Consider the following 56,543-nt stretch of genomic DNA (forward strand, 5'->3'; position numbering starts at 1 on the left):
CTGGTTCGACGCCGTGCTGGTCCGCCAGGCGGTCCGGACCTGCGGCATCAATGGCCTGGCGCTGACCAAGCTCGACATCCTCGACGGCTTCGATTCGATCGAGGTCTGCACCGGCTACAAGCTCGACGGCAAGGAGATCGACCATTTCCCGGCCGGCGAGGGCGCGCAAAGCCGGGTCGAGCCGATCTACGAGACCATCGAGGGCTGGAAGGAGCCGACCGCCAATGCGCGGTCCTGGGCCGACCTGCCGGCGCAGGCCATCAAATATGTCCGGCGGATCGAGGAATTGGTGGGATGTCCGGTCGCGCTGCTTTCCACCAGCCCGGAACGCGAAGATACTATCCTGGTGCAAAATCCGTTTGAGGCTTAACGATATCTTACCGGGACGCGCGTATAGTTGAGTAGAAATGGCTGATTACTATCCGCTGATCGCCCGCGCTATTGCCGCCCTGGACCCCAACGCTCCCGGCGAAAGCCGTCGCGCGCTCTATGAGCGGGCGCGCACGGCCCTGATCGCGCAACTGCGCAGTGTGCAGCCGCCGCTCTCCGAATCCGAGATCACCCGGGAACGGCTGTCGCTCGAGGAGGCGGTCCGCAAGGTCGAATCGGAGGCCGCCCAGCGAGCCCGCGAGGCCTCGCGTCCCGGTGGCGGCGCCCGCTCCGGCTCGAGCGGCGATGCCTTCCGCCGCGCCAGCACCCGTGCCACCGAGGGTAACCCGGCAGCAGTGCCGCCGCGCACGCGTCCGGCCCCGACTCCGCCGCGCGCCGACCGCCCGTCCTTCAATGTCGATGACCAGGGCGAGGCCCCGCGGCCGCCACGCGCACCCCGTTTCGACGCCCCGCGCCCACCTAGCCCCTCCGCCCCGCCGCCGCCGGAGCCGCCGGCCGGCCGCGATCGCCAGGGTGGGCGGCGTCCGCCCGAGGTCGGCCCCCCGCCGCCGCTGCCGTCCTCACCCGGCGTGCGCGGCTTCCGCGACATCACGGCCGACGCCAACGATCTCGGCGGTGCCGCCGCGCAGGCCAGCCGCGCCGCGCGCCGCACCTACGCCAACGTGCCCTCGCCCTCGCCGGAATTCGACCGGCTGGAGCCGAGCCTGGAAAACCGCGCCGGTGAGACCGAAGCGCCCTATTCCTATGACGAGTCGATCGAGGAGGCCGAGCGCTACACGCCGCAGCCGCCGTCGCCGCGTCCGCGCATCGCCCCCGATCGCGACGTCAAGAAGCGCGCCCGCACCGGCTCCGCCTTTCCGTTCAAGAGCGCGATTGCCGTCGGCATCGTGCTCATCCTGGTTGGTGCCGGCATCCTCTGGGGCAAGCAGCTGGTCCAGATCGTCAACGGCTTTCTCAAGCCGTCCGCGACGCAAGTTGCGGATACGCCGACGACCCCGGCGCAGCCGCAGAGCAAGCCCAAGATTCCCGATCGCGTCGGTCAGCCCTCGGCGGACCAGCCGGTCGCGCCGGTGGCGCAGAAGGTCGTGCTCTACGACGAGGATCCGTCCGATCCGAAGGGCAAGCAATATGTCGGCTCGGTGGTGTGGCGGCTCGAGCCGATCAAGGCCTCGGGCAACCAGAAGGCCGACGTCGCCGTGCGCGCCGACATCGAGATTCCCGACCGCAAGTTCAAGATGACGATGTCGTTCCGCCGCAACACCGATTCCTCGTTGCCGGCGAGCCACACGGCGGAACTGACCTTCATCCTGCCGCAGGATTTCCCCGGCGGCAGCGTCTCCAACGTGCCGGGCATCTTGATGAAGTCGAACGAGCAGGCCCGCGGCACGCCGCTCGCCGGCCTCGCGGTCAAGGTCACCGACGGGTTCTTCCTGGTCGGCCTCTCCAATGTCGACGCCGACCGCGCCCGCAACGTCCAGCTCCTGAAGGAGCGCTCCTGGTTCGACGTGCCGCTGGTCTACGCCAACCAGCGCCGCGCCATCATCGCCATCGAGAAGGGCGCCCCCGGCGAGCGCGCCTTCAACGACGCCTTCGCGCAGTGGGGCGACTGAGGTTCTTCTGTCATTCCGGGGCGCGGGTAGCGCGAACCCGGAATCCATTTCACCGCGTCACATGCCGCGCGATCGATTCCGGGCTCGTGCTTCGCACCCCCGGAATGACGTCCGAGAGGACTACTGCGCCGCGGCTTCCCGCTTGCGCGATGCCGCGGCGGCGGCGTGCTGGCGGTCCATCACGGCGCGGCAGCCGGGGCTGACCTGCGCCTTGTTCCGCACCATGCAGGCGGTGATCCGCGGGATGTCGGGAATCTCGCTGGAGCACAGCCGCATGGCGTCACCCGAGCACATCTGCTGTGCTTCTTGCGTGAAGGCGAGACTGGGCGAGGTCTGGAGAGCGAAGGTGGTGGCGACTGCGAAGAGCGAAGCGATGGTCTGAAGGCGTGTCATGTGGAATGGATCCCCGAGTTCCCTTAAGGCTTGAGCCGCTTGGTTTTGGGGCGCCGCACGCGGCTTGATCTGCCGCATGTCGCAGCCTTCACGTCGGGAGCTTCGATCCCGCGTGTGGTCGCTCGACTTCTTGATGCTCGAATCGAAAGTGCTGCGCCGCCCGAGCGAAGTATGCGCCATTGTCACGCGCCCGCAATGGCCGGCACAAAGGAATTCGCAATTGTTGCACGCCAGTCACGTCGCGCGATCAGATCAGCCGATCGGAGACGCTTGTTCCGCGTCGCTCGCGCCGAGAGCGGCGGCGTGCTCCTCGACAGCGGTCACGCCCTTGGGCGTCAGCTCGAACAGATCGCCGTCCTTCATCACGTAGCCGTCGGCGATCAATTGCCCCATCTTGCCCTGCCGGTCGTCGGCAAAGGCAACGGACTGGCTGATGTCCCGCAGGATCGAGAGTTCTTCGTCGTGCAACATGGCGTCACTCTCCGTTCGCGGGGTATGGGTTCGTCCTCACATGCCGTGGCTCTGAAACACCTTGCTGCAGGACTTCGACAGCTTGCCCCGGTTGGCTTGCAAGCAGCTCTGCACTGCCCCGTCATTGCCGAGGTCCTTGCGGCAGAAGCGCTGCGCATCGCGCGTGCAAGCCTGCCGCTCCTGTGGCGTGCCCATATGACCTTGGGCCAGCGCGGGTGCCGTCGGCAGGCTGCTCAGGGCCGCCAGCGCGATCGTCGCCAGAAAGAATTTGCGGGCCATCGGCGGCTCCAGTCTGCCAGGGGTTGAACTGCCAGGGTTGAATTCAGTCCAGCATGAACTCATCGCCTTGCCACTTGTTCCCCTTGAGGAGCCCGGCGCCCGCTGTTCAAGGTTCCCGCTGCGCTGCTATAACGCCTGCAGAGTGTGAGGTGCTTGATGAAACGCTATCTGGTATTTGCGCTGGTCGTCCCATTCATCGGCGGGTTCCTGCTGCTGCTGACGACGACCTACCAGTCCGGCTATTGGGCCCAGACCAACCTCGGCGAGGTCGGCAAGCTGTTCGCGGTGTTCTTCAAGACGCTCCAATACAGCTACCTGTTCGGGTTCTTGCCTGCGCTGATGATCGGCGCAGTCGATGACATCCTGATCCACATCCGCCGGATCGGGCCGGTCTTGCGGATGCTCCTGGTCGGCCTGTTCGCCTTCGCTCTGGCCTCGCTCACTCACAGCTCGCGCGGGCCGGATTCGGGCGCGGTGCAGATCATCCTGTACGGGCTCGTCGGTTTCGTGCCGGCGGTGATTTCATCCTGGCTGGTGCATCGCTACGTCGAGGAGCCGCAAGCCGTGCCGGTGCCGACCTGACGCGCGGCGTTCGGGCGCGGCCGCAACCTCCGCCGCGCTGGCGCGTTCACTGAAGGCCATGGCCATGCAAGACGACGACATCCTCGCTCCGCGCAAATCCCGTTCCGGGAGCGGCTCGCATGCGCGCTTCTCGCGCGACGAGGGGCGCGGCCCGATCATCGACCAGGACGGCCACGAGATCAGGCCGGAAAGCCTGGAGCACGGATTTCGCGAGTTTCGTTTCGAGTTCGGTCAAGGCAGCCCGTTCGGCAATCTGACGCGCGAGCAGCGGATCGCGCGGCTCGAGGCGATCGCCAAGCTGCTCGACGTCGCCTTCATCCTGCCCGGCACCAACATCCGCTACGGCATCGACGGGCTGATCGGATTGATTCCCGTCGTCGGCGACATCATCACCACCGCGATCTCGCTGTGGCTGGTGCGCGAAGCCCGCGCGCTGGGCGCGCCCTGGCACATCACGGCGCGCATGCTCGGCAATGTCGCGGTCGACGGCGTGGTTGGCCTGGTCCCGTTCGCGGGCGACGCCTTCGACGTCATGTTCCGCGCCAACACGCGCAACGTCCGCCTGCTCCAGCGCTGGCTGGAAAAGCAGCCGCGGATGTAGCCTGGCTGAGAGCGCTCGCCGCGAGTCCGACTGGTCGACAATGCGCTCCATCTCCCAGAGTCGTCATTGCGAGCGCAGCGAAGCAATCCAGAATCTTGCCGCGGAGGGACGCTGGATTGCTTCGCTGCGCTCGCAATGACGGATGAGAGATAGCGGGTGAGAAAGCCCCCAAAACACAAAAGGCGCGACGACCTTTCGGCCATCGCGCCTTCTGCGCACATCGAACTTGTTGCGAAAGCTTACGCCGCGTCGGCGTCGGTCTCCGCGGCCGGGGCCGGCTTGGGCCGGCGGGGCAGCGGGAAGGCATCGCTCTCGTACAGCGAGCGGATGCCGTTCTGGTCGAAGCGCGCTTCCTCGACCTGGAGATAGGCGCCGTTCAGCGAGTCCGTCGGCAACTGCTCCATCGCGAACTGCACGGCCTCGGCCGCAGTGCCGAACCGCCGATAGGTGAAGCCCGCGCGCTTCTTCTTGCGGATGGCGGCGGGGAAGAGCTCGGCGGAGGTGTTGAAGTTGAACGGACGCAGTGGACGCATGGTCAAAGACCTCGTGATCTTCTCTGGGGCTTTAAGCGCGTGGGGTTGGGGAGGGCAGGGGCCGCAATCGAGCGGGCCCGCCGCATGTCATTGTCGCTCTCTAATATAGGCCGATTTGACAAAAATGCGACCCCCGCGATGCGAGATGATGAATCAGCGCATGGCAGCCCCGCGGAGACGAAACTTATCGATATTTCAAAGGCTTATATGACTTAAACTTTGTCGAGAAGCAGCAGCACGACCAGGATCACCAGCACGACCCCGCCGATCCCGATACCGGAATGGCCAAGGCCATAGCCGTAGCCGCCGAACCGGCCGGACAGGCCGCCGACGAGATAGATGATCACCAGGATGATCAGGATGGTCCCAAGCGCCATGGCATCCTCCCTGGCGGCCACCGAAATGCGATGATCGGCGCACCGCCAGAGCAGAAAAGCACATCACGCCGCCGGGTTCCACGGGGGAACCCGGCGGCGGGCTTGGGTTATTTGGGCTCGAGCTTCAGGGCCGCGGAATTGATGCAGTAGCGCAGGCCGGTCGGCCCGGGGCCGTCGGGGAAGACGTGGCCGAGATGGCCGCTGCATTTGGAGCAGAGCACCTCGGTGCGGATCATGCCGTGGCTGGTGTCCCGCTCCTCGTCGATGTGGCTCTCGACTGCGGGTTGGGTGAAGCTCGGCCAGCCGCAGCCGGAATCGAACTTGGCATCCGACTCGAACAGCACATTGCCGCAGCCGGCGCAGACGTAGGTGCCGGCACGGTGGTCGTGCTCATATTCGCCCGAGAAGGGACGCTCGGTCGCCTTCTCGCGCAGCACGGCGTATTGCATTGGCGTCAGCTCGCGCCGCCACTGCTCTTCACTCTTGATGACCTTGTCGTCGGTCGTTTTCGTCTTGGTGTCGGGCATGGGTCTCCCGTTGCTTTGGTGATCTCGCGATCAGTTGGTCGCCTTGCCGGCATTAACCAGCGTCGGCTTCTCGATGTAATTATCCGCGAACAGCTTTTTCAGGTTCTCGACCTTCGGAATGTCGTTGAAGGCGATGTAGGGCTGGTTCGGGTGCAACGTCATATAGTCCTGGTGATAGGCCTCCGCCGGATAGAACGCCTCCAGCGCGCCGATCTTGGTCACGATCGGCTTGTTGAACACCTTGGCGCCGTTGAGCTGGGCGATATAGGCCTCCGCGACCTTCTTCTGCTCATCCGACGTGGTGAAGATGGCCGAGCGATATTGCGGGCCGACGTCGGGACCCTGGCGGTTGAGCTGGGTCGGGTCGTGCACCACCGAGAAGTAGATCTGGAGGATCTTGCCGTAGGAGATCTTCTTCGGGTCGTACTTGATCTCGACCACCTCGGCATGGCCGGAGCGGCCGCTCGACACGGTCTTGTAGTCGGCGGTCGCCTTGGTGCCGCCGGCATAGCCGGAGACCGCGTTGACCACGCCTGCGGTGTGCTGGAAGACGCCTTGCACGCCCCAGAAGCAGCCGCCGGCGAGCACGGCGGTCTGGACGCCGCTCGCGGGTGCCGCGTCCAATGTAGGGGCTGGGATCACGACCGCCTCCTCCGCGGCCCGCGACGGCATCACGAAAGCCAGCGTCAGGGCGGTGGTTGCGGCGAGCAGGGTGGCGAGGGCGGTTCGGCGCATGGCATCCTCTTTCGGAAGGGCTGACAGTCTAGGGCGTTCGGGACCGGGCGAACAGCCTGCCCGGCCGCGTTTTCGCATCATCCGAGATACGGGCCGTACCGCAGATTGTTACGCCGGGGCGGACACGAGACCGTGAGGACGCGGTCGGCGCGGCGACCGGCCGGCTTGGCGGGATGCGGAGACGCTGTCCATGGCCATCGACCTCGATCCCGGCAACGTCGTCGCGCTCAACCTGCGCGGCCTCGCCTATGAGCGGAGCGGGCAGGAGGATCTCGCGATGGCCGACTACAACCTCGCGCTCCGGAAACGCCCGGCCTATGGCGTTCCCTACAACAACCGCGGCGTCATCCACGCGCGCCGCGGCGCGCTGCAGAGCGCGATCGACGATTTCAGCCTGTCGATCAAGTACACGCCGAAATTCCTGCTCGCCTGGACCAATCGCGCCCGCGCGCGCACGCTGATGAAGGATTTCGACGGCGCCATCGCCGATTTCGCCGAGGCCGAGAAGATTGATGCGGCTGCGCCGCAGATCGCCGGCAACCGCTGCATCACCTACGGCATGACGGGCAAGTTCGACCGCGCCCTGGCCGATTGCAATGGCCTGATCGAGAAGCAGCCCAGGAACGCGCGTTCGTGATCAACAACCGCGCCGACGTCAACATGATGAAGGGCGATCTCGACGCGGCGCTGAAGGATTACAACACGGTCATCCAGATCAACCCGAACAATGTCCGCGCCCATTCCGGCCGCGGCCAGATCTACGAGCGCAGGAAGGATCTCGCGCAGGCCCGCGCCGATTATCGCGCCGCCGCCTATTCGCTGACGAGGTTCGACGAGACCGAGGTTGCGCGCGCCCGCGCCATCGCGCAGGAGCGGCTCGCCGCCCTGACGCCGAAGGAGGCGGCGAGCGCGACGACCGACCGTCGCGTCGCGCTGGTGGTCGGCAACGGGGCCTACAAGAACGTCCATGCGTTGCCCAATCCGCCGCGCGACTCGAAGCTGATCGCGGGCGTGCTGCGCGACCTCGGCTTCCAGACCGTGATGGACACCAGGGACCTCACCCGCGATGCGTTCTTCCAGACGCTGAAGGCCTTCGCCGAGGAAGCGGAAAAGGCCGATTGGGCCATGGTCTATTATGCCGGCCATGGTTTCGAGATCGGCGGGGTGAACTATCTCGTTCCGGTCGACGCCAAGCTCACCGCCGACAAGGACGCCGAGACCGAGGCCGTCGCGCTCGAGCAGGTGATCGCCGCGGTCGGGGCGGCGCGAAAAGTGCGTCTCGTCGTCCTCGATGCCTGCCGCGACAATCCGTTCGCGCCGGCCATGCAGCGCACGCTGTCGCTGAAGCTGGTCGAGAAGGGCTTTTCCAACATCGAGCCCGGTGCCGGCTTCATGGTCGTCTACGCCGCCAAGCACGGCCAGACCGCGATGGATGGCGATGGTAGCCCCAACAGCCCGTTCGCCACCGCGCTCGCGCGCGAGATCAAGCAGCCGCGCGTCGAGATCCGAAAATTGTTCGACATCGTCCGCGACGACGTCTGGGCCGCGACCCAGCACGCGCAGCAGCCGTTCACCTACGGCTCGCCGCCGGGGCGGGAAGATTTTTACTTCGTTGCGGGGAGGTGAGGAGGCTCGGGTTGTAGGGTGGGTTAGCCGAGTGATTGCGCGAAGCGCAATCACTCGGCGTAACCCACCACTTCTGTCGCCGCCGAAACTAAGGAGGTGGGTTACGCCTTCGGCTAACCCACCCTACGGCAGCGGCGCTCTAGACGACGATACTCAGCCGTTTAGCCGCCCGCGTGATGCCGGTATAGAGCCACCGTGCTCGCGAATCCTGAAACGCAAAACTCTCGTCGAACAGCACGACGTCGTCCCATTGCGAGCCCTGCGATTTGTGCACGGTCAGGACGTAGCCGTAGTCGAATTCGTCATAGGGCTTGCGCTGCTCCCAGGCGATCTGCTCGACCCCGCCCTCGAAGCAGTCCGCACGCACCGAGACCTTGGTCACCTTGTGGCCGAAATCCTCGTCCGGCGATAGCCGCATCGAGAGGATGCGCGATTTCGAGCGCGAGGTGTTGCGCGACTTGACGCGCCACAGGCCGCCATTGAACAGGCCCTTCTTGCGGTTGTTGCGCAGGCACACCAGCTTGTCGCCGGCGACCGGGAACTGGTCCTCGATATTCTGGCGCTGGCGTACCCGCATGTTGTAGGCGCGGCGGGTGTTGTTGCGGCCGACCAGGATCTGGTCGGCGCCCATGACGCGATCGGGATCGAGCTCCTTGCGCGAGACGACCTCGCTCTCGCCATAGCGACCGATGTCGAGCTCGCGGCCCTCGCGCACGTCCATCGACATCCGCACGATCGGATCGTCCTGGGCTTGGCGATGCACCTCGGTCAGCATCGCATCCGGCTCGGAATTGGTGAAGAAGCCGCCGCCCTGGATCGGGGGCAACTGCGCGGGATCGCCGAGCACCAGCAGCGGGCAGTCGAACGACATCAGGTCGCGCCCCAATTCGGCATCGACCATCGAGCATTCGTCGATCACGATCAGCTTCGCCTTCGAGGCCGGCGCATCGTCCCACAATTCGAAGCTCGGCTGCTCCTCGCCGGATTCGCGGGCGCGGTAGATCAGCGAATGGATGGTGGAGGCGCCGTCGCAGCCCTTGTTGCGCATGACGAGGGCCGCCTTGCCGGTGAAGGCGGCGAACTTCACCTCGCCGTCGACGCCCTCGGCGATGTGCCGCGCCAACGTGGTCTTGCCGGTGCCGGCAAAGCCGAACAGGCGGAACACCGGCGGCGTGCCGCCCCGTCCCGGCTTGGCCTTGAGCCAGTCGCCGACGGCCTTGAGCGCAGCATCCTGATGCGGGGTGAAAGTGGCCATGTCTGTCTTGAGGGAGCGGCGAATGAGGCGATTCGCCTTCCCTCAAACTAACCATTCGCCCCAACGGTTCAAGCGCAGGGCGATCGCATTTCAAGGCCGTTCTCGCGGCCATCCTTCGAGACGCCCGCCTTGGCGGGCCCTCAGGATGAGGACAGAGTGCGCGGCGGCAGTTTCGGCGGGCGCGATGCCGCTCAGCCTCATCCTGAGGAGGCTGCGAAGCAGCCGTCTCGAAGGACGAGGCGTTCACTCAGGCGTCGCCAAACCCTACTGCCAGCCGGGAACGCCGCGCATGTCGGGCAGCTGGTGAGCGATGCCCTTGTGGCAGTCGATGCAGGTCTTTTCCTTGGTGAAGAGGAAGCGCTGGTGCGCCACCGAGGCCCGCGGCGACTGCTTGGTGATGTCCATGGAATCGGCGCTATGGCAGTTGCGGCATTCCAGGGAATCATTGGCCTTGAAGCGCGCCCATTCGTGCGCGGCGAGCTCGAGCCGGTGGTCCTGGAATTTCTCGCGAGTGTCGATCGTGCCGAAGATCTTGCCCCAGACCTCCTTGGAGGCCTGCATCTTGCGCGCGATCTTGTCGGTCCAGTTGTGCGGCACGTGGCAGTCCGGGCAGGTCGCGCGCACGCCGGAGCGGTTGGTGAAGTGGACGGTCGACTTCAGCTCGGCGTAGACATTGTCCTTCATCTCGTGACAGCCGATGCAGAACTTCTCGGTGTTGGTGATTTCCAGCGCGGTGTTGAAGCCGCCCCAGAAGATCACGCCGGCAACGAAGCCGGCCAGCACCAGGGTGCCGAGCGCGAACACCGAGCTCGGGCGGGTCAGCACCTGCCAGAGCTCGAGCAGAAACGCCCAGCTGCGCGCGATGAATCCGCGCTTGGCGTTCAGCTCCGCGTTGGGATCGTCGGCAGTCGTCATCATCTGCGGCCACCCGGGCTTGCGCGCGACAGCAGCGTGTCGATGTCGGTGAAATCGTTGCTGACCGGCGGATTGGCGGTGTTCTGCGGCACGTGGCATTCGGTGCAGAAGAAGCGGCGCGGCGAGACCGAGGCCAGGAACTGGCCGTCGCGATCCATGAAATGCGTGATCGAGACCATCGGCGCCTGCGACTCGGCGGTGCGCGCCCGCGCATGGCAGGACAGGCACTTGTTGCCGTTGAGGTCGACCTGGTAGCCGTCGATATTGTGCGGGATGACGGGCGGCTGCTCCGGATAGTTGCGCACCTCCTTCTCGGAGGTGTTGCGGTTCGGCAGCATCGGCGGCGCCGGGCCCTCGTCGTTGAGCGGGGTCGGGCCGCGCAGGCCGGAGCTCACGGTCTGCGCCGTCAGCGAGCTCGTGCCCGCTGCGATCGCGAAGGCAAGCAGGATGATTGCGGATCGTTTCATCATGACATGTTCACCCGCTCGATGCGCACGGCGCATTTCTTGAAGTCGGTCTGCAGCGAGATCGGATCGGTGGCGTCGAGCGTCACCTTGTTGATCAGCTTCGATTCGTCGAACCACGGCACGAAGACGAGGCCGCGCGGCGGCCGGTCGCGGCCGCGCGTCTCGACGCGGGCGCGGATGAAGCCGCGGCGAGAGACCACCTTCACCTCGTCGCCGCGCCGGAGCTTCGCCTCCTGCGCATCGTCCGGATGCATGAAGCAGACCGCTTCGGGAAAGGCCTTGAACAGCTCGGGGACGCGGCGCGTCATGGTGCCGGAATGCCAGTGCTCCAGCACGCGGCCGGTCGAGAGCCAGTAGGGATATTCGTTGTCGGGTGATTCCGCCGGCGGCTCGTAGGGCAGCGCGAAGATGCGGGCCTTGCCGTCGGCATGGCCGTAGAACTGCACGTTGGTGCCCTGCTTGACGTAGGGATCGCTGCCTTCGCGGAAGCGCCACTTGGTCTCCTGGCCGTTGACGACGGGCCAGCGCAGGCCGCGCTCCCGGTGATAGGTGTCGAACGGCGCGAGGTCGTGGCCATGGCCGCGGCCGAATTGGGCGTACTCCTCGAACAGGCCCTTGTGGACGTAGAAGCCGAACGCCTTGGATTCGTCGTTGGCATAGCCCGGCTCGATATCGGTGACCGGGAATTTGTCGACCTGGCCATTCTTGTAGAGCACGTCGAACAGGGTCTTGCCGCGATATTCCGGCTTCTTGGCGATCAGCTCGGCGGGCCAGACCTCCTCGATTCTAAAGCGTTTGGAGAACTCCATGAGTTGCCAGAGATCCGACTTCGACTCGCCCGGCGCGGAGACGAGCTGGTGCCAGAACTGGGTGCGCCGCTCGGCATTGCCGTAGGCGCCTTCCTTCTCCACCCACATCGCAGTGGGCAGGATCAGATCGGCGGCGAGCGCCGTCACGGTTGGATACGCATCCGAGACCACGATGAAATTGTCGGGATTGCGGAAGCCTGGATAGATCTCCTCGTTGACATTGGGACCGGCCTGGAGATTGTTGTTGACCTGCACCCAATAGGCGTTGATCAGGCCGTCCTTCAGCATCCGGCTTTGCAGCACGGCGTGCGCGCCGGGCTTGTCGGGAATGGTGCCCTCGGGCAGCTGCCAGATCTGCTCGGTGTGGTCGCGATGCTTCTTGTTGGTCACCACCATGTCGGCGGGCAGGCGGTGCGAGAAGGTGCCGACCTCGCGCGCGGTGCCGCAGGCCGAAGGCTGGCCGGTCAGCGAGAACGGGCTGTTGCCGGGCGCGGAGATCTTCCCGGTCAAAAGGTGGATGTTGTAGACGAGGTTGTTGCACCAGACGCCGCGGGTGTGCTGGTTGAAGCCCATGGTCCAGAACGAGACCACCTTCGTGTTCGGGTCGGCGTAGAGTTCGGCGAGCGCCTCGAGACGGTTGAGCGGCACGCCCGACATTTGGGCGGCTTTCTCCAGCGTGTACTCCGACACGAACTTGGCGAATTCGTCATAGCTCATGTCGGTGGCGTCGTTGGGTTTCGCCGCGCCCGTCGCCTTCTTCTGCAGCGGATGCTCGGGCCGCAGGCCGTAGCCGATGTCGGTCTGGCCGCGCTTGAACACGGTATGCGCGGCAACGAAGTCCTTGTTGACGCGACCGGTCTTGATGATGTGGTTGGCGATGGCGTTGAGGATGTACAGGTCGGTGTGCGGCTTGAACACCATGCCGATATCGGCGAGGTCGAACGAGCGGTGCTCGAAGGTGGAGAGCACGGCGACGCGGACATGCGGTGCGGACAGCCGGCGGTCGGCGATGCGCGTCCACAGGATCGGATGCATCTCCGCCATGTTGGAGCCCCACAGCACGAAGGCATCGGTGGCCTCGATGTCGTCATAGCAGCCGGCCGGCTCGTCGATGCCGAAGGTGCGCATCATGCCGGCGACAGCCGAGGCCATGCAGTGCCGCGCATTGGGGTCGATGTTGTTGGTGCGGAAGCCGGCCTTGAACAGTTTTGAGGCCGCATAGCCTTCCCAGATCGTCCACTGGCCGGAGCCGAACATGGCGACGCCGTTGGGCCCGCGCTTTTTGATCGCCTCCTTCCACTTCAGCTCCATGATGTCGAAGGCTTCGGTCCAGGTGACGGGCGTGAACTCGCCGTTCTTGTCGTACTTGCCGCCCGTCTTGCGCAGCATCGGCTGCGTCAGGCGGTCGTGGCCGTACATGATCTTGGAGAGGAAGTAGCCCTTGACGCAGTTGAGGCCGCGATTGACCTCCGCCTTGATGTCGCCGTGGGTGGCGACGACGCGGTTGTCCTTGGTCGCGACCATCACCGAGCAGCCGGTGCCGCAGAAGCGGCAGGCGGCCTTGTCCCATTTCAATTCGCTCTCCTTCCGCTCGGCGGCGAGGTTCGCGGCGAGCGCTGGTGCCGGCAGGCCCGCGGCGGCCGCGGCGATCGCGGCAGCCTCGAGCTTGAGCATCTGGCGGCGGTCGAGCTTCGGCGATGTCATGATGGCTCTTCCTGACTCAGGCGGTTTCAATGGCGTGGAAGACGAGCGCTGCGGAATAGACGTTCGGCAGCGACTGGATGGTGTTGAGCATGGTGCCAAGGCTGCCGGCATCCGCCGCTTCAGCCACGACGACGAGCTTTCCGCGCGCGTCGCGGGCATGAATCTCGCAGCCGGGAAGCGCTGCGATCTCCGCTTCCAGTTCGGCAAGGCGCTCGGGCCGCGCCTGCACGATGATGCTGGCGATCTCGGCGCCCGGCGGCGCGATGACGCGGTCGGCGCTGAGCACCCGGCCGGTGATCAAGGCGCGGCGGTTGAGTGTGGCGTGAGCCATGATGCCTGTCTTTCGCTGGTTGCTGATCAATGCGGGGAGCGCGGCGGGCCGGGAGGGCCGGCGAACATCTGGTAGATCCAGACGCCGAGGCCGTAACTGCCGACGGTCCCGACCGCGAGCACGGGCATCACGATCGCGGTCAGGAACAGGAAGGCGAAGATCTCCATGCGCTTACGGCGCACGCGCGACGTCGTGTCGTCAGGGGCCGACATATTCGGTCTCTTGAATGCTGTGGGGAATCGTGACGGCATCCGGGCCGTCGCCTTGCTGCACTTTAGATACGTTCCACCCGACAACGCGTTGATTTGGATCAATGTCGGTTGGCTGCTTCTCGCTGCGCCGGAGGATGGATCGTCTCCCACGTGGCGGAATTGCGCATCCGTAGACAGCGTCGCCTCGCGCACTAAGATGCCGTTAACAACAATAAGCGGGAGAGCGACGCCTATGAAGTTCGGCATCTTCTACGAGCTACAGCTGCCGCGGCCCTGGGCGGCCGGTGACGAGCTCGCCCTCTATCAGAATGCGCTCTCGCAGATGGAGCTCGCCGACAAGCTCGGCTACGACCATGCCTGGGTGGTCGAGCATCACTTCCTCGAGGAATATTCGCACTCGCCCTCGCCGGAATCGTTCCTGGCTGCCGCAAGCCAGCGCACGAAGAACATCCGGCTCGGCCACGGCATCCTCCAGCTCACCACCAACCATCCGGCGCGCGTCGCCGAGCGTGTCGCGGTGCTGGATCTGCTCTCACCGAGCTCGAGCCGTTCGGCCGCGACATGGAGACCAAGAAGGAGGTGTTCGAGGAGGCGGTCGCGGCGATCTTCCCGATGTTTCGGGACGCCGGCTCAGAGCATCACGGCAAGTATTTCGACATCCCCTTGCGCAATGTCGTGCCGAAGCCGGTGCAGAAGCCGCACCCGCCGTTGTGGATGGCCTGCTCGCAGCTGCCGACCATCGAGCGCGCCGGCCGCCATGGCTTCGGCGCGCTCGGCTTCCAGTTCGTCAGCGCCGACGCCGCGCACGCCTGGGTGCACGCCTATTACAACGCCATCACCAAGCGCCTGCACAAGCTCGCCGACTACGAGATCAATCCGAACATGGCGCTGGTCTCGTTCTTCATGTGCGCCAAGACGGACGAGGAGGCGCGTGCCCGCGCCGACGGCGCCACCTTCTTCCAGTTCGCGCTGCGCTTCTACGGCGCTTCGCAGAGCCGCCAGCGCCCCGCGCCCTACACCGTCAACATGTGGGACGAGTACAACAAGTGGAAGCGCGACAATCCGCAAGCCCAGGAGGCGGCGCTGCGTGGCGGCCTGATCGGCTCACCCGAGACGATCCGCAAGAAGCTGAAGCGCTTCCAGTCCTCGCACATCGACCAGGTCATCCTGCTAAACCAGGCCGGCAAGAACAGCCACGAGCATATCTGCGAGTCGCTGGAGCTGTTCGGTCGCGAGGTGATGCCGGAGTTCCAGAACGATCCGGCGCAGGCGGCCTGGAAGCAGGGCGTGATGAGCGGCGAGATCGAGCTGGAAGAGATCGATACCGAGGCCTTCACCGATCGCTACGGCAAGCTGGCGATCAACGTGGCCCCCGCGAAGGCGGCGGCGGGGTAGCGTGTAAGCAACGACAGGTCCTGCTTCCTGGCGCTGAAGCCGGTGCGGTGAGCCGCGCAGGAGTGCGGCGTTTTGACCCGGAGCAGACCTTTCGAACCCTCTGCATCCAGCAATGGCTGGGCGCTCGACGTCGCTCTCCCTTGCGCTGCTTCACGCATATCGTCGTCCCAGCAAGCGCCCAAGCGGCGCGAGGAACGATTCAACACAGCGTGAGTTCGACCTCAAATCCAAGAAACAAAGCAAGAGGGTAACGCGATGACACGATCCGTGGAGGAGTTGAGACGGGAGTCCGAGCGTAGCCGCGCCGAGCTGGCGGCGACGGTCGGACGGTTGAAGGAGCAGATATCGGACACCGCCGAGGACATTCGCCACAAAGTCTCGCCGCAGCACATCAAATCCGAAGTCACCGAATACGTCAGCCATAAGACCCAGAGCTGGGTCGAAGGGCTCAAGCAACAGATCATGGACAACCCGATGCGCGCAGTCGCAGCGGGCGCCGCAGTGGGCGTTCCGTTGCTTCGGTTGGTGCGAGGTACGCCGTTGCCACTTCTCATGATCGGCGCAGGACTCGCCCTGACCTCGAAGACGGTGCGCGATCGTGCTGCAGACGTCACCGGCCCGGTCTTGGACAAAGCCGGGCACATGCTTGAGGGGGTGGCCGAGGGCGCACGGGCGATGCAGGGTGATGCCAAGGAGACGCTGTCCTCCGCGCAAAGCCGAACCGCTGGCATGGCTGATGACGCGCAGGAGAAGGCCGCCGGCATTGCCGCTGATCTGCGGGAGAGCGCGGCGCGTGCTGCCAGTTTTGCGAGTGAAAAGCTCAAGAGTGGCATGAATGCAACCAGGGATGCCGCCGCGAGCGCGCCTGACCAGGCCCGGCAGACCATTGGTGACAATGCTGCGCTCATCGGCGGCCTGGGCCTCGCGATCGGCGCCATCATTGCGGCTGCTCTTCCCGAGACCAAGGTCGAAGCTAAGGTTATGGGCCGGACGAGCGACGGGGTGAAGCAGGCTGCTGCCGCCGCGGCGCAATCCGGGTTCGAGGCCGCGAGAGACGCCACCACGTCGGCGGCCGATGCTGCGGCGCAAAGGGTCGCCGATGCTGATCTCGGCACCCATGCCAGCCGCATGACGCAGAACATGGCGGACACTCTGAAGGAGGCTGCGGACGACTTGGTCAAAGCTGCCTTTAGCCCCTCTCCATCCAACACCTGAAGGAAACCATCATGAGCGATTTGGACCCGCGCAACGTGACGCAGTTCGCAAAGAACCAGGACAAGGGCACCGCGAAGGACATGAAAGAGCAGATCGGCGATGCCGGAGCGGAGATGAAGCAGCGCGCCGGCGATGCGTTCCGGGCATCGGCCGACGTCGCGCGAGACAAGTTCGGCGAGGCCGCGGATGCAGCAAAGGGCGTTGCGGACGGAACCATGGACCAGATCCAGAGCCAGGCGCGCGAACAGCAGCGATCGGGCGCCGATTTCGTCGAGCGCCTCGCGGGCAACATCCGCGAGGCCGGCCGGGCTTTCGAGAGCGACGTACCGTTCGCCGCACGCGGCATCGGTTCGGCGGCGGACTATGTCGAGGATGCCGCCCGGAAGATCCGGGACGGAAGTTTCCGAGATCTTGTCGCAGGCGCGACCGATTTCGCCAAACGTCAGCCGGCCGCCTTTCTTGGCATATCGGTGCTGGCTGGCTTCGCGGCCGTTCGCTTCCTGAAGGCATCGGGCGGACAATCGTCATCCCAAGGGCAGCGCAACACCCCCGGCAGCACGTCGGGGAGCGGGCAAATGTCGGGTGGGAGCTCTTTTTCGGCGGGAGAGCAAAACTGGAATCGGGAGTCCGGGACCCGTAACCCCCATACGCAACAATCCTCATCCTTCCAGGGCAGCACGTTACCATGAGCATCGAGCGCGATATCAAAACCAGCAAAAGCGAGTTCAGGGAAATCTCGACGCTGCTCGGCGATGCCATGTCGCAGTTCGCCAAGCTGTTCCAGAACGAGATCGACCTGGCAAAGGCAGAACTTGGCGAGAAGCTCCAGAAGATCGGCGGCGCCGTCGGCTTGATCGTAGCCGGCGCCGTTCTGGTGATCCCGGCCATCGTCATGGCCTTATTCGCTCTATCCGCCGCATTGATCTCCGCAGGATGGTCGCAACCGCTGTCATATCTGACATCGGCGGTCATCGCTGCGGCCGTCGCCGCCGCGCTGGTCGCCATGGGCATGAACCGGCTTGATATGCGTCAGCTGGCTCCCCGCGAAACGATCGGCCAGCTGGAAAAAGACAAGGACACCGTGAAGGGAATGGTGCGATGAGCAGCACAAAGATCAGCTTTATCGACAATCTAGTAACGGCTGCCAGGGACAACCCGCTCGCCGCGGCGCTCATCGGAGGCGGCGCGCTTTGGCTGTTGGCCGGAGACCAGAGGCTGAAGACTGTGGCGCGTTCCGCCGCCGAGGCCGTCGAACCTGTTGCCGATATCGGGACGAGTGGTTTCAGGTCGGCAGCATCCGCGATCAAGCAGACCGTGGCGCCGCCGACCGCCCCCGAAATGGACAACGACGGCTCGCAACGGTTCGGGGAGACCCTGCGTGGCGCGACCGCCGCCGCTTCCGATACTGTGTCGCAGGCCGCCGAGGGCGTCCGGGATCGTTTCGACGAGGGCGTCGCCTTCGCGCAGGAGCAATTCAGCAAGCTGGGCAATGCGCTTCCGAACAAGGACACCATGACGAGTGCGAAGTCGTCACTGGCGGACATGCTGGAGCGGCAACCCCTCGTGCTGGGGGTCGTGGGCATCGCAATTGGTGCGGCCGTGGCGGGCGCGTTCCGCGCCTCCGAGATCGAGAACCAGTATATCGGAGACGTCAGCGACGACGTGAAGGCTGACCTGAACCGGCGCGCCGGTGCGGTCTCGCAGGCCCTGCGTGAAGCCTCGGACACGGTTGTCTCGGAAATCAGCGATACCGGCGCCGAAATTGTGGACCGAGTCAAGCAGGCCGGGATGGACGCCGCGGCAGCTGCCCGGGCCGAGGTGAAGGCTCCGTAATGAGGCGAGGGAGAGCGGGGTGCGTTGGCCACACCCCGCTCTGGTTGGGTGATCAGGCAGGTGGGTTGTCCTGAAGGCGAACCTAATCCCAGTATGGAATGGCCGGACGGGCGATCATCAGCCAGAAGATCATCAGCACGGCCGCGAAAGCCGGAAAGCCGAAGGCGAACCACCACCAGAAGAGACGGTGATAGCGGGCGGGCAGCTTGCCGTTGGTCGCGACCGCCGCGACGGCGAGATCGCGCATCTGCATCTGCATCCACACCACCGGCAGCCAGAAGGCGCCGATCACGAGATACAATGCAATCGACGCCGCCACCCAGCCGTCGCCGAGGGAATACCCGCTCGACCAGGTGAGCCATGTCCCGGTGATCGGCTGCAGGATCACGGCACTCGCCGTGAACAGGAAGTCGGCCAGCACCACCGTCCGCGCGACGCCCGCGATTTCGCGCGGGTCGCCGCGCAGATGCGCCACCAGCATGAAGAAGGCGATGCCGGCCCCGGTGCCGAGCAGCACGGCAGCACCGATGATGTGCGCCATCTTCACGAGGAAGTAGAGCATCAGCGATCCTCCCGGATCGCCATGGCGACCAGATTGAGCATGATCACCGGCCAGATCTTCAGCATCGGTCCCAGCGGATCGGCCCACAGCCGCGGCACCAGGACGGTGCCGATCACGGCATAGGTGAGCGAGATGATCAGTGCGGCCCAGAGTCCGTAGCGGCTCAGGGGTCGCCAGAGAATGGCGATGCCGATGACGATGTCGGCGAGCGCGCCCGCGGTGACGACGAGCGCCGCGACGTTCCCTTGCAGCCCGCCTTCAAGCAGCAACGACATGCCGATGTTCCAGCCCGCGCTCAGCGAGATGATGCCGGTGGCGATCCAGAACGCGCCGAAGACGCCAAAGATCAGCGGCTTGAGCGCATACAGCTGAGCAAACCAGCGTTCCTGCACCGACGCAGGCTCGCGTGCGAGCGCGACTTCGAGATGGCGCGATGGAGTGCCGGTCAATCGACGCCAGGGCTCGGGATCGCCGGTCGCACCGCGGCGCATTTCCGCCTGTGCCGTCGTGTTGATGGGCGTTGGCCATCCCAGCATCTGCGCAACGTCGCCCGCACGATAGGCAATTGAAGCCGCCCAGCGCGGCAGCTGCAGGCGATAGGCCGGGCGCCAGCGCAGCCAGGCGCGAAACAGCGCGACCGCATCGCTGAAGGCGATCCGCCGCGGGCCGGCCAGATCGACCGCGACCCGTGAAGGCGCGCCGGGCTGCAGGAAGAACAGCACGGTCTCAACGACGTCGTCGAGATGCACCGGTTGAATCGCCGCCGTGTCCGGCATGACCGGTAGAACCGGCAGCGCCGCCAGCCCGCGCAGCAGCGCGCTGCCGCCGTAGGCGGGCCGGCCGATTACGACGGAGGGTCGCAGGATGACCCAATCGAGGTCGCGTGCCATCAAGGCGGCTTCGCCCTCGCGCTTGGTGCGGGAAAAATCGCTGAGCGCATCATTGCTGCCGATTGCCGAGAACAGGATGACCCTGCGGACCCCGGCGGTCTCGCAGGCCGCATAGAGCGCCGCGCTGCCGGCGACATGAACGCCTTGCATGTCCTGTCCCTGCAGCGCACCCGCTGCATTGATCACGGCATCGACGCCGGCGAGAAGGCCCTTCCATTTCGACGCATCGGTGGTTCGGGCGACATCGAGCGTGATGTGGCGAGGATCGTGCGTCGCCGCGGGATGGCGCGACACCAAGATGCAGTCATGTCCTTCGGCGGACAGCCTGGCGTGGATCGCCGATCCGATAAGTCCTGTAGCCCCGACGAGAAGGATGCGCATCGACTGATCCTTCGATGGGCGGCCTGGGCAACGCCTTGATCAAGCCTTGAAGATACGGACCAATAAAGCGGGGCTGCAATCGTTCCTCGCGGGGGAACTGATGGGTTTGGCTGCAGGCAGAGAATCGGACACCTCGCCCCGCGCAGCTCCCTTGAAACTACTGGCGGATGATCGAAAGGGTACGGAGCGACGCAGCGGCGTGATCCGCGAATGCCCTCACAGCCGGTGTGGTGCGCCGGGAACCGGGAATGACGACTTGAACCGGTACGGCCGGCGGCTCATAGGCCGGAAGAAGACGCACGAGCTTGCCCGACGAAATCTCGGCTTCGACCTGATAGGATAAAAGTCGAGCGATGCCTTGGCCCGATGTCACGGCGGCAATGACCGTGTCGAGATCTGTCGTCATGAGGCGCGGCATCATGCGAACCGTGTGCAAGCGACCTCGATTCTGAAAACGCAGTTCGGTCGGCCCCGCAAATCCGGAAAAGAACACGACATCGTGCTTCGGTATGTCTCGCGGATGTCGAAGCTCAGGTTGCTTGCGCAAGTAGGAAGGGCTGGCCACCAGGACGCGACGGACCGACCCCACTGATCTGACGACGAGGCGCGAGTCGCGCGGCTGACCTATCCTGACCGCAACATCGATGCCTTCACTGATCAGGTCGAGCGATCTTTCACCCATGACGAGCTCGATACGGATCGCCGGATGAGCGTCAAGGAAGCTCGATACGATCGGAGCGACATGACGGCGTCCGAAGATGGTGGGAGCGGCTATTCGCAGGATACCGTGCAGCGGAGCCCCCTCCGTCTCGACAAGCCTGCTCATGACGGTCGAGTAGCCGTTGACCAGCTCGCGGGCGCGCTCAGCAAAGTGGCGTCCGGCATCCGTCGGTGCAAGACGGCGGGTTGTTCGCTCCACCAATCGTCTTCCGACCCTTTCCTCGAGGGCCGCAAGCGCGCGAGTGACCGCGGGAGGCGAACGCTTCAATCGCTTTGCTGCGCCTACCAGACTTCCAACTTCAACTATCGCGACGAATGTCGCAAGTTCATCGAGCCTGTCCATCGGATCATTCCCCGAAATGGAATTGTGACTTTCAGCATTAATTCTAGTGCAATTCAGGAGGTCGTAATAGGCTTCGAATGCGGTCGGCCGCGGAGGCGATCATGATCGCGGCAGCGCGAGAGGCCATAAAGGCTGATAACGCAGACGCGGCGCTCGCGTTCTTCAACGAGCATTAGTGCCCCGCCTTTGTTTCGCAACACGTTTCGAAAGGTGCCCTCATGCCCGCAGCATTGGAATTTCTGTTGTGGTGTGTCGCGCTCGCAACGTGGCTGATGCTTCTTTGCGCGGTGGTCAGTGAGCGCTTGAAGCGGCTCTCAAAGCTTTTCAGTCGTCTGCGCGAGATTGCTTTCAGGCACAGGGTGAAGTGACTCGGTGGGGCCATCGGATCAGCCTCATCTGAGAAAATCGCGACGATGCCGTCTCGAAGGGCGAGGCGCAGCGTGAGACCCGCCAATGGCGTCTGCAACAGCCGAGCGGCCCTGGGCGGCGGTGCTCGTGAGCGCTTCCGGTAAGATTCCGTTGCTGCTATCCTCTCGCAAAAGAACGTCTTGCGGAGGAATACGGTGCGCCCCAACGGGATAACCCTTGATCCGTCGGCCGGCGATATCACGCCCGCGGTGCTCGCCATCGGCCGCTCCGATTTTCCCGATGTGCTCATCGACACGCTGCGCCGGCAGGCCGATGTCGGCCATTGCATGGTGTTCGCGCTGAGCCGGGCCGGCGCGGCAAGCTGCCTGCTCGATGCCGGCAACATCCCGATCGGCGCCGATCTCGGCGCCGCCTATGCCGGCCAGTTTCACGAAACGGATCCCAACCGCGATGCGCTGTTCGAAGGCGAGGGCGGCGCGCCGATCATGCTGTCTCACTTCGCGCCGCGCATGTACGGCGCGCGCTACCGCAAGATCTTCTTCCAGGATTCCGGCATCGTCGACAAATGTGCGACCGCGATCTGGACCGGTGACACCTGCTTCTACGTCAACTTCTATCGGATCGCCGCGCAGGGCCGCTTCAGCGCCGCCCAGCGCGAGCGGCTCGGGGCGATCGCACCGGCGATCGCAGCCAGCGTCGCGCGCCATTTCCAGGAGAAGCCGACGTCCGATCTTGCGACCCTGTTCGCGACGCGCAAGCCGCTCTCCGCGCTCACCCCGCGCGAGCAGGAGGTCTGTCGCCGCATCCTCGCAGGCTTCAGCTCCGAGGCGATCTCGCAAGGACTCGGCATCAGCCTGCATTCGACCCTGACCTACCGCAAGCGCGCCTATGAGCGGCTGGGCATCTCCTCGCAGAGCGAGCTGTTTGCGATCGTGCTGCGCCTGCTGACGCGCCAGCTGAACTAAGGCGTCGGCACCCCTGCAGCGCTCGACGAGCGGCTTGCTATGCGGAAAGTCGGGAACGATAGGGCGCGGTGAGCAGCAGCATGAACAGCGCTCTCTCGGCCTGGTACTTTGCTGCGGGTCGACTGGCTTCCCGGCCCTGCATCACCACCGCGCCTTGAATGGTGCAGACGCTCCAGCTCCATCTCCTGCGCCTGCGCTGCGCCAGGGTCACTTCGAAAATCGGAAATTCCGGTCCCGCCATTGCCGCCGCTTCTCGCCAGACATCCAATTTGGGCGGAGTTGAACCCGGCGGGCCGGCCTGTGTCTTCACCCATTTGGGTGAAGCGAAGTTTGCCCCTGCCGGGGCAGGCCACCGCACAAGTCCGGCGTCAATCTCTCAGCGGCAATTTGGGGATCGCACCGAAGAGGGCAGCTGCGCTCTTCTGGTTCCGCGTTCCCGTCTTGGCGAGGACGGCCTTGACCTGCGTGCGGATGGTTTCGCGGCTGAGCCCGTGATGCGCGGCGATATCGCCGATCGTCTGTCCTTGCGCAATTCCGCGCGCAACGCGCGCCTCGCTCGGGGTGAGATCGAATAGGCCACGAATGAGGGCAAGGCTCGGTGCCTGCGAGGCGGCGACCGGCGTTGCGATGAGGAGGCCAACCGCCCCATCGAAGAGATCGCGGGCTTCGCCCGGCATCGACACGAGATGAAGCACTACCCGATCGAGATCGCTGCTGCGACGCGCCGCAAAGGAGCACACGGCCTTGTCCGGCGCATCGAGTTGAGCGAGGCCAGCGCGCAGCAGGGTGTCGGCCGCGCGGTCCTTGATGGCGATCCGGTCCTTCGGCAGCCATTGCAGAACGTCGGTCATGCCTTCGATCAAGGCGTTGGCGGCCAGAACCCGCCCGGAGCGCGTGATCGCAAGGGCCGGCAAGCCGACCAGAGACAACGCCTCGGTTGCCGCCCGCATCCGGGTGAGGCGCCAGCGCGTCGACAGCAAAGCTGCCCGCGCGAGATGGGGGCGAAAGCGGTCGAGAAATTCGAGGTCCTGCCGCGAAAAGGCGGGGCGGCCGGCCAATCTTTCCATATGGAAGACGATGATCTCGCCGGACGGGCTGCGGACCGCCGTCGCGCAGGCATGCTCGAAGCCCCATTTCTTGTTCCATTCCACCCGATATGGATCGCGCTCCCATTCCTCCGGCGAAAACGCCTCGTGCTCGCCGACGAAGCCGGGATGATCAAGCGCAAGGAGTCGCGGGGTCGTCTCCGTCCGGCTGGAGAGGTCGCCACTCAGGAACGCCGAGAAGGCCTCGCGAATCGACGGCGACGCCACGGCGCCGTTCCAGACACCGGACCATTGATCGGAGTCCGAGGTGATCATGACCATGCCATGCGCGCCCGCGGCATGAGCGATTTGCTCCAGGACATCAGGCCAGAGCTCTGGAACGGTCGCTGCCTCGTGGATGCGGTCCACGATCTGCTCGAAATCGATGCCCGTCATTGCTGCGCTGGACCCATCAGATTCGACCGATCTTTCAGACGCGCGGCGTGCACTTCGGCAGCAGCCTTCGTGCTTCGCCCGCCCAAGGCCCTTGATACCAATCCGCTTCGGCGGAACCAATTGCTACTTTTTCCCAAGCTGGCCCGGATGGACGGCTAGCAGAAATCATGTCCATATATCAACTATTTGACAGGTCAGAGGTTGTCCCGGCGGCTTTCAAGGTCGGTCTGATTCCGTAAGCCGGGGGCAGCGCTGAATGGACCACGGTTCTCGGCGCATCAACCTATCGGCGTTCGCGGGTAGAGGAGGTGAGCATGATCCTCATATGGCTTGGAGTGCTCCTTGTTTTCGGCGGCCTATTCCAAATGGCGTTTCAGCCCATTTGGCGAGGTCGATTCAGTGGTGGGAAGTGGCTTCGCTCCGGACGTGACACGCTGGAGCCCGAAAGGCCCGGTAGCGGCTTCGGCGTCAAATCGAACTGGCCTGGACTTGTGATGGTCGCGCTTGGCGGCGCTTTCTTGCTGGCCGGAGCTGCCATCTGAGTTGAAAGCAGACAAAGGCCTGAGAAGATACAGGATGGCCGAACCCGTCGAGCTGCGCCAGTTCAGAAGGCAGGCCCTGGATATCGTGCTGAGCTGGAATTTTCTTCCAGAGGTGAATGATGCGCAACCCCGTCGCACCTTTGCCGAGTTGACCTCGCAGCAGTTCGACGCTGGCATGGTTGACGCGAGCGGCAGCTTGTGGCCCGCCTGTCCCAATCCATGGGGACAGACGGCGGCAACTGAAAGGCGCTAGCCTCGGCATCGAGGAGACCACAAGGGAGCGAAGCTTGAGCACCGCGCCGCGCATCGAGATCGACCCGGCTGCCTTCTGGGCCGACCCCTATCCGATGCTCGCCAAGATGCGGAAGGAGGCGCCGATCGCCTTCGTGCCGCAGCTCGGCTCGACGCTGCTGACGAGCCGCGACGACATCTCGATCTCCGAGAAGCAGATCGACGTGTTCTCGTCGCACCAGCCCGCCGGCCTGATGAACCGGCTGATGGGCCACAACATGATGCGCAAGGATGGCGAAGCGCATCTCGTCGAGCGCCGCGCCATGTTTCCGACGGTCTCGCCGAAGACGGTGAAGGGCTACTGGACCGCCCAGTTCCAGGCCCATGCGGATCGCATCATCGCTTCGCTCGAACCGGGCCGGATCGATCTCATGCGCGACTTCGCGCTGCCGTTCTCCGGCGAATGCCTGAAGTCGATCACCGGCCTTACCAATATCGGCTTTCAGGACATGGATTCGTGGTCGCAGGGCATGATCGAAGGCATCGCCAATTATGCCGGCGACCCTGAGGTCGAGGCGCGCTGTCATGCGGCAACCGCGGGCATCGACGCCGCGATCGACGACATCCTGCCGGTGATGCGCAAGCATCCCGACCAGAGCATTTTGGGCGTGCTGCTCGCCTCGGACATGCCGATGGAGAGCGTGCGCGCCAACGTCAAGCTCGCCATCTCCGGCGGCCAGAACGAGCCGCGCAAGGCGATTGCCGGCACGGTCTGGGCGCTGCTGACCCATCCCGACCAGCTCGATCTGGTCCTGCGCGGCGAGGTGTCGTGGCTGCAAGCCTTCGAGGAATATGCCCGCTGGATCTCGCCGATCGGCATGTCGCCGCGCCGCATCGCAAAACCCTGGACCATTCGCGATGTAGCGTTCGAGCTCGACGAGCGCGTGTTCCTGATGTTCGGCTCCGCCAACCGCGACGAGAAGCATTTCGAGCGCGCCGATCAGTTCGACGTGCGGCGCGACACCTCCAAGAGCGTCGCCTTCGGCGCCGGCCCGCATTTCTGCGCCGGCGCCTTCGCCTCGCGCGCCATGATCGCCGACGTCGCACTGCCGACATTGTTCGCGCGCGCCTCGCGCATCGAGCTTGCCGAGGACGAAGAGGTGCGGATCGGCGGCTGGGCCTTCCGCGGGCTGCAGAATCTACCGGTGAGGTGGGAGCAATAGGCCGGTAGGTGCTCGTGGCACGTCGCCCGTCACACGTTCGGTGTCATCGCCCGGCCTGACCGGGCGATCCAGTACTCCGAGACAGTTGTGGTTGAATCGCCGGGCCGCGGCGTACTGGATTCCCCGCCTTCGCGGGGAATGACGGCGAGAGGGTGGAGGGAGCTCCGCGCCTCAGCACCCACTACGAAATCATGCCATTCTGCCGCTGTTTTGCCCGACGAGTCAAACGCACTTCGGATAATACGTAAGTCGTTGTTCTCGCACGCCCGGCTACTGTGCATGGGGTTGTTTTGCGACTTTTTATGTTCCGCCGGTCCGGGCCCGACCCAATCCGTGCATCTCTCACATTCGCGTGCAGAAAAATTCCATCCTCATTCGCTTCGCCGCTTGAAAGATTAATCACGCGCGCGGCATGCAGCGCAGTGCTCGCATCGCTATTTTCCCGGACGTCTCGACACTTCCGATGACGCGCACCATCATTCGGCAAACGTGAATGATGACGGCCGCACGCGGCCCGGAGTGTGGAATGCAGCGTCGAGACTTTCTGAAACTTTCGGTTGGAACTGCGGCCGCCGCTGCGTTCGCATCGCCTGCGATCGCGCAAGGCGCGGTGAAGGAAATTCGCATCGGCTATCAGAAGACCGGCGTGCTGGTCATCACGCGCCAGCAGGCTGCCCTGGAAAGACATTTCGCAGCCTCAGGCATCGAGGTGAAGTGGATCGAGTTCTCCTCGGGCCCGCCGATGATGGAGGCGATGAACGTCGGCAGCGTCGATTTCGGCGCGGTCGGAGATTCCCCGCCGGTGTTTGCCCAGGCCGCGGGCGCGGCGATCGTCTACGCCGCCGGTCAGCCCATCACCAACGGCCAGGGCATCCTGGTGCCGAAGGATTCGCCGATCCGCGACATCGCCGATCTCAAGGGCAAGCGCATCGGCTTCACCAAGGGCTCCAGCGCCCACAACGTCGTAGTGCAGACGCTGGAGAAGGCCGGCCTCACCTATGCCGACATCACACCGGTCTACCTGACGCCGCCGGATGCCGGCCCCGCCTTCGCCAATGGCAGCATCGAGGCCTGGGCGATCTGGGATCCCTATTTTGCGATCGGCGAGACCAAGCAGAACGGCCGCATCCTGATCAATGCGCGCGAGGTCACCAAGACCAATTCCTTCTACATCGCCAACCGCGAGTTCGCGAAGAACCATGGGGCGATCCTGCAGCAGATCGTCGACGTGACGACCGCGGCAGGCCAATGGGCCGAGCAGCACCGCGACGAGGTCGCCAGATCGCTCGCCGCGATCACCGGCGTTCCCTTGGATATCCAGACCGTCGCCGCCAACCGCGCGAACTTCGTGATCGGTCCCGTCACCGATGACATCGTCGCGACCCAGCAGGGCGTCGCCGACCGCTTCTACAAGCTCGGCCTGATCCCGAAGCCGATTCAGATCCGCGACATCGTCTGGCGCAACCCGGCAGCCTGACCGTGCCGACAACTCTTCCCGTTCAAAAAGGTCTGAACATGAAGCGCATCGTTCAACGCGTGATCGCAGCCATCGTGCTGTCGATCGGCATCGTCGCGGCCGCCGTCGGCACGACTTACGGCTAGGGGCAATTCATGAGCCAATCCAACGCCAACATTCTCTGGTTCCTGCCGACCCACGGCGACGGCCGCTATCTCGGCACCGGCATCGGCGGCCGCGAGGTCAACTTCAACTATCTGCGCCAGATCGCGCAGGCCGCCGATCAACTCGGCTATTTCGGCGTGCTGTTGCCGACCGGGCGGTCCTGCGAGGATTCCTGGATCGTTGCGTCCTCGGTCGCGCCGTTCACCGAGCGGTTGCGCTATCTCGTCGCCGTTCGTCCCGGCCTGCAATCGCCGAGCGTAGCCGCGCGCATGACCGCGACGCTTGATCGCGTCTCGAACGGCCGGCTCCTCGTCAACGTCGTCACCGGCGGCGATCCCGTCGAGAACAAGGGCGACGGCATCTTCCTCGGCCATGACGAGCGCTACGAGGTCACCCGCGAGTTCCTCAACGTCTACAGCGACCTGCTCGCCGGCAAGACGGTGAACGTCGAGGGCAAGCACATCCGCATCGAGGGCGGCAAGCTGCTGTTTCCCCCCGTGCAGTCGCCGCGGCCGCCGCTCTATTTCGGCGGCTCGTCCGATGCCGGCATCGACGTCGCGGCGGACACCGTCGACAAATATCTCACCTGGGGCGAGCCGCCGGCGCTGGTCGCCGAGAAGATCGCGAAGGTGAGGGAGGTTGCCGCCGCTCGTGGCCGCAAACTCTCCTTCGGCATCCGTCTACACGTCATTGTCCGCGAGTCCAACGAAGAAGCCTGGGACGCCGCGAACGAGCTGATCAGGCATGTCAGCGACGACACCATCGCGCTGGCGCAGAAGAACTTTGCCCGCATGGATTCCGTCGGCCAGCACCGCATGGCGCAGCTCCACGGCGGCAATCGCGACAAGCTCGAGATCGCGCCGAACCTGTGGGCCGGTGTCGGCCTCGTCCGCGGCGGCGCCGGCACGGCGCTGGTCGGCGACGCCCAGACCGTGGCGGCCCGCATCAAGGAGTACCAGGATCTCGGCATCGATACCTTCATCATGTCGGGCTATCCGCATCTCGAGGAAGCCTATCGCTTCGCCGAGCTGGTGTTCCCGCTGCTCGCGCTGGAGCAGCCGAGCAACGTGACAAAGCTGCATTTCAACGGCGGTCCGTTCGGGGAGACGGTCGGCAGCGATTTCCGTCCGCAGCACCGGGTGTCGCAGTCATGAGCCTGATCGACAGCATTTCGCTTCCGCGCAGCATCCGCCTGCCGCGGGCCGACGGCCTGATCCAGTGGATCGTGCCGCTCGCCATCATCGCGATCTGGCAGGTCGCGAGCGTCACCGGCTTCGTGCCGACGCGGGTGCTGCCGGCGCCGAGCGACGTCGTGCTCGCGGGCTGGAAGCTGCTGGTGTCCGGTGAGCTCGTCCGCAACATCTGGGTGTCGTTCTGGCGCGCCTCGACCGGCTTTCTGATCGGCGGCAGCATCGGCTTCGCTTTCGGACTCGCCAACGGCCTGTCGCAGCTCTCGGCCAGGCTCACCGATACCACCCTGCAGATGGTGCGCAACGTGCCGCATCTGGCGCTGATCCCGCTGGTCATCCTCTGGTTCGGCATCGACGAAAGCGCAAAGCTCTTCCTGGTGGCGCTCGGGGTGTTCTTCCCGATCTATCTTAACACGCTGCACGGCATCCGCACCGTCGATCCGCAGCTGATCGAGATGGGCCGCATCTACGGCATGACCGATAGCGAACTGTTCCGCCGCGTCATCTTCCCGGGCGCGCTGCCTTCGATCTTCGTCGGCATCCGCTTTGCTCTTGGTATCATGTGGCTGACGCTGATCGTCGCTGAGACCATCGCGGCCTCTTCCGGCCTCGGCTACATGGCGATGCAGGCGCGCGAGTTCATGCTGATCGACGTCGTCGTGCTCTCGATCCTGATCTACGCCCTGCTCGGCAAGCTCGCCGACAGCGCCTCCCGCGTGCTGGAGCGTCTGACGCTCTCCTGGCACCCCGCCTTTCAAAAACGTTGAGCAGAGATATTGGCAATCACATGCAGACAGCGCTTCGTACTTCCCTTCCCGAGACCGAGCTCGCCAGCCGCGCCAATTTCGCCCCACACGCGCGCGTGGTGCGCGAGGAGCGGCCAATTCAGGCCAGCGGCCTGCCGCTCAGCATCCGCGGCCTGCGAAAGTCCTTCGGCGACAACGAGGTGCTGCGCGGCATCGATCTGCACATTCCCGCCGGCCAGTTCGTCGCGATTGTCGGCAAGAGCGGCTGCGGCAAGAGCACCCTGCTGCGCCTGATCGCCGGCCTCGACAAGATCGATGCCGGCAGCATCAGCTTCGGGCAGGATATTCAGCCCGAGGACATCCGCGTGATGTTCCAGGAGCCGCGGCTGCTGCCCTGGGCCCGCGTGCTCGCCAATGTCGAGGTCGGCCTCGGCCGCGATCGTGCCTCAAGCGATGCGCATGCCCGCGCCGAGAAGGCGCTGATCGAGGTCGGCCTCGCCGACAAGCGCGACCAATGGCCCGCGGTGCTCTCGGGCGGCCAGAAGCAGCGGGTCGCGCTCGGCCGTGCGCTGGTCTCGCGCCCGCGCGTGCTCGCCTTCGACGAGCCGCTCGGCGCGCTGGATGCGCTGACCCGCATCTCGATGCAGCGGCTCCTCGAGCGGGTCTGGCGCGATCAGGGCTTTACCGCGATCCTGGTGACCCACGACGTCTCCGAAGCCGTGGCGCTGGCCGACCGCGTGCTCGTCATCGAGGAGGGCCGTATCGTCCATGACGTCACGGTTAACGCCGCCCGGCCGCGCCAGCGCGGCTCGGCCGAGCTTGCCGGCCTTGAAGGCTCGATCCTGAGCCACCTGTTGTCGGCGGACGATCGTACCTAAATAGAGGGAACCCCGCTTTCGGGGAGCAACGCCATGAATGTAGTGCCCCGCGAGCTCATGACCGAAATTCCCGTCTCGTCCGCCGATTTCCGCGGCGCCATGCGCCATCTCACCGGCGGCGTCAGCGTCATCACCGCCGGGCGGGGCAAGGACATCACCGGCATGACGGTGACCTCGGTCACCTCGCTGTCGGTCGAGCCGCCGACGCTGCTGGTCAGCATCAACCGCGACGCCTCGTCGTTTCCGCTGATCCGCCGCATTGGCGCTTTCGGCGTGAACATCCTCAATGCCGACCAGCTCGAGGTCGCCGAACGCTTTGCCGGCAAGGGCGGGCTGAAGGGCGCGGATCGGTTTGCAGGCAGCCAATGGGTGACGGCAGTCTCGGGTGTTCCGCTGCTGGTCGGCGCGCTCTCGGCCTTTGATTGCGAGGTCGAGGAGATAGTCGAGCGCCACTCGCACGGCATCGTCATCGGCCGCGTCAGGGACATCAGGAGCTCGACCCGCAATGCCGCGTTGGCCTATTGGCACGGCCAATATGTTGCGGTCGACCAGGACGAAGACGCGGCCCGGCTCGCCGATGTCAGCCTTCCCGCGCGCGGCCGGCGCGGCATTTGATCGCCGTCGGCGAGCCTCGCGCAAGGCTGGCCTTTTCCGCCTCGTCGCTCTAGAAGCGCTCCTGAGCTGTCCCGCCGTACGCATGGAGCGGAACGATGAAGCGCGTGGCTACCTTGATCTTCTACGCCATCGGCGCGCTCGCGATCGCCTATCTCGCGCTCTACGCCTATGCGATGTTCTCCGGCTCTCCGATCGTGCCGGGCGATCCCATCCACATCTTCCGCAAGCCGGATGCGCCGAGCTATTCGTAGAACTTGGTCGGTCTCGTAGGGTGGGCAAAAGGCGCCCTTGCGCCGTGCCCACCATCTCTCCAAGGCAGCAACGGAACGGTGGGCACGCTTCGCTTTGCCCACCCTACGGCACCTCCGTTCACCCCCGCAGAATCGCCAGCGCCAGCGCCTGTGCGCGCGGCACGATGCTGTCGATCTCCAAATATTCCTCCGGCGTGTGCGCGAGCCCGCCGACCGGACCGAGACCGCAAATGGTCGGCGTGCCGACCGCGGCGGTGAAGCCGGAATCGGCGCAGCCGCCGGAGAACTCGCCCTGCAGCGTGGTGAGGCCCACCTGCCTTGCGGCCGCCTGATAGCCTTCGAACAGCGCCTTCGAGTCCGCGCTCTGCACCACCGGCACGAACTCGCCCTTGATCGACAGCGTCGCGCTGGTGCCCGGCACGTAGGAGGTCGCGACGATCTTTTCGATCGCACTCATGATCCGCGCGCGATCGGCCGGATCGACATAGCGCAGGTCGATCTGCCCTTCCGCGTAAGGCGCCGTCGTATTGACGGACTGCCCACCCGAGACGAGGCCCACATTGAGCGTGATGCCCTTGTCGAGGTCGGTGAGCGCGTGGATTTGGACGATCTTGTGCGCGAGCTCGCCAATGGCGCTGACGCCGGCGGCGAAGTTGGCGCCGGAATGCGCGGCCTTGCCGGTGATGGCCATGTGCATGAAGATGCCGCCCTTGCGCCCGGTGACGACGTTGCCCGTGGGCCGGCCCGGCTCGGAATTGAACACCGCGCGGGCCGCGCGTCCCTCGCGCTCGATCACAGGGCGCGAGGAGGGCGAGCCGATCTCCTCGTCGGAGGTGATCAGCACCTTGATCGGATGCGGTGAGCCGCCGAACTTGTGGAAGGCGGCGGCCACGAACACGTTCATGACAAGGCCGGACTTCATGTCGGCGACACCGGGTCCATAGGCGCGGCCATCCCGGATCGTGAACGGCCGCCGCCCGGCCTCGCCCTTGCCGAAAACGGTGTCGCGGTGCCCCATCAACAGCACCGGCTTCTCGTTGCTGCCGGGCTTTGCCACCTCGGCATGGATCGCGTCGCCGAACGTGCCGTGGCCTTCGCGCCGGAACGGAATGCCGTGCTCGGCAAAATGCCGCTCGAACCGCGCACCGACCGCATCGACGCCTTCCTTGTCGTAGGAGCCGGAATCGATGTTCACGACGTCGCGCAGCAGGTCGATCATCGCCTGCTTCTGCGACGCCAGCCAATCCGTGATTTGAGCTTCAGACATGTTGTCCCTCGCGTGGTTTTCGGGCGAGGTTATAGGGCGTGCCGCGCGGATGGCATAGTCACGTGGCGCGGTTCGGTCATGCGAAGGACGCTCTTGAGGTTCGTCATTGCGAGCGCAGCGAAGCAATCCAGTCTGTCGCCGCCGAGGGATTCTGGATTGCTTCGCTGCGCTCGCAATGACGGGGTGGCGGCCTGCGCCAAACGAAAAATGCCCGGAGTTGGCCCGGGCATTCGCGTCCGCTCGATGGTCGCGGGCGTCTACGCGCCCATCATCGGCATCCGCGGATATTCCCCGGGCGTGCCTGCGGGCGGGATCGGGATGCCGCCGTCGGCATATTCGTTGAGCTTGTTGCGCAGCGTGCGGATCGAGATGCCGAGGATGTTGGCGGCATGGGTGCGGTTGCCGAGGCAGTGCTTCAGCGTCTCCAGAATCAGATCGCGTTCGACGTCGGCGACGGTGCGCCCCACCAGTGCGCGCGTCACCTGCTCGGCGGCCATAGTGGCATGCGCCACGGCCGGGGCGGTCTTGGCGAGGTCGAGGCGGTCGCCGTCCGGCGTGATGATGGCGTCGGGCCCGATCTCGTCGCCCTGGGCCATCAGCACCGCGCGGTGCATGGTGTTTTCGAGCTCGCGGACGTTGCCCTGCCAGCGGTTGGCGGAGAGCACGCGGCGCGCCTCGGCCGAGAGCGGTCGCAGCGGCACGCCGTTGGCCTCGGCATATTTCTTCACGAAGTGCTGGGCGAGCTCGAGGATGTCGGCGGGACGCTCGCGCAGCGGCGGGATCTTCAAATTCACGACGTTGAGGCGGAACAGCAAGTCCTCGCGGAACGTGCCCTCTCGCACAGCCTCGGCGAGATTGCGGTTCGAGGTCGCGATGATGCGGATGTCGACCGGAACCGGCTTGGTGCCGCCGACGCGGTCGATCACACGCTCCTGGATGGCGCGCAGTAGTTTCGATTGCAGGCGGACGTCCATCTCCGAGATTTCGTCGAGCAGCAGCGTGCCGCCGGTCGCCTCCTCGAACTTGCCGATGCGGCGGGCGACCGCGCCGGTGAAGGCGCCCTTCTCGTGGCCGAACAGCTCGGATTCCAGCAGGTGCTCCGGGATGGCGGCGCAGTTGATCGAGATGAACGGGCGCTTGGCACGGGCCGAACGGGAGTGAACGTAGCGCGCCAGCACTTCCTTGCCCGTGCCGGATTCGCCGGTGATCATCACCGAGGCGTCCGAGCCGGCGATCTGCTGGGCGAGCTTGATCACTTTTGCCATCGCGTCGTCACGGTAGACCAGCTCGCGGGAATCGTTGGCGACGGCAGCCAGCACCGCGGCGATCAGCTCCGGATCCGGCGGCAGCGGGATGTATTCCTTGGCCCCGGCATGGATCGCGGCGACCGCGGCGCGGGCGTCGTTGGTGATGCCGCAGGCGACGATCGGGGCGTGGATGTGCTCGGCTTCCAGCCGCAGCACGAGGTCGCGGATGTCGAGCGCGACGTCGACCAGCAGGAGGTCGGCGCCCTTGCCCCCGCGCAGCACGCGCATCGCCTGCTCGTGATCCTCGGCATGGGTCACGGTGGCGCCGTTCTCCATCGCGATCTTGGTGGCGGTGGTGAGCTGGCCCTTCAATGTGCCAACGATGAGAAGCCGCATGTCAGTCTCCTGTCCGTCTGCTCGCGCCGTCGCGCGTCATGTCCTTGCGTGTCAGCCGCGTTCGGCCTTGATGATTTCCGTCATGGTCACGCCGAGCTTGTCCTCGACCAGGACGACCTCGCCGCGGGCGACCAGCTTGTTGTTGACGTAGATGTCGATGGCCTCGCCGACGCGCCGGTCGAGCTCGAGCACGGTGCCCGGTCCGAGCTTCAGGAGCTCGCCGACGTCCATCTTGGAGCGGCCGAGCACGGCCGAGACCTGCACCGGCACGTCGAACACCGCCTCGAGGTCGGCGGCGGCACGCGCCGCATATTCGTCCTCGTTGTAGCCGACGTCGGTGCCGGCAGGCGGCATCGGGCCATTGAGATCGGGCAGCGGGACCTGTCCGTCGGTGTCGCTCATGGTTTAGCTCCCCCTGCGGGACGCGATGTAGCGTCCGACCATTTCGTCGATCTTGGCCGCGATGGCGCCGCGCTCCAGCACGACGCCGCCATCGGCCCATTCGATCCGGCAGTCGCCGGTGGCAATTTCCGGCTCGGCCAGGATCACCAGCCGGCCCTCGAAGCCGCTCTGCTTGGCGAGCCGCTCGATCTTCTCGCGCGCGCTGTCGTAGAGCGCATCGTTGATGCGGACGACGAGATGCGGCGTCGCGACCAGATGCGAGAAACAGTCCTTGACCAGCGCGATGACCTCGCCGAGCGGCTCGGCGGCGACGAGGTCGGCGCACAGCTTGCGCGCCACCGCGACCGCGACCTCGACCGCCTCGGTCTCCATCCTGGTCTCGATGTTGCCGATGCCGGCGGCGACACCGCGGATGGCGATGTTGATCTCTTCCATCGCGAGTGCGACGCGGCGGTCGCTCTCGGCCTTGGCCTCGCGCTGGCCGGCGGCAAAGCCGTCCTGATAGGCGCGGGCCTCGGCTTCTGCGACCTTCTGCGCGATCTCGGCCGCGGTCGCGGCCTTCTCGCGCGTCGCGCGCTCGGGCGCCGCGAAGTCGGTATCGAACAGGAATTTTGCCGGAGCGGCCATCAGTACACCAGCTCGTCGTCGGCGCGGTTCTTGGTCAGCATGATCTCACCCTTGGCGGCGAGGTCCTTGGCGAGATTGACCAGCAGCGCCTGGGCTTCGTCGACGTCGCGCAGGCGCACGGGGCCCATCGCCGCCATGTCGTCCTGGAGCATCTTGGCCGCGCGCGAGGACATGTTGCCGAAGAAGAAGTTGCGGACGTCCTCGTTGGCGCTCTTGAGCGCGACGCCGAGCTTGTCCTTGTCGACGTTGCGCATCAAGGTCTGGGCGGAGCCGGAATCGAGCTTCACCAGGTCGTCGAAGGTGAACATCAGCGCCTTGATGCGCTCGGCGGATTCGCGGTTGTCCTCTTCCAGCGAGGTGATGAAGCGGGTTTCGGTCTGGCGGTCGAAATTGTTGAAGATTTCCGCCATCACCTCGTGGGCGTCGCGGCGACGGGTCTGCGACAGGTTGGACATGAACTCGACGCGCAGCGTCTTCTCCACGCTCTCGATCACCTCCTTCTGCACCGCCTCCATCTTCAGCATGCGGTTGATGACGTCGAGCGCGAGCTCCTCGGGCAGGATGGCGAGCACCCGGGCGGCATGCTCCGGCTTCAGCTTCGACAGCACCACGGCGATGGTCTGCGGATATTCGTTCTTGAGGTAGTTGGCGAGGACCTCTTCCTGCACGTTGGAGAGCTTCTCCCACATGTTGCGCCCGGCGGGCCCACGGATCTCGTCCATGATGCCGTTGACGCGTTCCGGCGGCAGGTATTGCTGGAGCAGCCGCTCGGTGGCGTCGAAATTGCCCATCAGCGCGCCCGAGGCCGACATGCGCGAGACGAATTCGAGCAGCATGTCCTCGACGGTGTCGACCTCGACGGTGCCGAGCGTCGACATCTCCAGCGAGAGCTGACGCACCTCGTCGTCGTCGAGCAGGCCCCAGATCTTGCCGCCATATTGCTCGCCGAGCGCCAGCATCAGGATCGCGGCGCGCTTCGGCCCCGCTAGGCCCTGGGTTTTGGGACCGCCCTCACGGCTGCCGGCGCGCTGACCGAGCGTGGAGATCACGCTGGTGATGTCGTTCGAGTTGGCGTTTTGCAAGGTGGCGGCCATGTCAGATCACTTCTTGATGCGCTTGGCTTCGGTTATTTCGCCGGCTCAGTCAGCCATTGGCGGATGATTGCGACGGTTTCGTTGGGATTGCGTTCGGCGAGTTCGCCGACGCGGTGAACGGACTGGGCGTGGACCTGGCCCTGAATGGTGGCGACGTCGATGGCGCTGGTGCCGCCGCTCGGCAGCAGCGGCTGGCCGGCCGGCGCGGCCTCTTCCGAGGCAGCTGGGCCCGTCAGCACGCCGGAGATGGCGGCGGCGACCTCGTCGGAGGCGAGAATGCGCTTGACCAGCGGGCGGATCACCAGGAACAGCACGACGAGGCCGAGCAGCATCATCACGCCGAGCTCGACGAAGTACATGACGTCGTCCTTGGTGAACTGCAGCATGCCGAGGAAGCCGCCGGGTTCGCCGATCGGGGCGGTGGAGGGCGCGTCGGCGAAGCGCAGGTTGACGACCTCGACCTGGTCGCCGCGCTTCTGGTCGAAGCCGATCGCCGAGCGCACCAGCGTGGCGATGCGGTCGAGCTGCTCCTTGGTGCGGTCCTGATACGCCAGCTCGCCCTTGTCGTTCTTGCTGTAGATGCCGTCGACCAGCACCGCGACCGAGATGCGGTTAACCCGGCCGGCCTCGGTCACCTCGGTCTTGGTGGTGCGGGAGATCTCGTAATTGTTGGTCTCCTCGGTCTTCTTGCTCTGGTCCTTGGGCGCGACGCCGTTGTTCTGCTGGTTGCCGGGCAGCTCGTTGTTGACGGTGACCTGGCCGTTGTTGTCGGCGGTCATGCTCTGCTCTTCGCGGGTCTGGCTCGAGCGCAGCACGCGGCCCTCGGGGTCGAATTTGTCCGAGGTCTGGGTGACCTTGTTGAAGTCGAAATCGGCAGAGAGCTGCACGCGGGCGCGGCCCGAGCCGACCACGGAGGAGACGATGTCCTCGACCTGCTTGCGCATCCGCTTCTCGAAGGCGATGCGGCGCTCCTCGCCGATGGCCTGCTCCGGATCGGTCTGGGCGCCGTCGGCGAGCAGCTGGCCGGCCTCGTCGACGATGGAGACCCGCTGCGGCTTCAGCCCGTTGACCGCGGAGGCGACGAGATGGCGGATGGCGCGGATCTGCTGGGCTTCCAGTGCGCCGCGGACGCGCACCACGATCGAGGCCGACGGTTCCGGCGCCTCGCGGGCGAACAGCGGCCGCTCGGGCAGCACCAGATGGACGCGGGCGGCCTGGATGCGGTCGATGGCCCGGATGGTGCGGGCGAGTTCGCCCTCCAACGCGCGCAGGTGGTTGATATTCTGGACGAAGGAGGTGGTGCCGAGCGCGTCCGACTTGTCGAACACTTCGTAGCCGACGCCGCCGCCCTTAGGCAGGCCGCCCTCGGCGAGCTTCATCCTGAGACGCGTGACCTTGTCCTTGGGCACCATGATGATGGAGCCCTCATTGCGGATCTCGAACTGGATGCCCTGGCGTTCCAGGTCCTTGATGATGCTGGAGGAGTCTTCGACGGACAGGTCCGTGAACAGCGTCGTCATCTGCGGCGTGGTGACGCGCATGATGACGAACGCAAAGAAGCCGATGAGCGCGGCGGTGACCGCGATCATTGCCCCGAACCGGGCGGCACCGATACTCTTCAGAAAGTCCGCAAGCCCTTGCAAGCAACCGCCCCACAGCTCCGGCCGCTTCACTGGAAAGGCCGACTGGGCAATTATTGCCTAGGTGATGGTTTCGATATGGTTAACGAAGGTTAAGAGGTCGGACAAAAGTGCATCATGAAAAAAATCGGCCTCGCAGAGCGAGGCCGATTTTCGTCAAAAACCGCAGAATTCCGGATCGCCTACTGGCGATATTGCTGGATGCGGGTGGTGCGAAGACCCGCCAGACCGTGCTGGTCGATGGAAAACTGCCAGGAGAGGAATTCGTCGACCGTCAGGGTATAACGGCTGCAGGCCTCCTCGAGGGAGAGAAGTCCGCCACGGACAGCGGCGACGACTTCGGCCTTGCGGCGGATGACCCAGCGTTTGGTGCCGGGTGCAGGCAGATCCGCGATCGTCAACGGACTGCCGTCCGGCCCGATGACGTATTTTACCCTCGGGCGATGGGGTTCTGTCATGGCGTACTCACAAACTCTCAACCACTGAACTCACGCCGTAACCGTAACCCCCGCGGCTTAAAAATCCGCTAAGCCTAAGGGTTCAATACAATTCTCGTTGAAACTTGCGGGAACGCGGCCGACTCGGCGGGCGGAAGACGCAATCTCGGCCGGCTGAGCGGGGCAGAAGGTAAATACTTTACTAACAAAGAGGGTCTGCCGAGGTGCCGCGGAGTCCCTCTCTTGTCATCCCGGGGCGCGCGGAGCGCGAGCTATGATGCGCAATTGCGCATCTGAGGATCCATAACCCCAGGAAGGGGTTTGACGAAGACTTGGGAAACCAGCTATGCGCTCCAACCACACCCTGTGGCTATGGATCCCCGCCCCCCGTGCGCAATTGCGCACTAGGCGGGGATGACACCGAACTTGTCGCTGCAGCGCTCCCTCAATTGCCCGTCGCAATGATGCTCTTGACCTGGCTCAGCGTGTAGCTGGCGCCGTCGATGGTGAGCAGCGGCGGCGACTGGGTCAGATCGACCGACGACACCACGCCCTGCACCTGCGCGGCGATGCCGACATTGTTGTTCGCGACGTCCTTGCCCGTGGCCGAGATCGTGTACTTGCCGTCGGGCCATTGCGTGCCGTCATTGCCCATGCCGTTCCAGGTGAAGGGGATGTCGTTGCCGGCGGCGGCGGTATATTTGCCGTTGAACACGGTCTGGCCGCTGGAATTGGCGATCGAGATCTCGACCGTGGAGTCGGTCGGCACGTTGAGATGCCAGGTCGCCGACGAATTCTTCATCGTCGCGGTCGAGCCGTCGACCAGCGCGGTCTTGCCGACGAAGCCCAGCGCCTGGGTCGCCTGCGTGGTCTGCTGCAGGGTGACGAGCTGAGCCAGCGATTCGTTGGTCTTGAGCTGCTGCTCGACGCCGGCGAACTGCACCAGCTGCTGGGTGAACTGGTTGGTATCGAGCGGATCGAGCGGGTTCTGGTTCTGCAGCTGCGTCGTCAGCAGGGTCAGGAAGGTCTGGAAATTGCCGGCGAGCGTCGACCCCGTGGTCGAGCTCATCGACGAATTCGACGAGGATTTCGGCAGGTCGGTCGTTCCGGAGACGACCGCGGGCGAAGTGGCGGCATTCGTGGTGGTCATTGCCAGATACTCCTCACACTCTGATGTCGACGCCGCTGCTCGATCCGAGCATGCGGCCATAGCCGCGCCCGATGGGCGCTGCGGGAACGCTGTCGTCCTCGCTGACGATCAGGCGGCGGGCATTGCCGCCATTGTCGTTGTTCTGGCCTGAGTGCTGACCCGATGAATTCTGGTCGCGCAGGCTGAAGGACAGACCGTTGCTGCCGGTCTTGAAGCCGGCATCGTCGAGCGCGCGCTGCAATTGCGGCGCGTCCTGACGCAGCATCTGCAGCGTCTCCGGCTTTTCCACCGTCAGATGCGAGGTGACGTTGCCGGCGCGGTCGATATTGATGCGGACGTCGATCTTGCCGAGCTCGGCCGGATCGAGGCTGATGTCGAACCGCGACTTGCCGGAGCGAATGGCGGCCGCGATCTCGATCGGGATGCCGCTGATCGGCACCGCCGTAGTGTGGGTCGCCGCGGTCGCGGTCAGCGTCGCGGTGGAGGCGGTGGCGGCCGAGGTCGCATTGGTCAGCGGCGCCTGCACGGCGGAAGCGGCCTGCGCGCTGGCTTCGGTCGGAGCGATCGTGGCTTGCGGGCCGGCATGCGCCGGCGCGGCCGGCGTGCCCTGGACCGGCTCGGCGGTGCGGTCGGCGGGGCCCGCCTTGGCGTCGGTCGCGAAATTATCGGCCTGCGGCTTCAAGCCTTGCGCATGGGCGGCGTTGGCGGCGGGTGCCTGCGCGGCGACGTTCGCCTTGCCGGTGTCCTGGCCGATATTCGAGATGTCGGTCTGGGCCTGCGCCGTGGCGGCATCCTTGAACGCGGTCTTGGGCGTGCCCTGGCTGACCGCGGCGATCAGTCCGCCACCAGCTTTTCCATCGGTCGAGGCGGTCTCGGTCGTGCCGGCCGCGGCCTCGCCGAGCGTTGTCGTAGTCTCGGCGTCGACCTCGGCGCCTGCGGCCTTGGCGCTCGCCGTGGCGGTATCGGTCTTGGTGCCGGCGATCTGGGCCGCGATGGAGGCGCTGGCGGCAAGACCTGCCGCGGCGATCGCGAGCGGCGCGGCGGCGGCATCGCCAGCCTGGTTCGCAGCTGCATTCGGATCGACCGGCACGACCGGCGCGGCAACGATGATTCCGGGGTCGGGCAGGGCGGTCTGCGCCGTAGCGGGCGGCGCGGCAACAGCCGCCTCGGCGGCGGCGGTGAGGACCTCGGTGCCATCAGTCGCGGCGCTCGCGGTCTCGTCGGGTTTCTCCTCCGATTTGGCGTCCGCCGTTTCGGACTTGTCCTTGACCTTGCCGGCGTCCTTGGCCGGATTGCCGGGCGCCTCGCTGTCATGCTCCGCCGGCGCAGACGCGTCGGTGTCGTCGCTCGCCTTGCTCTGCGAAGTCTGGTCCGTGGACGAGGTGTCGCGCGACGGCCGCTCGGTCGCCGGGGAGGACGAGGTCTGCTCGCTCCGGCGCGGTGCGCTGTCCTGCGCCGGCGCGTTGTTGCCGCTGGCCTGCGTGTTGCTGTCGACCAGCGAGCCGAAAGCCTCGCTCGCCGGCGTGTCCTTCGGGGCTTGCGACCGGGCAGGCTTCTGCTGCGCGCTCTGGATTTGCACGCTTGCCACGACATCTGACATCCGACCGACCACAGGCAACCCCTTGCAAGCAACTTCGCATCAAGAGGGAGCAAGGAGCGGGCCAGCGCCCCAACTCGAAGATTTCAGTAATATAATCAACGTTTTGGCGACGTGGATGCATTGCCGGGCCGCCGGCCCCGACCCCGCCATTTCTGCCGCCCCGGCAAGAATTGCCCTAAGCGGGGGCCCGCGTGATTGCTTCACCGGAATGCCGCCTATATTAAAGAGGTTACTCTCAGCCGCCTTCGACTTGGGCAGTCGTGCTCTTCGGGAACCAAGGTTCCGGGAGATCGCCGCCGTCCCCGGAGAAAGCACAGCAATCGCGGATCGCGCGTCGCCGCCGTCACAACGCTTTAGGGCCCATGCTCAACAGTCTGGATCTCGAAGGCCGTCCCGAGGACACCAGGGTCGTCGTCGCCATGTCGGGCGGCGTCGATTCCTCGACGACGGCTGCGCTCTTGAAGGCTGAGGGCTACGACGTCGTCGGCATCACGCTGCAGCTCTACGACCATGGCGCGGCCACCCATCGCAAGGGTGCCTGCTGCGCCGGCCAGGACATCCACGACGCCCGCGACGTCGCCGCCAAGCTCGGCATTCCCCATTACGTGCTCGATTACGAGGACCGCTTCCGCGAGTCCGTCATCGACAATTTCGCCGACTCCTACGCGCTCGGCGAGACGCCGGTGCCCTGCATCGAGTGTAACCGCAGCGTCAAGTTTCGCGACCTCTTGAAGACCGCGCGGGAGCTCGGCGCGCAGGCGCTCGCCACCGGCCATTACGTCGCCTCGCGCCGCCGGGGCGACGGCTCGCGCGCGCTGGTCTGCGCGGCCGACGCCGACCGCGACCAGAGTTACTTCCTGTTCGCGACCACGCAGGAGCAGCTCGACTTCCTGCGCTTTCCGCTCGGCGACATGACCAAGCCCGAGACGCGCGAACTCGCCCGCCGCTTCGGGCTTGCGGTCGCCGACAAGCACGACAGCCAGGACATCTGCTTCGTGCCTACGGGGCGCTACACCGACGTCATCACGCGGTTGCGTCCCAATGCGATGGACCCCGGCGACATCGTCGATCTCGAGGGCCGCGTGCTCGGCCGGCACAACGGCATCGCCAATTTCACCGTCGGCCAGCGCCGCGGCCTCGGCATCGCAGCCCATGCGCCGCTGTTCGTGGTGCGGCTGGACGCGGTGACCCGCCGCGTCGTGGTCGGCCCGCGCGAGGCGCTGAAGATGCACCGCATCAGCTTGCGCGACGTCAACTGGATCGGCGACGGCGACATCGACCGCGCCATCGGAAGCGGCCTTGAAATGTTCGTGCGCGTGCGCTCCACCCGCAGCCCGCAGCCGGCCTGGCTGCGCGGCAGCAATGGCCGTTACGAGGTCGAGCTCGTCGCCGGCGAGGAGGGCGTCTCGCCGGGACAGGCCTGCGTGTTCTACGACGCGGCGAGCGGCCAGGCCCGCGTGCTCGGCGGCGGCTTCATCCAGAGCGCCGCGGCCAAGGCCAGCACGGGCACATCGCGCCCGCTCGCGGAAGCCGTGCGCGGCTGAGCGCGATGAGATTGAGCCCAACTGTCACCGCAGCCACGGTGCGCCCCCTCTCCCGCTTGCGGGAGAGGGTTGGGGAGAGGGTGCTTCCGCGATGGGATACTCCCGATGCGGAGAGAACCCTCACCCGCGCCTTCGGCGCGACCTCTCCCGCACGCGGGAGAGGCACTAGACCTCCCGCGGGGCGGGATCCGTTCTCACCAACAAACACACCTTAGAGAATCTTCGCGCAAGGGCAGGGGGCATGGCAGCAGACATCTCGCGGGCCGGGGTCGAGAAGGCCTATGGCCGCTGGGCGCCGGTCTATGATCTCGTGTTCGGCAAGGTGTTCGACGCCGGCCGGCAGTCGACCATCGCGGAGGCCGACCGCATCGGCGGCCGCGTCCTCGACGTCGGCGTCGGCACCGGTCTTTCGCTCTCCGAATACGCGCGCACCACCAAGGTCTGCGGCGTCGACATCTCCGAGCCGATGCTGCGCAAGGCGCAGGCGCGCGTGCGTTCGCTCCGTCTCTCCAACGTCGAAGTGCTCTCGGTGATGGATGCGAAGAACCTCGCCTTCCCCGATGATTTCTTCGACGCGGTGGTGGCGCAATATGTCATCACCGCCGTGCCCGATCCCGAAGGCACGCTCGACGAGTTCATGCGCGTGCTGAGGCCTGGCGGCGAGCTGATCCTGGTCAATCACATCGGTGCGGAAAGCGGCCCTCGCAAGCTGTTCGAGCTCGCCTTCGCGCCCATCGCCCGCCGCCTCGGCTGGCGCCCGGAATTCCCGTGGGCCCGCCTCGAGGGCTGGGCCAAAAAGCACGGCGGCGTCGCGCTCACCGAGCGCCGGCCCATGCCGCCGATGGGTCATTTTTCGCTGATCCGCTACCGCAAATCGTGATTGCCACCTGCGGGAACAGGGGGCCTCGCGCGCGCGTTTCCTACCCATGCGCACGAGAAACCTCATTGTTGCGGGCCTCCTGATCGCCGCCTCTGCACCAGCGATCGCGCAGGCCCCGCCCGCCCCGGCGACGCCGCCGCAAGCGACCGCGCCGCCATCCCCGCAACGCGCCGCCGGCTGTGCCCCATCCGATCGGCTGGCGACCACCCCCGACGGCACCACCACCGGCCAGTCCCGGGAACCGCTCGGCGACAAGCTCGCCAAGACCGACGGCGTGCTCTGCCCGCCCGCGGGCATCGATCCTGACATGCACGCCCCCGCGCCCAGCACTGGCGGCAACACCCCGGTGATCCCGCCCCCCGGCAGCCCCGGCGGCGACCCCAATGTGAGGCCGAAATAAGGACGCTTCCCTTCGCCTCTCCCCGCCGGGGAGAGGCCGGAATCCGCGCGACGCGCGGATTCCGGGTGAGGGGGACCATCCACGAGTCTGGCGCTCCAAAAAATCGCAAATTCTGGTGAGAAATCGGGCCGAAGCGGGCTTGTCGCGCCGAAGCTTTAGCGAAGGCGGATTGACTTACCCCCGCCCCCTTCCTTATATGCCGCGCGTTCGCGAGATCGGCCTTGTTCGCCGCCGCGATCCCTGTGGCGGGGTAGCTCAGCTGGTTAGAGCACGGGAATCATAATCCTGGGGTCGGGGGTTCGAGTCCCTCCCCCGCTACCACCTTTCCCCACACTCCTTTGACTTGATTTGGATAGGCCTTTTCGCCAAGCAGGGCGTTTAGTCGGCCTGCTATCTCGACGGCTAAACCACCTGGGCGTTCCGGTTCGCGGAACACGGTGACCGTCTCGACCAAGTCTCTAATGGCTTCTGCGGCCTCTCCGTCGCCCGCACTGACACCTTTACCCAGTGCTTCTTCAAGCCGACCGAGTTGCTCCTCATATCGTTTGAGGATGGCCGGATGCAGCGCAATTTCGATCGGAGCGGGTGGTTCGCTTTGCAACTCCTCAGATATCCGCTTTCGTTCGGCATCTAAGGCAGTCGATCGCGGCCCGAGCACGGACGGATCGCCATGTCCCTTCGCGATCGCATCCACCAGTCGTTCGATTTCTCGACTCAACTGCCCTAGCTGCTGCTCAAGGCGGTGCCGCTTTGCCTGTGATGTAGCTAGGAGGCGCTTCCGCTCCTCCAGATACGTTCGTACGTATTCCGAAAAAACCTTCGGTGCACGCAGCTCGGCCCTGAGCCCGCTGAGGACTGCACTTTCGACCGCATCTAAATAAAAGGTCTTGGCATCAGAACATGTGCCGCTCTCTTTCGCCGCAGAGCAGCGAATACGAATGCGGCCTGACTTGTCGCGTCCATTAGTTGCCATACCCGAACCGCATGAGCCGCACCGGAGCAGTCCGGATAGCATCCGACGAGGCCGACGTTGGTGGCTGGGGTGGATGTGACCGCGCTCTTCCTTGCGTTGCTGAGCAGCCGTGAATAGCTCTGGATTGACAATTGCAAGATGCGGCACTTCAGCCACCTGCCAGTCACTCTTCGGATTTGGTCGTGACAGGCGTTTTCCCGAGTCGGGGTCCTTCACCATCCTGACTTTGTTCCAGACAAGGCGCCCCACATAAAGTTCGTTTAGCAGAATGCCGGCGCCCCTCTCATGATTGCCATTGATTGTTGACGCATTCCAGCCTCGCCCCCGCGGAGGTGATACCCCCTCGTTATTGAGATCATGCGCGATTTCCCGAGGCGTACGACCATCCACGTATTCCTGAAAGATGCGCCGGATCACTTGTGCCTCGGCCTCGACAACCACTCGTTCACCACTTCTTCCAGGTACCGCTGCGTATCCGTACGTCAGGCCCCCGCCAGCCAAACCTTGCTTAACCCGCCCCGCTTGGCCGCGACGCACTTTGTGCGCATTGTCCTCGCGATAAAGTTGTCCGACCAAGCCGCGAAGGCCCACCAGCACGGTGTTAGCGACGCCCTCGTGGACCGCCCGGATCTCGATCCCGAGAAATGACAGCCGCTTATGAATGCCAGCCAGATCTTCCATGTCGCGAGAGAGGCGATCGAGCGCTTCGACGATCACCACGTCAAAGGATCTCTCCCGCGCTTGGTCCAACATCTGTAGAAGGCCTTCGCGGCCCATGACAGACCCGCCCGAACGAGCCCGATCTTCATGGGTACTGACAACAATTAATCCTTCGCGCTCGGCATAGCTCTGACAAAGTGAAAGCTGATCCTCAATCGATCGCTCGTTCTGGAGATCGGTTGAGAATCGAGCATAGATCGTCGCTCTTTTCCCCGCTTCGCTCGATGAGCTGTCTTTCATGATCTTCCCTCGCGGCCACACGGGCAAGTACTCGCGCGAGGCGTAAGATCGCCTTGTCTGGTTTCGCCTGCAAGGAAAATTTGAGATCGGCTTCCCGCACGATCGAACCTCTAGGCAATCGCGCAGCTCAACGAGGTGCACGCACCTACGCTGGCGTCAGTCGACAAGACGACGTGGGGGGAACTGATCATCTCGAGCATCCTGCTCGGATGATGACTAAGTGCAACGGCCGCTATGAACTCGTCGTGCAATCGGATGCCTAGGCGAAGAAAAAGACAGGAGCGAACGGCTTTGCGTGAATGGAATTGATACTGCTGGGAAGCGCACAACCTCTCCATCTAGCGAATACCGAAGTGGAAACTCCGGGCCTCGCCAAAGGACTCTATTCCAGCTGTCGAATTCGCCACCAGTTCGGCCTGATTGGAGCCCTTAGCTAGACCCTGAGCGAGGAGGCGGTGGATGGTTCAACCGTCCATAGGCAGGTCTACCCAGCGAGCGGAAATGGCCTTCGCCGTTCTCGCAACCATCAGACAGACTGCTATGGCTCGACTATGGCCTGGATATTGCGTCTTTTGACGAAATCGATGCCCCTTCGCTGGCGCACGACCCTCGTGCGCATGTTGCTGCGACTCCTGATGGCTAACGTCGTGTGACGGGGAGCCTACCCATCAAATCTGGCAGGTGCCATGTGGAACCGGTTTCGAAGATCCATTTAGAAAGACTCTCATACGGCATTGGCGCAACCGCAATAAGCATATGGCCAGGTACGATCGTCTGCCGAATTTTGTCTCAGATGAAGGACGCGCATACGTAGCGAATTCTGCGAAATGCCTTCAGGTTCTGACATTTCAATATTCCCGTGAGATGGCCGGTGTTTTCACGCGCGCTCCAATGATGCGGGAGTCGGGAATCAGATGCGTGGCTACGGTGCACAAGCCAGAAGCTCATAATTGCCCCCTCGCGATAAGCGGCTTCAGGATCCGGCGCGGGGGCAGGAGTGCACGGCACAACGCTTCAGTTTCTCCCTTGTAAGACAGCTCAACCTACCAAATCTGGCAGGTGCCTTGCGGGACGTCTCGACGATAAAGGCAGGGCGCCCCGGGGCAGCCGCCCCAAGGGTGCGAGGCGGCAGCGTTGCAGTACCGCGACGCTGGCGAGCGAAGTTAGTGGCGCATGTGATAGGGACAGCGCTTTCCAAGGGCCTCTCCGACGAGCGCCGAGTCACACGTCATTTAACTCCGCTGGCAGCGCGGAGTTGGTAGTTTCAGAGCTTTGAACAGCGCGGAGGCCCGGCCCGCGCTGCCTCCCCTCTAGTTCTAGACCTTCTGGGCCTCGGAATACTTCGACACACTAACGGGTGAGCCATGCCCGATCCTGCTCGTCGATTGCTGTCAGCCAGAACCTTGAGATGCTTTCGCGATCTGCTGCATAAGCGGACGGACACGTTCCTTGGCAAGCGTCAGCATGAGTCGAGGCGGCTGCCCATGCCGAGCGCCGCTGAGATCGCTTTTGTCACCATGGACGGTTTCTCTGATCTCGATCAGCGACGTCTTTTGCGCCCTCTTAGATCCGATAGGTCATAGCTTCCTTGACCTCGCTTAAGCTGCAGAGGAGGCCGAATGCTGGTGCCGCCAAACGCCGCCCATTGCGGTTCGGCAGGCGACGGATCTTCTGCCGCGCGTACGAGATATCGCAGATGAGTCGAGATTTTTGGCGAGAGCGAAGAGGCAAACGCGCAAATCAGATAGTCTACCTGAGCATTGCGCAGCTACAAGGTCCTTTCCGATCGTCCTCGCCGAACAGATCATGGCAGGCCGCTCGACGAGGGCGGCAGCACTTCTCTTCCGCGCGTATTTTCGCAGCCGATCCCGCACATTCGCACTTTCCAATGTTGCGAGTTGTTCCGCCGTGTCTCGGCGAAGCAAAATGGTGGCATGCCGTTGACGAACCGGCAGACGCGAATTTCAAAGCTATGCTGAGCACAGATAACATCAACGCTGATGGCGTCGCAGCCTCACAGGTTGAGGCCGCGCGAATTCTCGGGATCCATCGAAGGATCCTGCGGGAATTCGGAGCCACGCGCTGACTGTACGCAAAGAGGCGCGACTGCATTGCGGCACGCATAGCCGCCATGGCGTTGCTCGTGTGGCTTCATTTTTGGGAACGGGAACCCGTTTGGTCGCTCGCGAGAGAAGGAATTGACCGATGCTTAGTGAAAGAAAGCATGCAGACGCTTGCGCCTCTCTATAAAAATCAAAGGCTCTGCCTGACATCGAGCTGTTCGCCGCGAACTTCATCGCGCAACTGCGCTCCATAAATAGCAGGAAGCCTGCCGAAGACGCTAGCCCGAGGGACAAACGCCTCGAAGCCAAGGCTCGCCGCCGCAAGCCGTGGTGGCCACACCTTGGTCTCTCGTAAAGCAAGGGGCGCGTAGGGGCGCTGGGCAACGAGAAGCTCGCCAGAATGGCGAACAGCGCCGGGAGCTATATCGGCCCGACAAAGGCCACGGTGTAGTGAGGGAGCTCCAGTGCTTGTACGCAGAGACGCTCTGGATAACGCGTTACGGAGCGGCCGATACCGCCGAACCCGGCGCGAAGCGTGCTGCCTTCATGCAAGGTGGTTCAACGTGGTGTGCTTGCCCATTTGCGCCGCCGTGCTGTGCATGACTACCAATGCTGGTAGGTCACCCGAGGCCGCTCTCTCGCTAAAGTCATTGTACCCTGAGGCGGCGGGCCTCACGGGAAAGCCGGGTGGGTTAGCCTTGTGATCCGCGAGGCTGACTAGCGTTCCGGCGAAGCGGATGCGGCAGATAGCGCATTTATCCACCTCCCCGGTGGACATCGGCGCCGAGTCGCATCCGCGTTGCTTTCTCTCGAACTCGCTAATTGCGTCTAGTTTTCGCGCCTTACTGGGAGATAGGCTGATCGAGCTCATTAAGCATTTTGACAGATCGGAACCCAATCGTCCTCCCACGCGAACCCAGCGTGGAGCACGAGCCGGTAAGCGGCGCGACGTATTCAAATTCGAGAGCAACTGATGCGCAATCCGAATGGCCAATCCTGCATGGTCGAAGAGGCCACGAGCCAGGGGGCGTGAGGTCATACGGCCGATCAGTCATCAAACGTGCAGTGGATTGGCTGAGTGTCAATCCGGCGCGTAGTCCCAATGCGGGTGCCGCTGATCGCAAGCGCGCCGAATGACTGTTATCTGAGGCGTAAACGGCGATATCGCTGCCAACGGCAAGCGGCCCGCCCACATGGGTCGCCTTTCGTTCTGTAAATTGTGCAGGTCTGTCAGCTTTCGGTAAGCCAGCCCCGATAAAGAATCGTTGGGTTTAGCGGGGGTGTGGCAGGGACAGCGCATGAGCTGAAGGACCACCATGTGCCGAGTCACGCTTCCGTTAAGCTCATTGCATTGCGGATGCGGCAGGATAGTGCCTCATGATGCCCCCCGGCGCCGAGCCGCGCCCGCAATGCTTCCAACTCGCGGGTTAGTTCTCCTTCTGCCGATTTTGCTCGTTCTGCAAGCAATCAGCTTCTTGCGCCGCTTGAAGCTCAGTTTGGAGCAGTTAGCTGGGTGGCAGCGAAAGCGCTGCCCCTATCTATGCATGGGGGAAAAGCGCTGATTCAAGTTCTGCTAAGTTCAACTGGCAGTGCGGGCGGGGTAGGGACAGCGTCTGCTCCAGCGCAACCAAGCGGCGCCGAGTCGCGCCCGCACTGCTTCCGATCAATCTTCGCCAACACTCAGGAAGGGAAAGGAGATTGCCTGGCTGAATCCGGTCCGCTGTTGTCTTGATGCAATTGTGTCCGCCATGTGTGGCGACGACGATGCCGACAGCGTCGTCGATTCTTCAATGCGGTGCTCCCTGTCGCGGCTTTCAAGGTCTAGGATAATCTTCTCAATGGACTGATTCTATCGCGCTTCGTCTGGACTTGCTCTGCCAACATTCCTTGCGCCTGTCATGTGCGTTGGCCTGTCATTGTGTTTTATGCACGGTTTTCTAGGAGCGCCCACGTGTCTGGTCATGCTGGTGTCTCCAATTGCTTCAAGCAAAGACCCAGCTTAGAGAGTCGCCGATGAGATGGGACCGACCTATTTTGATAGGTGCCGTTCGTTACTTCTCGAAGATATGACTAGGTCGCCCTTGGGAATTTGAGCCTCATGGGAGCAAAGGTGGCCAGCCCCAGTCTTTGTGACCGGGTTGGCCACCAGCGCTTGCGACACCATGCCCATAGGGCAGCTACAGGGCAAAAATGCACATGTTCGAGCGGCATATCACGTCCCTGCGGTCGCAAGCGCTTGCGGTGCTTGTAGCCAATCAGGTCCGTGCCGCCGATCAGTCTCTGGGACTATCCGATCGCAAGCTCGCCACATTGAACATGGATGAAGTTCAGGCAATGCTAGCCATACTCGATTGCATAAAACCCGACCTGCGGCCGAAGGAAGCACGGCAGATCGCTGCGCGCATACGCGCGCTTTTAGAGGGGGCGCATGGGTGTCAGCCGGTTCGGGTAGCATGTCTGTGAGACCACTAGTGTGAGCTTTCGGTAAGCTGTCCAGCCTCTCGTGAACGAGGAAGCTGAAGTTGGCGAAGCTTTAGCCCGCTCGTGGAGGATCGATAGGCACCCATAAGGACGCGGCTCTGACGCCGAAAGATCGGGAAGCCATGGTGACGAGCGTGATCATAGTGGCCTCACAAAGGCCAACCCGCGCTGCAATTCAATATTTCGGCTAAAACCGTCGCCAAGTGGGTCAAGCGTTCCGCAAGGACAGGCGTCGATGGAGCGTGATCGCTCTACAAGGCTCTTTCAACGCCAAGCCAAACTCTGCCTGCCACATGCGCCGAACTCGGAGTGCCACGGCCGCGCCACGCCGATTGCGCAGCTTGACCCGGCCGAGCCGGTGCGGCGCTATGAACGTGAACGTCCGGGTGAGCTGACACATCGCTATCGACAAAGCTGGGCAAGTCCAACCGTGTAGACCATCGATCGATGGTGGCCGGACTCGAAAGAGCAGCCTGCGGGTACGCGGCGAAGAACCTGGCCGGGATTATGTCGACGTCTGAATCGAGGATGCCTCCCGAAATACCTTCAGCAAAGAGATGAAGAGCGAGCGGCAGGGCTGCGCCGCGGCCCTCCTCAAGGCGGGGACGCCACAAGCGTCGGCGTCAAGGTCAGCAGGTCATGACCGACAACGGACCCTGCTACGAACCTCTGCTTCCCGCAAAGCATGCGAACGCCTCGGCCTCGAGCAAATCGGCACCGAGCTCTATGTTTTTCGGAAGGAATGCAAGCGGGGCGCAGGGGCTATTTCGCGATCGAGATCTGGTGCTGCGCTGGCTTGGAAACACGATCTTTGTCACGCCGCAGTATTGCGTCACCTCGGCGGACCTCAAGGAATTCTACACTGTACATCGTCGATCCAGCCGATGAGCTGCTCTAGAGCAGACCGGATCGGTCGCCGACGGCGGCAGCCGGTCGGCGAATCGGCGGAAGCCGACCCTCGCCCGCGTAACCAACAGACAACCCAAGAAAGTCTCCCGGCGATGATGGCGCAATCAAAAGGATTTTCATCCATCCGAGGGCCATTTTTGAGCCGTCGATTTCTTTTTCTCTTCCGCAAGTTGACAATTTTCTTCCGCGCTCCGTAGGAAGTACCGTGTGTGCGGAAGGCTGAACGTTCTTCAAATGAGAACAGTATACGCTGCGAAGCGTGTGACGGAGGCAATCTTCATTACCTCGGTTCCATCACCCCTCGATCCACCCCTATCTCGCAGCGGCCCTTCCGCCAATGAAGTTCGTGAACATCCGGAACAAGAACTCCGGGATGCGGATGTCGACCTATGTCATTCTCAGCGCAGGCGCTCGCGTTGCTGTGCTCTCAACGGCGCTGTTGCGCGGATCTGCCAATCCGGTGACCAACTCATTGTTTGCTGTTTGTCCTTCTTGGATGAGCACAAAGAAGAGGTTCACCTGCGTTTCGCAGCAACCAGTGATCGCCCGACATATTCGATCATTTCGAACGCTGTGGATAGCTATGACTTCGAAATCGTCGGCGAGTTAAGCGAAGTTCAAGCTTTGCCACATTCGCACCGCAAAATCGAACTGAGGTCCAAATGAGCCACGTTTCGGAGCAGCCGATCGATCGCATCACAATTCCCATGCTGCAGCGGTGGAAGCAGGACGGTCGGCGTCTCGTCATGACGACAGCCTACGACGCGGTTGCGGCGCGTATCGCGGATCCGTCCGTCGACATCATTCTCGTCGGCGACAGTGTGGGTAACGTTTGCCTTGGATTCGAAAATACGCTTCCAGTGAGCGTTGCGATGATGAACCATCATCTGGAAGCCGTGGTACGCAGCAAGCCTCGTGCTTTACTCGTCGCCGATATGCCATTTCTTAGCTTCCACGTCAGCGTCGAGGAAACCATACGCAACGCCGGCGGATTCCTGCAGCGAGGCGCAGCTGCGGTGAAACTCGAAGGCGGTGGCAAGAGAATCGAGATGGTACAGGCCCTCGTCGATTGCGAGATTCCTGTGATGGGTCATCTCGGTCTTATGCCCCAGAGCGTCAACGTCATGGGGGGCTTCAAAGTGCAGGGTCGGAAAGCGGATGAAGCGTTGCGTTTGCTCGATGACGCTCACCGTCTGCAGGAGGCCGGCTGTTTCGCTTTGGTATTGGAGGGCATTCCGGCCGAGCTTGCTGCTCGAGCAACCAAGTCCTTGACAATACCGACGATCGGGATCGGCGCCGGCCCGGACTGTTCAGGCCAGGTGCTCGTGTTTCACGACGTGCTGGGCCTCACTGGAGGTCATCGCCCCAAATTCGTTCGCGCCTATGCAGAAGGCTTTCAGCAGTTGCATGATGCGCTTTCGCGCTGGGCCGCGGATGTCCGCGGTGGTGCATTCCCGGGACCGCAAGAGTCCTATAGGCTTCCCGAAGGCGTCGAAGAAGCAATTACCAACTGGGCGCCGTTCAACCCAACTTGATATAGAGCTCTACATGCAAACAATCACGAGGGTCGCTGAACTTCGCCGTACTCTCGCAAAATCCCGCGGTGCCGATCAACGGGTCGGATTGGTGCCGACAATGGGCTATCTCCACGATGGCCACATGGCGCTGATCGCGGCGAGCCAGGCGCAATGCGACGTCACCGTCGTCAGCATCTTCGTCAACCCCACTCAGTTCGGACCAAACGAGGATCTCAGTAGCTATCCGCGCGACTTTTTACGTGATGAGGGACTGTGCCGTGATGGCGGTGTTGCGATCCTCTTCGCGCCGGAGACACAGGAGGTCTATACGAGCCATTTCGAAACCTTCGTTGAACCGGGCGACCTCGCCAAACCTCTGTGCGGAGTCTTCAGGCCTGGGCATTTTCGCGGTGTCGCGACCGTCGTATGCAAGTTGTTCAACATGGTGCAGCCCGATGTCGCGTTTTTTGGGCAGAAGGATTTTCAGCAATGCGCAGTCGTGCGTCGCATGGTAATTGATCTCAATCTCCCGATCGAGATGGTCACTGTACCAACCGTTCGCGAACAGGATGGGCTCGCAATGAGCAGTCGCAATCGCTATCTGAGCAAAGAAGAGCGTCAGCGGGCCCTTGCGATCAATCGTGGACTATCCGCAGCGCTCGACGAATTTCGCTCGGGAGAGCGCAACGTAGAAAAGCTGATTGCGGTCGCCAAGCGGCATTTAGAGGCAGTTGACAGACTGCAGTATCTTGAACTTGTCGACAGTGACACGCTCAAAACCGCCGATAGTCCACTGCGGCGCCCCGCGGCGCTTTGTGCGGCAGCCTACGTTGGCTCAACGCGGCTGATCGACAACGTCCTACTGGGGTTGCGAACTCGGTAGCGCAATGCGTGGCTAAACCGTGCGCAGCATATTGAGCAGCAAGAAATGCTCAAAGCACCTCCGAAGGGCGCGTCGAGCTGGTGGCGAAGGGCCGACTCCAAGGCGACCTTGTTCAGCGACTTAGCGAAGCGATAAGTCGCGGGTGCGTACGGAATATTGTGGGACCTAAAAGTTTGTGTCCGGCAACATCACGAGATTTGCTCTGCGGCGGTCATCGATCAATTCGACAAACCTTGGTATAGTGCTTTACAGCCCAGGCTATATCACCCATTTACCTTTGTAGAGTTGAGCACCCGTCACGTCGTCTGTACTTTCGACGTCGAACCTCGATCATTTGGTTTGCGGGTCAGTGCGAAGCCTGAGCTGCTGCCTTGCTATAATTCGTTGAGTTCCGATCAGGTGTTGCGACGAACATCTAGAGTTCGGACCTTCGGCCGATTGCACTTAAGAAGACAGAGGCTTTATAGCAGGTGCCCATCATCGAGACGGGGATCAGCCATCAGAGCAGCGGAGCAACATTCACTCGAGTGACGAACATGGAAGAGAAGGATAGGGCGTCCGCATCCGCGAGCACGTGAGCTCTTAGAGTAGCCGATGGCGCGTCCCTCATACCGGAGGCTCTAGCACAGCCGCAGCATCGGTGATCATTGCCGCTTTATAAGTTGCGGCGAATTTGCATCCCACTCTTGAAAACATAGGTCGATATGGCATTTACCGAGCTTTTCATCAAACGTCCGGTATTGTCTATCGTCGTCAGTTCTTTGATTTTGCTGATCGGCTTGCGCGCGGCCACCGTACTGCCGATCCGGCAATATCCCAAGCTATCTAATACGGTTGTCAATATCACGACTTCCTATCCTGGCGCTTCCGCCGACATGATCCAGGGGTTCATCACCTCTCCCCTGGAGCAGGCAGTCGCGTCCGCCGAGGGCGTTGACTACATTAGTTCCTCGTCTGTGCTTGGTACTTCGACCATCAAAGTCTACATTAAGCTCAATTTCGATCCCAACGAAGCGCTCACGGAGGTGCTCTCCAAGGTCAACTCAGTCAAATACCTGATCCCGAAGGAATCAAACGATCCAGTCGTCACGAAGTCGACGGGTCAGAAGACTGCTGTCATGTACATCGCCTTCTCCAGCGAGGAACTGGCGGCAAGTGCGATCTCCGACTATCTCTCACGCGTCGTGCAACCGGTTATCTCGACGGTCGACGGCGTTGCAGCGGCAGACATTCTGGGCGGCCAGAGTTTTGCGATGCGGCTATGGCTCGATACTGCGAAAATGGCTGGGCACGGCGTGTCGCCGGCTGAGGTTTCGGCTGCAATCGCCGCCAACAACTTCCAGGCCGCGGCGGGCCAGACCAAGGGCTATTTCACTATCTCCGATGTCACGGCAAATACGGATCTGCGGAGTGTCGAAGATTTCAAGCGCATGATCGTGAAGGCCAATGACGGTGGCTTTGTGCGCATGGAGGACATTGCGGTAGTGGAGCTTGCCGCGCAGACTACTGACATTAGTGTCGCGATGAACGGCGAGCACGCGGTCTTTGTCGGCGTGCAGGCGAGCCCGCAAGGCAATCCTCTAAACATAGCGCGAGGCGTTCGAGGGCTGTTTCCAGAAATCGAGCGTAACCTGCCGCCTTCACTGAGGATGAAAGTAGCCTACGACTCCACCAAATTTATTCAATCATCGATCGATGAAGTTGAGAAGACGCTCATTGAGGCCGTCGTGGTCGTTGTGGTCGTGATCTTCCTGTTCCTGGCCTCGCTGCGCTCGGTCATCATTCCTGTCGTCACTATTCCGTTGTCGCTCGTTGGTGTCTGCAGCATGATGCTGGTGCTGGGGTTTTCATTCAATCTCTTGACCCTCCTTGCAATGGTTCTGGCTATCGGTCTCGTGGTCGACGACGCGATAGTGGTGGTGGAGAACATTCATCGCCATTTAGAAGAAGGTGCGACGCCCCTAAAGGCTGCCACAGCGGGCGCGCGCGAGATCGTCGGCCCCGTTGTCTCCATGACGATTACTTTGGCTGCGGTATATGCCCCAATCGGATTTCTGGGCGGGCTCACCGGTGCGCTGTTCCGCGAGTTCGCGTTTACGCTAGCGGGAGCGGTGATCGTTTCGGGCGTGATCGCTTTGACGCTATCGCCGATGATGTGCTCGCTCCTCCTGAAGAGCGCCGAGGGGGGACGGTTTGCAAGATTTGTGAACCGTGGGTTCGGCGCCATGACACAGTGGTACGGCCGCAAGCTCGATCGCTCGCTTGACTATCGACCGGTTACGGGGCTGTTTGCGGTAACCATGCTGGGCCTCGTCGGCTTTCTCTATATGCACACTTCCAAAGAACTCGCCCCCGAGGAGGATCAAGGGATCGTATTCGCTTTAATGAAGGCGCCGAAATACGCAAATATCGACTACCTCGACTATTACGGCAACAAGCTCGAAAACGCGTTACAGAAATTTCCAGAGACTGACTTGAGCTTCGTGCTCAATGGCGTTAGCGGCCAGCAGAGTGGCCTGGCGGGCATGTTGCTCAAGCCGTGGGACGACCGCACGCGATCATCGATTGTACTAAAGTCCCTTGTCCAGGCCGAGCTGTCAAAAATCGAAGGCATCAACGCGTTTGCCTTTAGCTTGCCTCCGCTTCCGGGCGGTTCGGACGGGCTACCAGTGCAGATGGTGATCAATTCGACCCTTGGCTTCCAATCCATCTACGAGCAGATGTCAAAGCTGAAGGATGCCGCGCGAAAGAGCGGGCTGTTCATGGTGAGCGACTCCGACCTCGAGTTCAACCAGCCGGTGGTAC

General features: G+C 63.7%; 53 protein-coding genes, 1 tRNA gene and 2 pseudogenes (1 of these 56 running past the window's edge). 28 read left to right on the forward strand and 28 right to left on the reverse strand.

What is annotated here, in order from left to right; all coding sequences use genetic code 11:
• On the forward strand, positions 1-370 hold a 370-nt coding region (locus tag ABIA40_RS00005; RefSeq protein ID WP_404538029.1), incomplete at its 5' end, for an adenylosuccinate synthetase.
• A 37-nt stretch (positions 371-407) separates the two neighbouring features.
• Positions 408-2,000 (forward strand): hypothetical protein, encoded by a 1,593-nt coding sequence (locus tag ABIA40_RS00010; protein WP_404538032.1) that lies wholly within the window; start codon positions 408-410, stop codon positions 1,998-2,000.
• 120 nt (positions 2,001-2,120) lie between these two features.
• Here ABIA40_RS00010 and ABIA40_RS00015 read toward each other — a convergent pair whose 3' ends face one another.
• The 3 genes from ABIA40_RS00015 to ABIA40_RS00025 form a co-directional block, all read right to left on the reverse strand.
• Complete coding sequence (locus ABIA40_RS00015; protein ID WP_035998968.1) at positions 2,121-2,393, reverse strand: hypothetical protein; 273 nt, start codon at positions 2,391-2,393, stop codon at positions 2,121-2,123.
• A gap of 252 nt (positions 2,394-2,645) precedes the next feature.
• A complete protein-coding gene (locus ABIA40_RS00020) occupies positions 2,646-2,864 on the reverse strand; it encodes a hypothetical protein (RefSeq protein WP_197963910.1) in 219 nt (72 codons plus the stop codon).
• 36 nt (positions 2,865-2,900) lie between these two features.
• Positions 2,901-3,143 (reverse strand): cysteine rich repeat-containing protein, encoded by a 243-nt coding sequence (locus ABIA40_RS00025; RefSeq protein ID WP_157288099.1) that lies wholly within the window; start codon positions 3,141-3,143, stop codon positions 2,901-2,903.
• A 156-nt stretch (positions 3,144-3,299) separates the two neighbouring features.
• Between ABIA40_RS00025 and ABIA40_RS00030 the strand changes: the two genes are divergently transcribed.
• The gene (locus ABIA40_RS00030; RefSeq protein ID WP_271541259.1) at positions 3,300-3,725 is read left to right on the forward strand and encodes a DUF5413 family protein; all 426 of its coding nucleotides are present in this window, start codon (positions 3,300-3,302) and stop codon (positions 3,723-3,725) included.
• Between the two features lie 58 nt (positions 3,726-3,783).
• The gene (locus ABIA40_RS00035; protein WP_404538037.1) at positions 3,784-4,326 is read left to right on the forward strand and encodes a DUF4112 domain-containing protein; all 543 of its coding nucleotides are present in this window, start codon (positions 3,784-3,786) and stop codon (positions 4,324-4,326) included.
• Positions 4,327-4,565: 239 nt separating this feature from the next.
• Here ABIA40_RS00035 and ABIA40_RS00040 read toward each other — a convergent pair whose 3' ends face one another.
• From ABIA40_RS00040 to msrA, 4 genes are all read right to left on the reverse strand, one after another.
• Entirely contained in the window at positions 4,566-4,859 is a 294-nt protein-coding gene (locus ABIA40_RS00040) for a hypothetical protein (RefSeq protein WP_024337713.1), read from the reverse strand.
• A gap of 212 nt (positions 4,860-5,071) precedes the next feature.
• Entirely contained in the window at positions 5,072-5,236 is a 165-nt protein-coding gene (locus ABIA40_RS00045) for a DUF3309 family protein (protein ID WP_271541263.1), read from the reverse strand.
• 107 nt (positions 5,237-5,343) lie between these two features.
• Complete coding sequence (gene msrB, locus ABIA40_RS00050) at positions 5,344-5,763, reverse strand: peptide-methionine (R)-S-oxide reductase MsrB (protein ID WP_271541266.1); 420 nt, start codon at positions 5,761-5,763, stop codon at positions 5,344-5,346.
• A gap of 30 nt (positions 5,764-5,793) precedes the next feature.
• Positions 5,794-6,498 (reverse strand): peptide-methionine (S)-S-oxide reductase MsrA, encoded by a 705-nt coding sequence (gene msrA / locus ABIA40_RS00055; RefSeq protein WP_157287406.1) that lies wholly within the window; start codon positions 6,496-6,498, stop codon positions 5,794-5,796.
• A gap of 178 nt (positions 6,499-6,676) precedes the next feature.
• Here msrA and ABIA40_RS00060 point away from each other — a divergent pair.
• A pseudogene (locus ABIA40_RS00060) lies at positions 6,677-8,124 on the forward strand (caspase family protein); the annotation flags it as partial.
• A gap of 139 nt (positions 8,125-8,263) precedes the next feature.
• Here ABIA40_RS00060 and ABIA40_RS00065 read toward each other — a convergent pair.
• From ABIA40_RS00065 to napE, 6 genes are all read right to left on the reverse strand, one after another.
• Positions 8,264-9,379: an ATP-dependent RecD-like DNA helicase gene (locus ABIA40_RS00065; protein WP_157287405.1), complete on the reverse strand. Its 1,116-nt coding sequence runs from the start codon at positions 9,377-9,379 to the stop codon at positions 8,264-8,266.
• A 264-nt stretch (positions 9,380-9,643) separates the two neighbouring features.
• On the reverse strand, positions 9,644-10,297 hold the full coding sequence (locus ABIA40_RS00070; protein WP_404538043.1) for a NapC/NirT family cytochrome c: 654 nt from the start codon (positions 10,295-10,297) through the stop codon (positions 9,644-9,646).
• On the reverse strand, positions 10,294-10,764 hold the full coding sequence (locus ABIA40_RS00075) for a nitrate reductase cytochrome c-type subunit (RefSeq protein ID WP_036022095.1): 471 nt from the start codon (positions 10,762-10,764) through the stop codon (positions 10,294-10,296). The genes ABIA40_RS00070 and ABIA40_RS00075 overlap by 4 nt, the downstream gene beginning before the upstream one ends.
• Entirely contained in the window at positions 10,761-13,274 is a 2,514-nt protein-coding gene (napA, locus tag ABIA40_RS00080) for a nitrate reductase catalytic subunit NapA (RefSeq protein ID WP_404538044.1), read from the reverse strand. Before napA ends, ABIA40_RS00075 begins: the two co-directional genes overlap by 4 nt.
• Before the next feature lie 16 nt (positions 13,275-13,290).
• A complete protein-coding gene (locus tag ABIA40_RS00085; RefSeq protein ID WP_157287402.1) occupies positions 13,291-13,605 on the reverse strand; it encodes a chaperone NapD in 315 nt (104 codons plus the stop codon).
• Between the two features lie 26 nt (positions 13,606-13,631).
• Positions 13,632-13,817 carry a periplasmic nitrate reductase, NapE protein gene (gene napE / locus ABIA40_RS00090; protein WP_404538048.1) on the reverse strand — a complete coding sequence of 62 codons (186 nt, stop codon included), beginning with the start codon at positions 13,815-13,817 and terminating at the stop codon, positions 13,632-13,634.
• 232 nt (positions 13,818-14,049) lie between these two features.
• Here napE and ABIA40_RS00095 point away from each other — a divergent pair.
• The 5 genes and pseudogenes from ABIA40_RS00095 to ABIA40_RS00115 all read left to right on the forward strand — a co-directional run bounded on the left by ABIA40_RS00095 (position 14,050) and on the right by ABIA40_RS00115 (position 18,260).
• Positions 14,050-15,212 (forward strand): annotated as a pseudogene (locus ABIA40_RS00095) (LLM class flavin-dependent oxidoreductase).
• A 255-nt stretch (positions 15,213-15,467) separates the two neighbouring features.
• The gene (locus ABIA40_RS00100) at positions 15,468-16,427 is read left to right on the forward strand and encodes a DUF3618 domain-containing protein (RefSeq protein ID WP_404538051.1); all 960 of its coding nucleotides are present in this window, start codon (positions 15,468-15,470) and stop codon (positions 16,425-16,427) included.
• An 11-nt stretch (positions 16,428-16,438) separates the two neighbouring features.
• A complete protein-coding gene (locus tag ABIA40_RS00105; protein WP_271541287.1) occupies positions 16,439-17,116 on the forward strand; it encodes a hypothetical protein in 678 nt (225 codons plus the stop codon).
• Positions 17,113-17,529 (forward strand): phage holin family protein, encoded by a 417-nt coding sequence (locus ABIA40_RS00110; protein ID WP_157287398.1) that lies wholly within the window; start codon positions 17,113-17,115, stop codon positions 17,527-17,529. The genes ABIA40_RS00105 and ABIA40_RS00110 overlap by 4 nt, the downstream gene beginning before the upstream one ends.
• Complete coding sequence (locus ABIA40_RS00115; RefSeq protein ID WP_157287397.1) at positions 17,526-18,260, forward strand: hypothetical protein; 735 nt, start codon at positions 17,526-17,528, stop codon at positions 18,258-18,260. Before ABIA40_RS00110 ends, ABIA40_RS00115 begins: the two co-directional genes overlap by 4 nt.
• Before the next feature lie 82 nt (positions 18,261-18,342).
• Here the strand turns inward: ABIA40_RS00115 and ABIA40_RS00120 are convergent, their stop codons facing one another.
• From ABIA40_RS00120 to ABIA40_RS00130, 3 genes are all read right to left on the reverse strand, one after another.
• A complete protein-coding gene (locus tag ABIA40_RS00120) occupies positions 18,343-18,822 on the reverse strand; it encodes a DUF2269 family protein (protein WP_404538054.1) in 480 nt (159 codons plus the stop codon).
• Positions 18,822-20,093: an SDR family oxidoreductase gene (locus ABIA40_RS00125; protein ID WP_404538057.1), complete on the reverse strand. Its 1,272-nt coding sequence runs from the start codon at positions 20,091-20,093 to the stop codon at positions 18,822-18,824. The genes ABIA40_RS00120 and ABIA40_RS00125 overlap by 1 nt, the downstream gene beginning before the upstream one ends.
• Before the next feature lie 157 nt (positions 20,094-20,250).
• A complete protein-coding gene (locus ABIA40_RS00130) occupies positions 20,251-21,156 on the reverse strand; it encodes a LysR family transcriptional regulator (protein WP_404538060.1) in 906 nt (301 codons plus the stop codon).
• A 563-nt stretch (positions 21,157-21,719) separates the two neighbouring features.
• Between ABIA40_RS00130 and ABIA40_RS00135 the strand changes: the two genes are divergently transcribed.
• Entirely contained in the window at positions 21,720-22,490 is a 771-nt protein-coding gene (locus ABIA40_RS00135) for a helix-turn-helix transcriptional regulator (protein ID WP_404538062.1), read from the forward strand.
• 37 nt (positions 22,491-22,527) lie between these two features.
• On the opposite strand, the gene ABIA40_RS00140 is transcribed toward ABIA40_RS00135, so the two are convergent.
• Both ABIA40_RS00140 and ABIA40_RS00145 read right to left on the reverse strand, forming a co-directional pair.
• A complete protein-coding gene (locus tag ABIA40_RS00140) occupies positions 22,528-22,731 on the reverse strand; it encodes a hypothetical protein (RefSeq protein ID WP_404538065.1) in 204 nt (67 codons plus the stop codon).
• A 127-nt stretch (positions 22,732-22,858) separates the two neighbouring features.
• Positions 22,859-23,971 (reverse strand): helix-turn-helix transcriptional regulator, encoded by a 1,113-nt coding sequence (locus ABIA40_RS00145; protein WP_271541302.1) that lies wholly within the window; start codon positions 23,969-23,971, stop codon positions 22,859-22,861.
• Between the two features lie 576 nt (positions 23,972-24,547).
• Here ABIA40_RS00145 and ABIA40_RS00150 point away from each other — a divergent pair.
• The 9 genes from ABIA40_RS00150 (at position 24,548) to ABIA40_RS00190 (ending at position 31,268) form a co-directional block, all read left to right on the forward strand.
• On the forward strand, positions 24,548-24,766 hold the full coding sequence (locus ABIA40_RS00150) for a hypothetical protein (RefSeq protein WP_271541304.1): 219 nt from the start codon (positions 24,548-24,550) through the stop codon (positions 24,764-24,766).
• A gap of 34 nt (positions 24,767-24,800) precedes the next feature.
• Entirely contained in the window at positions 24,801-25,967 is a 1,167-nt protein-coding gene (locus ABIA40_RS00155; RefSeq protein WP_271541306.1) for a cytochrome P450, read from the forward strand.
• A gap of 526 nt (positions 25,968-26,493) precedes the next feature.
• Positions 26,494-27,444, forward strand: a complete 951-nt coding sequence (locus ABIA40_RS00160; protein WP_404538069.1) for a sulfonate ABC transporter substrate-binding protein — start codon at positions 26,494-26,496, stop codon at positions 27,442-27,444.
• A gap of 2 nt (positions 27,445-27,446) precedes the next feature.
• Positions 27,447-27,569, forward strand: a complete 123-nt coding sequence (locus ABIA40_RS00165; RefSeq protein ID WP_260344179.1) for a hypothetical protein — start codon at positions 27,447-27,449, stop codon at positions 27,567-27,569.
• Between the two features lie 9 nt (positions 27,570-27,578).
• Complete coding sequence (gene ssuD / locus ABIA40_RS00170) at positions 27,579-28,742, forward strand: FMNH2-dependent alkanesulfonate monooxygenase (RefSeq protein WP_404538072.1); 1,164 nt, start codon at positions 27,579-27,581, stop codon at positions 28,740-28,742.
• Complete coding sequence (gene ssuC / locus ABIA40_RS00175; RefSeq protein ID WP_404538076.1) at positions 28,739-29,545, forward strand: aliphatic sulfonate ABC transporter permease SsuC; 807 nt, start codon at positions 28,739-28,741, stop codon at positions 29,543-29,545. Before ssuD ends, ssuC begins: the two co-directional genes overlap by 4 nt.
• Positions 29,546-29,565: 20 nt before the next feature.
• Positions 29,566-30,402 (forward strand): ATP-binding cassette domain-containing protein, encoded by an 837-nt coding sequence (locus ABIA40_RS00180; protein WP_404538079.1) that lies wholly within the window; start codon positions 29,566-29,568, stop codon positions 30,400-30,402.
• Positions 30,403-30,435: 33 nt separating this feature from the next.
• Positions 30,436-31,017: a flavin reductase family protein gene (locus ABIA40_RS00185; protein WP_404538082.1), complete on the forward strand. Its 582-nt coding sequence runs from the start codon at positions 30,436-30,438 to the stop codon at positions 31,015-31,017.
• Between the two features lie 95 nt (positions 31,018-31,112).
• The gene (locus ABIA40_RS00190; RefSeq protein WP_035999067.1) at positions 31,113-31,268 is read left to right on the forward strand and encodes a hypothetical protein; all 156 of its coding nucleotides are present in this window, start codon (positions 31,113-31,115) and stop codon (positions 31,266-31,268) included.
• Between the two features lie 118 nt (positions 31,269-31,386).
• Here ABIA40_RS00190 and ABIA40_RS00195 read toward each other — a convergent pair whose 3' ends face one another.
• The 9 genes from ABIA40_RS00195 to ABIA40_RS00235 form a co-directional block, all read right to left on the reverse strand.
• Positions 31,387-32,535 (reverse strand): M20 family metallopeptidase, encoded by a 1,149-nt coding sequence (locus ABIA40_RS00195; protein WP_271541319.1) that lies wholly within the window; start codon positions 32,533-32,535, stop codon positions 31,387-31,389.
• A gap of 257 nt (positions 32,536-32,792) precedes the next feature.
• Positions 32,793-34,178: a sigma-54-dependent Fis family transcriptional regulator gene (locus ABIA40_RS00200; protein WP_025034232.1), complete on the reverse strand. Its 1,386-nt coding sequence runs from the start codon at positions 34,176-34,178 to the stop codon at positions 32,793-32,795.
• A gap of 51 nt (positions 34,179-34,229) precedes the next feature.
• Positions 34,230-34,580 carry a flagellar motor switch protein FliN gene (gene fliN, locus ABIA40_RS00205; RefSeq protein ID WP_035704875.1) on the reverse strand — a complete coding sequence of 117 codons (351 nt, stop codon included), beginning with the start codon at positions 34,578-34,580 and terminating at the stop codon, positions 34,230-34,232.
• Positions 34,581-34,583: 3 nt separating this feature from the next.
• Entirely contained in the window at positions 34,584-35,207 is a 624-nt protein-coding gene (locus tag ABIA40_RS00210; RefSeq protein ID WP_036043750.1) for a FliH/SctL family protein, read from the reverse strand.
• Complete coding sequence (gene fliG / locus ABIA40_RS00215) at positions 35,207-36,301, reverse strand: flagellar motor switch protein FliG (protein WP_157287380.1); 1,095 nt, start codon at positions 36,299-36,301, stop codon at positions 35,207-35,209. The genes ABIA40_RS00210 and fliG overlap by 1 nt, the downstream gene beginning before the upstream one ends.
• Before the next feature lie 32 nt (positions 36,302-36,333).
• The gene (fliF, locus tag ABIA40_RS00220; RefSeq protein ID WP_271541323.1) at positions 36,334-37,944 is read right to left on the reverse strand and encodes a flagellar basal-body MS-ring/collar protein FliF; all 1,611 of its coding nucleotides are present in this window, start codon (positions 37,942-37,944) and stop codon (positions 36,334-36,336) included.
• 179 nt (positions 37,945-38,123) lie between these two features.
• Entirely contained in the window at positions 38,124-38,399 is a 276-nt protein-coding gene (locus tag ABIA40_RS00225; RefSeq protein ID WP_002714638.1) for a DUF1153 domain-containing protein, read from the reverse strand.
• 424 nt (positions 38,400-38,823) lie between these two features.
• Entirely contained in the window at positions 38,824-39,528 is a 705-nt protein-coding gene (locus tag ABIA40_RS00230; protein WP_271541325.1) for a flagellar hook assembly protein FlgD, read from the reverse strand.
• A 13-nt stretch (positions 39,529-39,541) separates the two neighbouring features.
• A complete protein-coding gene (locus ABIA40_RS00235) occupies positions 39,542-41,116 on the reverse strand; it encodes a flagellar hook-length control protein FliK (protein WP_333919224.1) in 1,575 nt (524 codons plus the stop codon).
• Between the two features lie 374 nt (positions 41,117-41,490).
• On the opposite strand from ABIA40_RS00235, the gene mnmA reads away from it, so the two are divergent.
• The 4 genes from mnmA (at position 41,491) to ABIA40_RS00255 (ending at position 44,273) form a co-directional block, all read left to right on the forward strand.
• On the forward strand, positions 41,491-42,672 hold the full coding sequence (gene mnmA, locus ABIA40_RS00240) for a tRNA 2-thiouridine(34) synthase MnmA (protein ID WP_271541330.1): 1,182 nt from the start codon (positions 41,491-41,493) through the stop codon (positions 42,670-42,672).
• Positions 42,673-42,913: 241 nt separating this feature from the next.
• Complete coding sequence (locus tag ABIA40_RS00245; RefSeq protein ID WP_271541332.1) at positions 42,914-43,552, forward strand: class I SAM-dependent methyltransferase; 639 nt, start codon at positions 42,914-42,916, stop codon at positions 43,550-43,552.
• A gap of 46 nt (positions 43,553-43,598) precedes the next feature.
• Positions 43,599-43,952, forward strand: coding sequence for a hypothetical protein (locus ABIA40_RS00250; RefSeq protein WP_271541335.1), 354 nt, complete (start codon positions 43,599-43,601; stop codon positions 43,950-43,952).
• A gap of 244 nt (positions 43,953-44,196) precedes the next feature.
• Positions 44,197-44,273: transfer RNA gene (locus ABIA40_RS00255), tRNA-Met, on the forward strand.
• Here ABIA40_RS00255 and ABIA40_RS00260 read toward each other — a convergent pair.
• Entirely contained in the window at positions 44,230-45,885 is a 1,656-nt protein-coding gene (locus tag ABIA40_RS00260) for a recombinase family protein (protein ID WP_225157507.1), read from the reverse strand. The genes ABIA40_RS00255 and ABIA40_RS00260 overlap by 44 nt on opposite strands.
• Before the next feature lie 5,714 nt (positions 45,886-51,599).
• On the opposite strand from ABIA40_RS00260, the gene ABIA40_RS00265 reads away from it, so the two are divergent.
• The 4 genes from ABIA40_RS00265 to ABIA40_RS00280 all read left to right on the forward strand — a co-directional run.
• Positions 51,600-52,004: a hypothetical protein gene (locus ABIA40_RS00265; protein ID WP_404538094.1), complete on the forward strand. Its 405-nt coding sequence runs from the start codon at positions 51,600-51,602 to the stop codon at positions 52,002-52,004.
• Positions 52,001-52,873, forward strand: coding sequence for a 3-methyl-2-oxobutanoate hydroxymethyltransferase (panB, locus tag ABIA40_RS00270; RefSeq protein ID WP_035999095.1), 873 nt, complete (start codon positions 52,001-52,003; stop codon positions 52,871-52,873). Before ABIA40_RS00265 ends, panB begins: the two co-directional genes overlap by 4 nt.
• 13 nt (positions 52,874-52,886) lie before the next feature.
• Complete coding sequence (gene panC, locus ABIA40_RS00275) at positions 52,887-53,738, forward strand: pantoate--beta-alanine ligase (RefSeq protein WP_035999098.1); 852 nt, start codon at positions 52,887-52,889, stop codon at positions 53,736-53,738.
• 704 nt (positions 53,739-54,442) lie between these two features.
• Positions 54,443-56,543 carry the 5' portion of an efflux RND transporter permease subunit gene (locus tag ABIA40_RS00280; RefSeq protein WP_225173803.1) on the forward strand. Its footprint extends 1,001 nt past the window's final position, so 2,101 of the gene's 3,102 nt are visible here — the first part of the coding sequence; it begins with the start codon at positions 54,443-54,445; its stop codon lies beyond the right edge, outside the window.

Origin of the sequence: Bradyrhizobium sp. USDA 223 (assembly GCF_044909005.1) — a bacterium.
Classification (GTDB): Bacteria; Pseudomonadota; Alphaproteobacteria; order Rhizobiales; family Xanthobacteraceae; genus Bradyrhizobium; species Bradyrhizobium yuanmingense.

Excerpts from the sequence above, each read along its gene's own strand:
- ABIA40_RS00010 (WP_404538032.1), top strand. The coding sequence starts at position 408 with ATGGCTGATTACTATCCGCTGATCGCCCGCGCTATTGCCGCCCTGGAC.
- ABIA40_RS00015 (WP_035998968.1), bottom strand. The coding sequence starts at position 2,393 with ATGACACGCCTTCAGACCATCGCTTCGCTCTTCGCAGTCGCCACCACC.
- ABIA40_RS00020 (WP_197963910.1), bottom strand. The coding sequence starts at position 2,864 with ATGTTGCACGACGAAGAACTCTCGATCCTGCGGGACATCAGCCAGTCC.
- ABIA40_RS00025 (WP_157288099.1), bottom strand. The coding sequence starts at position 3,143 with ATGGCCCGCAAATTCTTTCTGGCGACGATCGCGCTGGCGGCCCTGAGC.
- ABIA40_RS00030 (WP_271541259.1), top strand. The coding sequence starts at position 3,300 with ATGAAACGCTATCTGGTATTTGCGCTGGTCGTCCCATTCATCGGCGGG.
- ABIA40_RS00035 (WP_404538037.1), top strand. The coding sequence starts at position 3,784 with ATGGCCATGCAAGACGACGACATCCTCGCTCCGCGCAAATCCCGTTCC.
- ABIA40_RS00040 (WP_024337713.1), bottom strand. The coding sequence starts at position 4,859 with ATGCGTCCACTGCGTCCGTTCAACTTCAACACCTCCGCCGAGCTCTTC.
- ABIA40_RS00045 (WP_271541263.1), bottom strand. The coding sequence starts at position 5,236 with ATGGCGCTTGGGACCATCCTGATCATCCTGGTGATCATCTATCTCGTC.
- msrB (WP_271541266.1), bottom strand. The coding sequence starts at position 5,763 with ATGCCCGACACCAAGACGAAAACGACCGACGACAAGGTCATCAAGAGT.
- msrA (WP_157287406.1), bottom strand. The coding sequence starts at position 6,498 with ATGCGCCGAACCGCCCTCGCCACCCTGCTCGCCGCAACCACCGCCCTG.
- ABIA40_RS00065 (WP_157287405.1), bottom strand. The coding sequence starts at position 9,379 with ATGGCCACTTTCACCCCGCATCAGGATGCTGCGCTCAAGGCCGTCGGC.
- ABIA40_RS00070 (WP_404538043.1), bottom strand. The coding sequence starts at position 10,297 with ATGATGACGACTGCCGACGATCCCAACGCGGAGCTGAACGCCAAGCGC.
- ABIA40_RS00075 (WP_036022095.1), bottom strand. The coding sequence starts at position 10,764 with ATGATGAAACGATCCGCAATCATCCTGCTTGCCTTCGCGATCGCAGCG.
- napA (WP_404538044.1), bottom strand. The coding sequence starts at position 13,274 with ATGACATCGCCGAAGCTCGACCGCCGCCAGATGCTCAAGCTCGAGGCT.
- ABIA40_RS00085 (WP_157287402.1), bottom strand. The coding sequence starts at position 13,605 with ATGGCTCACGCCACACTCAACCGCCGCGCCTTGATCACCGGCCGGGTG.
- napE (WP_404538048.1), bottom strand. The coding sequence starts at position 13,817 with ATGTCGGCCCCTGACGACACGACGTCGCGCGTGCGCCGTAAGCGCATG.
- ABIA40_RS00100 (WP_404538051.1), top strand. The coding sequence starts at position 15,468 with ATGACACGATCCGTGGAGGAGTTGAGACGGGAGTCCGAGCGTAGCCGC.
- ABIA40_RS00105 (WP_271541287.1), top strand. The coding sequence starts at position 16,439 with ATGAGCGATTTGGACCCGCGCAACGTGACGCAGTTCGCAAAGAACCAG.
- ABIA40_RS00110 (WP_157287398.1), top strand. The coding sequence starts at position 17,113 with ATGAGCATCGAGCGCGATATCAAAACCAGCAAAAGCGAGTTCAGGGAA.
- ABIA40_RS00115 (WP_157287397.1), top strand. The coding sequence starts at position 17,526 with ATGAGCAGCACAAAGATCAGCTTTATCGACAATCTAGTAACGGCTGCC.
- ABIA40_RS00120 (WP_404538054.1), bottom strand. The coding sequence starts at position 18,822 with ATGCTCTACTTCCTCGTGAAGATGGCGCACATCATCGGTGCTGCCGTG.
- ABIA40_RS00125 (WP_404538057.1), bottom strand. The coding sequence starts at position 20,093 with ATGCGCATCCTTCTCGTCGGGGCTACAGGACTTATCGGATCGGCGATC.
- ABIA40_RS00130 (WP_404538060.1), bottom strand. The coding sequence starts at position 21,156 with ATGGACAGGCTCGATGAACTTGCGACATTCGTCGCGATAGTTGAAGTT.
- ABIA40_RS00140 (WP_404538065.1), bottom strand. The coding sequence starts at position 22,731 with ATGGCGGGACCGGAATTTCCGATTTTCGAAGTGACCCTGGCGCAGCGC.
- ABIA40_RS00145 (WP_271541302.1), bottom strand. The coding sequence starts at position 23,971 with ATGACGGGCATCGATTTCGAGCAGATCGTGGACCGCATCCACGAGGCA.
- ABIA40_RS00150 (WP_271541304.1), top strand. The coding sequence starts at position 24,548 with ATGGCCGAACCCGTCGAGCTGCGCCAGTTCAGAAGGCAGGCCCTGGAT.
- ABIA40_RS00160 (WP_404538069.1), top strand. The coding sequence starts at position 26,494 with ATGCAGCGTCGAGACTTTCTGAAACTTTCGGTTGGAACTGCGGCCGCC.
- ssuD (WP_404538072.1), top strand. The coding sequence starts at position 27,579 with ATGAGCCAATCCAACGCCAACATTCTCTGGTTCCTGCCGACCCACGGC.
- ssuC (WP_404538076.1), top strand. The coding sequence starts at position 28,739 with ATGAGCCTGATCGACAGCATTTCGCTTCCGCGCAGCATCCGCCTGCCG.
- ABIA40_RS00180 (WP_404538079.1), top strand. The coding sequence starts at position 29,566 with ATGCAGACAGCGCTTCGTACTTCCCTTCCCGAGACCGAGCTCGCCAGC.
- ABIA40_RS00185 (WP_404538082.1), top strand. The coding sequence starts at position 30,436 with ATGAATGTAGTGCCCCGCGAGCTCATGACCGAAATTCCCGTCTCGTCC.
- ABIA40_RS00190 (WP_035999067.1), top strand. The coding sequence starts at position 31,113 with ATGAAGCGCGTGGCTACCTTGATCTTCTACGCCATCGGCGCGCTCGCG.
- ABIA40_RS00195 (WP_271541319.1), bottom strand. The coding sequence starts at position 32,535 with ATGTCTGAAGCTCAAATCACGGATTGGCTGGCGTCGCAGAAGCAGGCG.
- ABIA40_RS00200 (WP_025034232.1), bottom strand. The coding sequence starts at position 34,178 with ATGCGGCTTCTCATCGTTGGCACATTGAAGGGCCAGCTCACCACCGCC.
- fliN (WP_035704875.1), bottom strand. The coding sequence starts at position 34,580 with ATGAGCGACACCGACGGACAGGTCCCGCTGCCCGATCTCAATGGCCCG.
- ABIA40_RS00210 (WP_036043750.1), bottom strand. The coding sequence starts at position 35,207 with ATGGCCGCTCCGGCAAAATTCCTGTTCGATACCGACTTCGCGGCGCCC.
- fliG (WP_157287380.1), bottom strand. The coding sequence starts at position 36,301 with ATGGCCGCCACCTTGCAAAACGCCAACTCGAACGACATCACCAGCGTG.
- ABIA40_RS00225 (WP_002714638.1), bottom strand. The coding sequence starts at position 38,399 with ATGACAGAACCCCATCGCCCGAGGGTAAAATACGTCATCGGGCCGGAC.
- ABIA40_RS00230 (WP_271541325.1), bottom strand. The coding sequence starts at position 39,528 with ATGACCACCACGAATGCCGCCACTTCGCCCGCGGTCGTCTCCGGAACG.
- mnmA (WP_271541330.1), top strand. The coding sequence starts at position 41,491 with ATGCTCAACAGTCTGGATCTCGAAGGCCGTCCCGAGGACACCAGGGTC.
- ABIA40_RS00245 (WP_271541332.1), top strand. The coding sequence starts at position 42,914 with ATGGCAGCAGACATCTCGCGGGCCGGGGTCGAGAAGGCCTATGGCCGC.
- ABIA40_RS00250 (WP_271541335.1), top strand. The coding sequence starts at position 43,599 with ATGCGCACGAGAAACCTCATTGTTGCGGGCCTCCTGATCGCCGCCTCT.
- ABIA40_RS00260 (WP_225157507.1), bottom strand. The coding sequence starts at position 45,885 with ATGAAAGACAGCTCATCGAGCGAAGCGGGGAAAAGAGCGACGATCTAT.
- panB (WP_035999095.1), top strand. The coding sequence starts at position 52,001 with ATGAGCCACGTTTCGGAGCAGCCGATCGATCGCATCACAATTCCCATG.
- panC (WP_035999098.1), top strand. The coding sequence starts at position 52,887 with ATGCAAACAATCACGAGGGTCGCTGAACTTCGCCGTACTCTCGCAAAA.